Raw genomic sequence first — 57671 nt, forward strand, 5'->3', positions numbered from 1 at the left:
CGAAATTGGCTAATAAAACTCTCATGAGCCTGCTTAGCTGCACTATAACCATGGAATCGAGCAGTAATTTCCTCTGCAAGTTTTATCTTGATATCACGAGGATTTGCTCCCTGATCAACCTCCCTCTTCCAGCGAGTAATCTCGATCATTGGCTGAAAGCTTAATAACTCAAGGTAACGCCACATTAACCCATCAGAAATAGACATGAGCTTACCAAAAATTTCTCTAGGTGAATCATTAATACCTATATAGTTCCCAAGGGATTTAGACATCTTCTGCACCCCATCAAGTCCTTCCAGAATTGGGGTAGTAATGATTATCTGGGGTTCCTGACCATAGATCTTCTGCAAATCACGTCCTACTAGCAGATTAAATTTTTGATCTGTACCCCCTAGCTCTATATCCGCATTCAATTCTACCGAGTCATAACCCTGTAGTAAGGGATAAATAAACTCATGGATAGCAATAGGCTGTCCATTTTGATAGCGTTTACAAAAATCATCCCGCTCAAGCATACGCGCTATTGTATAACTCGATGATAACCGCACTAAGTCAGCGGCTGTCATCTTATTCATCCAGTTAGAGTTAAAAACTATTAAGGTTTTTTCAGGATCAAGTATTTTAAAGATTTGCTCTTTATAGGAACGGGCATTTTCCAGTACCTCTGCACGGCTAAGAGACTGGCGTGTCGTACCTTTTCCAGTAGGATCTCCTATCATCCCAGTAAAATCACCAATTAAAAACACGGCTTTATGGCCAAGTTTCTGAAATTGGTGTAGCTTATTAAGTAATATAGTATGGCCTAAGTGCAGATCAGGAGCTGTAGGATCAAAACCTGCTTTGATACATAAAGGCCTATCTTGCTGTAGCTTTAATTGTAACTCCTCTTCAGGCAAGATCTCTTCAGTCCCCCGCCGAATCTCATCAAGAACATGCTGCTGCGGTAATGGCATACCTCCTCCGCGCTCATTAAATTAATTTAAAACATTAAATTCTAACAATAATCTACTACTCTTTAAGAGTAAGTAGATAGTTTTCTGAATAATTTCCTTATTCAGAGTATTTACCCTATTGACCTGATAGTATTAACAATTTAGGGTTTATATAACTCTAATTAACGAGTATGTACCCATAGGATCTAGAATGACTGATCAGAATTATTGTTATCACATTCAGGAAACAGAAAGTAAAAAAATCTACCCATGCAAAAAACGTCGATTTAAAAAAAATTATATACCCTGGATAATCATCTTAGGTTGTATTAGCGCCTTAAGCACGCCAATTGGTCTAGCTTTATACGAACGAGAGTTACAATCTGATCCGCCTATTTTAAAACCTACGTCCTTCTACCAAACGCCCATATCATCAACTACTAAAAATTTGGTAGAATCTATAAAACCTCAAAAAACCATAGAAGCTCCCCTTATCTGGCAAGATATTATCATTAAAAAAGGAGACACCCTTTCTTATATTTTCTCACAAATAGGCCTAAGCTCTGATCAAGTTAACGCAGTCATGTCTTTAGGGAAGCTAGTGCGCCCATTAGCGCATCTTCAGCTAAATCAGCTACTTCAAATTGCTATTAAAGAGAATATAAATAACCAGCGGCAGCTGGCCGCTTTACGCCTTAATTTCAGCCCCATTAATTATCTAGAAATCCGCGCTAAAAATGATAGCTTTCTAGCTAAGCAAATCACCCGAGAGACTGAGACCCGCAATAAAATTATTACCGGGGTTATTAAGAACTCTCTTTTTAAAGACGGCACTCAAGCTGAGCTTACTAGCGCGCAAGTTATGCGCTTAACTCATATTTTTAGCTGGAGTATTGATCTTGCCCTAGATTTAAGACCCGGAGATACGTTTAAAGTACTCTTTGAAGAATATTACCTTCAAGGAACAAAAGTAAAAAATGGCTCCATTTTAGCTGCTGAATTTACCAGTCGCAATAAAATATATCGCGCTATTCGCTACACTAAGCCAAATGGTATTACGGACTACTATACCCCTGAAGGATTAAATATACGTAAGGCTTTTTTACGCGCACCTGTCAGCTACTCTCGAATTAGCTCTCATTTTAATCTAGGGCGTAAACATCCTATTCTTAACCAAGTCCGCCCTCACAGAGGGGTAGATTATGCAGCTCCCGCTGGAACTCCGATTAAAGCTGCAGGTGCTGGTAAGGTAACATTTATAGGCCGTAAAGGCGGGTATGGCAATGTCATCGTATTGCAGCATGGTATAATCTACAGTACCCTTTATGCGCATCTATCCCGATTCAAACACAGACTAAAAGTAAACGCCAAGATTAAGCAAGGGGAAATTATTGGCTATGTAGGCCAGACAGGCCTTGCCACAGGACCTCATTTACACTATGAATTCATGATTAATCACATCCACCATGATCCACTAACAGTAAAGCTACCACAAGCTAATCCAATCCCTAGACTACTTAAACAAGATTTTCAGAAAACCGCCGCTAGATTAGTCGCAAAACTAGATACAACTAGCACGACTACCGTTGTCTTCAACCAATAACCTAACCTTATGCTACAGCAGCGTTATTATATCGGCTTACTCTCTGGCACTAGCATGGATGCCATAGATGCTGCGTTAGTAGAATTAGACCCATTTCAAATTTTAGCCACCTATACTGCTCCTCTACCTCCAGCATTACGACAACAACTTTCTACCCTAATAGAAAGTTCTAAAATTTCTCTTAAAGATCTAGGATCTTTAGATACTTACCTTAGCCGTCTTTTTGCAGAGGCTGTTCTTATGGTGCTGGCTGAAGCAAAAATCTCAGCAGCTGAAGTCCGAGCTATAGGAAGCCATGGTCAAACAATTTATCATTGGGCTCAAGAGCCTTACCCTTTTACTTTGCAGCTAGCAGATCCCAATATTATTGCAGAGATGACGGGCATTACTACCGTTGCAGATTTCCGTCGCCGTGATCTGGCAGCAGGAGGGCAGGGAGCGCCTTTAACTCCTGCTTTTCATGCCGCTTTTCTGAGAAACCCCAGCCATAACCAAGCAGTACTGAACATTGGAGGCATAGCTAATATCAGTTTTTTACCCGCTGATTCTAAAAAGCAAATACAAGGCTTTGATACCGGTCCAGGAAATACACTCATGGACAATTGGGCACTCCGCTACTTAAACGAGCCTATGGATCAAGGCGGTCACTGGGCAGCATCAGGAAAAGTTAATGAAACATTACTACAATATCTACTAAGCGATCCTTATTTCTCTCTTCCACCTCCAAAAAGCACAGGTCGAGAATACTTTAACATGACTTGGTTGGATCAAGCGCTTAATAAAATAGACATAATAATCCCTCCGGTAGATATCCAAGCAACTTTATCCGCCCTTACAGTGGCTAGTGTTAAACTCGCAATGGAGCATTTCAACTTCCAAGCAGAAAAACTTTTGATCTGTGGAGGTGGCGCCAGCAATGAAACTTTAATGCGCCACTTACAAGAACAGTTAACACCTTGCGAGGTCACCACTACTGAAGCATATGGAATTCCTACCAGATGGGTTGAAGCTTGCACGTTTGCTTGGCTTGCAAAACAAACGTTAGAAGGCTGCCCAGGGAATATACCAGCAGTTACTGGGGCTAAACATCCCGTAATCTTGGGTGCTATTTATCCTGCTAATACATTTGCTAATTCCTGCGTATAAAGATCAATCTCTTCCTCAGTACGTAGCTCAGTGGCACATACTAATAAAGTATTATCACCCAATTCTGGGTAGTCATGGCTTAGTTTTACTCCAGCTAAAATTCCTCGTTGTCCTAAGGATGATAATATTTTTAATCCGCTTATGGGAAAATGTAGAACCGCTTCATGAAAAAACGGTTTCTCAAATATGGGCTTTACTCCAGGAATAGCGGTAAGCCGTTTTACTAAAGCTACCGTGTTAGCATGGCAGGTAGCAGCAACTCGAGCTAAACCTTGGGCTCCTAATAGCGCCATATACAAAGTTGCTGCAGTTACCATTAAACCTTGATTAGTGCAAATATTCGAAGTGGCCTTAGAGCGACGAATATGCTGCTCTCTAGCCTGTAACGTTAGTGTATATCCCGGCTTATTTTCCAAATCTACCGTACGGCCAGCAATCCTCCCCGGCATCTGACGAATATGAGATTGTTTACAAGCCATAAACCCAAAATAAGGACCTCCACTAGCTAATGGTATACCTAAAGGCTGACCCTCGCCGCATACAATATCAACCCCTGATTCCCCCCATTTACCAGGCGGCTTCAGCAAAGCTAGCGAAGTTGGATTAACCACTCCAATAACAAACCCTCCTCGGGTATGAGCCCAATTAGTTAGAGCATCCACATCTTCTAGGCAACCAAAATAATTAGGCTGAGGAATAACTAAAACTGCAAAATCCTCCTTTATAGCCTCTAAGTATTCAGATTTTATAGAACCAGTTACCCTATCATAGGGAATTTCTCGCAAAGAGATCTTCTGATTCTCAACCAAGGTTGATACCACCTTACGATAGATAGGATGAATCGTAGTCGGTAACAAAACTGTGGGCGACTTACCTTGGCGGCTTAGACGAACAGCCATCAATACCGACTCACCTAAAGCAGAAGCACCATCATAGATAGAGGCATTACTTACCTCCATTCCTGTCAATGCTGTCATCATGCTTTGATATTCATAAATAACTTGTAGCGTACCTTGACTAGCCTCCGCTTGATAAGGCGTGTAAGCGCTATAGTATTCACCTCGCGAAACAATCTCCCAGATAGCCGCCGGAATATGATGTTGGTAGGCTCCACCACCGGCAAAACAAATAAGCGAATTATTCTGAGCTGCCCGCTTTTTCAGTAACCGCGTCGCCTCTATTTCATTAAGACCTGAAGGTATAGAGTCGAGTGTAGTTGTTCTCAGATTAGCGGGGATTTCATCAAAAAGTGCTTCAATACTTCCTACGCCTATGCTGGAGAGCATTGAACGAACATCCTCATCAGTATGGGGAATAAATGGCATGAAATATCTCTCCTATAATGCCTTTAGGTCTCAGCAGTAATCATCTTGGCATAACTCTCAGCATCCAGTAATCGATCTAGATCCGTAGCATCATGAGGATGTACCTTAAAAAGCCAACCATCACCATAGGGATCCTGATTAATGAGTTCTGGCTGATCTATCAGTAATGAATTTGCTTCAACAATTTCCCCCTCTACTGGGCCATACACATCAGAGGCTGCCTTTACCGACTCAATCACCATGCATTCTACACCCGCATGGATAATAGTACCCGCTGCCGGTGGCTCAACATAAACTAAATCACCTAATAACCCCTGAGCATGAGCAGTAATACCTACAGTCAGATTCCCATCTTCTTCTTGTCGAACCCATTCATGGCTTTTGCTATATTTTAATGTTACAGGAATTTCACTCATTGGCCCTTCCTTAATATTTTATATTATTGCAATCGATTATAATTCTTAAGCAAATGGTATATCCGCGCTGGCAAGTCTTGCTCTATTTGTGACCAATTAAAACACCAGCGCCAATTACCCTTAGCCGTACCCGGTATATTCATCCGTCCTTCGCTACCTAATGCCAAAATATCTTGCAGCGGTACTACTGCATACCTAGCTACTGATTTAAAGGCGCATTCAATTAGAGCCCATGGCATAGACATAGTTGGAAACCCTAAGCTCTCATAAACGTAATGACGCTTTTCATCAGGCAGACTGTCAAACCAACCCAAGGTAGTATCATTATCATGAGTACCCGTATAAACAATACAATTTTCTACATGATGACTAGGAAGATAAGGATTATCAATACCCCCCTCAAAAGCAAATTGTAGAATCTTCATTCCAGGAAAATGAAATTGATCTCGTAATGCTTTTACCTCTGGGGTGATGATACCTAAATCTTCAGCAACTATCGGTAAAGCACCATAACAAACTTCCAAAGCATGGAATAAAGCCGCACCTGGAGCTTTCACCCAACGTCCATCAGCGGCTATTTCACTGCTAGCAGGAATCTCCCAATAAGATTCAAAGCCTCGAAAATGATCAAGGCGAACCATATCACATAGCTTTAATGTAGTACCTATTCGTTTTACCCACCACTGAAATTTATCAGCCACTATACGATCCCAGCGATACAAAGGATTCCCCCAGCGTTGACCGGTAGCTGAAAAATAATCGGGAGGTACTCCAGCCACTGTTATTAATTGACCATTTTCATCCAAAGTAAAATATGCGGGTTGAATCCAAGCATCAGCACTATCATGGGCAACAAAAATAGGCATATCACCCAATATTAAAATCCCATGCTTATTTGCATAATCTTTTAGATTTAACCATTGTTGAAAAAAAATAAACTGCTCAAAGCAGTTTTTTTCAACCAATATTCTAAGCCTTTTAGCCGCAGACTTAAGAGCTTGTGGTTCTCGTTTTCGAAAATTTGGCGACCATTTAAACCAAGGGGACTCATTTTGAGATTCTCTTAGCGCTTGGAATAAAGCATAATCCTTCAACCAAAACTGATCACGGCAAAAAGCTGCAAACCGCTCTCGATCCTCCTTACTAGCATAGGCAGTAAAATAGCGATAAGCTTGATTTAGCACCCATTTACGATTGCTAAGATCAATACTACTAGCTGGGCTAATAAACCAAGGTTCATCAACCAGCGCCTGTAAAGAAATTAAATTCGGATTGCCTGCATGGGCTGATAAACATTGATACGGAGATAAATCTTTGAGAACAGGACCCAGTGGAAGAATTTGCCAAATGGTGATACCCGCTTCCACTAAAAAATCCACAAAGCGGTACGCATCTAACCCCAAATCTCTATTGGGTAAAGAAGTTATATGCAGCAAAACTCCTGCACACCGCTGTTGAGTAAATTGAGTCTTCACCATGTCAGTACCCTCCTTTACGAGCTACACACACCCTAGAGGGCTAGTATCTGGCGAGAGACCAAGCTTTTTACCTATAGGAACTTAGCTATTTAGCTTATCTAAGCTTTTAATAAATAAAGCCTACAAGCCAGAAAACTGTCGTATCCATATAATAATAGAAATATAAATACTTGGCTAAAAAGATCTAGATATTTAATGTTAAGCAAAAATATCAATCAATATTAAAATAGGTAATTATCCTTAGCGAATATAACGGTATTTTTGCCCAAGCATCTCGGGAGTCACTAAAACGATACCTTCCTCTTCCGTAACATGAAAACGTTTTTTATCCTCTCCCAAATCTTCACCAATAATCATACCATCTGGTATCACACAACCTTTATCCAAGATAGCGCCTTTAATATAACAATGTTTGCCTATGACTACATTCGGCAACACTATACTATCAACCATCTCAGTATAAGAATGTACCCGCACATCAGAGAATAATAATGAATGACGTACTCCAGCGCCAGAAATGATACATCCTCCAGAAACCATAGAATCTACTGCCATTCCACGCCGATCTTCGTTATCAAAAATAAACTTTGCTGGAGGTAATTGGCCTGGCTGATAAGTCCATATCGGCCAATCATCATCATAGAGATTTAATTCCGGATTAACATCGATAAGCTCAATATTTGTCTTCCAGAAAGCGTCTACCGTCCCTACATCACGCCAATAACCTGGATCTCCACCTTGGGCATCTCTAAAAGGGAAAGCTATCGCACGGTAGTTTTTACGTAAGATAGAGGGGATAATATCCTTACCAAAATCATGGGAGGTATTAGAAATATCTGCGTTTTTAATCAGTTGCTCGTAGAGAAAATCTGCATTAAAAACATAAATACCCATAGAAGCTAGTGTTTCATTCACTCGACCTGGCGAGGGTTGAGGCTGATCTGGCTTTTCATTAAATGCTGTTACCCGAAAATCCTCATCCACACTCATCACACCAAAGGCTTTAGCCTCCTTAAGCGGCACATGAATGCAGCCTACTGTTAGATCGGCTTCGCATTCTACATGGTAGGCCAGCATATCTCCATAGTCCATCTTATAGACATGATCGCCGGCTAGGATAAGTACATATTTTGGCCGATGAGATCGAATAATATCCAAATTCTGGTAGACGGCATCAGCAGTACCCGCATACCAAGCATCTTCTATCCGCTGTGAAGCTGGCAGTAGCTCCACAAACTCTCCAAGATGACCCCGCATAAACCCCCAGCCCTGCTGGATATGACGAATTAATGAATGGGCTTTATACTGAGTGAGCACCCCAATTCGACGAACACCGGAATTAACACAATTAGAAAGGGGAAAATCAATAATACGAAACTTACCCCCGATAGGTACTGCTGGCTTAGCCCGCCAAGCCGTTAATTGCTTTAACCGGGAACCTCGCCCTCCAGCTAATACTAGTGCCAAAGTATCATGAGTAAGACGGCTAACAAAACGTTCACTATAGTTTTTCACCATAACTAAAAGAGAGCCTCAGCCTAATGTAACCCTAGCTATTAAATTTTGATTATATAATACTAAATTATTTATGACCTTAACACATTAATTAAGCGCCATCATGACTGATTTTAATCCACCTATTATATCCCCACTCTCAGAGGCAATCGAGAAGATTATAAAAGGCTATCATTCTGATCCTTTTAAGGTTCTTGGGTGCCATCCCGATGGGAAAAATGTCCTAGTACGAGCTTATCTCCCTCACGCTACTAAAGCTTGGATTAGATCTGAGTTTAAACAAGCAATGATACACTCGTCAGAGATAGGTCTATTCGAGTGGCATGGAAGCGCTAGAGAACTGTCCTTGCCCTATCAAATTTTATGGGAAGATGAGAATGGAACTATCTATTGCGAATACGATCCCTATTGCTTCCCTCCGCAGCTATCTGATTATGATGTTCATCTGTTTGGCGAAGGTAAACATTGGCATACCTACCGCATACTCGGCTCCCACCCTACCACTATAAACGGAATTAACGGGGTTTTATTTGCCGTTTGGGCGCCTGATGCTGAACGAGTCAGCATCGTGGGGAATTTTAACCGCTGGGATGGGCGTCGCCACCCCATGCGACTTCGAGGAACAACCGGAATCTGGGAATTATTTATCCCCGGATTGAAGCACGGAATTTTATATAAATATGAAATTCGCAGCCGCCACTATGGAACAATCCACCTTAAATCTGATCCTTATGCTCAACGTTTTGAACTACGGCCTAATACAGCCTCTATTGTAGAAGCCAAAAGCAATTACTCATGGCAAGATACAACATGGATGAATCAGCGTAAACAATATGATTGGCTTCATCAACCCATTTCAATATATGAGGTTCATCTAGGATCTTGGCGGCGGGATGAAAATGGTAGCTTTCTTAATTATAAGCAATTAGCTCAACAGCTAGTTGAGTATGTACTAGATATGGGATTTACTCATATTCAGCTGCTACCGATCACCGAGCACCCTTTAGATGCTTCTTGGGGTTATCAAACAATTGGTTATTTTGCTCCAACAAGCCGATTTGGTACTCCTGATGAGTTTCGTTATTTTGTTGATTATTGCCATCTCCATAGCATTGGGATACTGATCGATTGGGTACCAGGTCATTTTCCTAAAGATGCCCATGGTTTAGCACGATTTGACGGCACTGCGCTCTACGAACACGAAGATCCTCGCCTAGGAGAGCATCGAGATTGGGGAACCCTTATTTTTAATTATGGGCGACATGAGGTAAGAAGCTTCCTACTTTCTTCTGCTTTTTATTGGCTTGAAGAGTTTCATATCGATGGGTTACGGGTAGATGCGGTAGCCTCAATGCTATATCTAGACTACTCTCGACGAGAAGGGGACTGGATTCCAAATAAATATGGCGGTCGAGAAAATCTTGAAGCTATCGATTTTCTTCGAGAGATGAATACAGTACTCCATGAACAACACCCTGGCGCCTTAATTATTGCTGAGGAATCCACTTCATGGCCCATGGTCTCACGCCCAACTTATCTGGGGGGGCTAGGGTTTTCTATAAAATGGAATATGGGTTGGATGAACGACACGCTAGTTTATATGAGTAGAGATCCGATCCATCGTGGTTACCATCATAACGACCTTACCTTTGGCTTATTATATGCTTTTCATGAAAATTTTATACTTCCTCTATCTCACGATGAGGTCGTCCATGGTAAAAAATCCTTGCTCTATCGAATGCCTGGAGATGAATGGCAACGATTTGCTAATCTTCGCCTCCTGTATACGATGATGTTTACTTACCCAGGTAAAAAACTGCTATTCATGGGTAGTGAATTTGGGCAAGGTGAAGAATGGAGTGAATCCCGATCCCTTGACTGGTACACCCTAGCTTACCCCTTCCACCAAGGAATACAGCTTGCAGTTAAAGATCTTAATCAGCTCTATCGCACTCAACTCCCATTGCATCGCTACGACTTTGATGGCGAGGGGTTTCAGTGGATTGATTGCCATGACTCTACCCAATCAATCCTGAGCTATTTGCGCTTAAATAATGAAGATTTTGTAGTGATCGTCCTAAATTTTACTCCTCAGCCCCGCCTTAACTATCGCCTCGGCGTACCTAAAGCGGGGATCTATTCAGAGCTGTTTAATTCCGATTCCATCTACTACGGAGGCAGTAACATGGGCAATAACCCTAATATTCCAACAGAAGATATTAGCTGGATGGGTCGACCTTACTCTATCAGTATTACCGTGCCTCCCCTTGCTGGAATCATATTGCAGTTTAGATCTTAAATCAGGGATCTTTTAGGTATTCCTTGTACGCTTATAATAATTAATTAGCCCATTAGTAGAGGAATCGTGGCTCTTAACCTCGCCCTTGGCATGTAGCTCCGGCAAAATTGCTTTAGCGAGCTGCTTGCCTAGCTCTACTCCCCACTGATCAAATGAGTTAATATTCCAGATAATCCCCTGAGTAAATACCCTATGTGCATAAAAAGCAATCAATGCCCCCAAAGTTTGGGGAGTAACCTTATGGAAAAGTAAAGAATTGCTAGGATGATTACCTTTAAATACTTTATGAGGGATAAGCGGCTCTATTCTCTCTTGATCAAAATGAGCCGCCTCTAACTCAGATCTTACCTCAGCCGGGGTTTTCCCCTTCATCAAGGACTCAGTCTGAGCAAAGAAATTCGATAACAGTATCTGATGATGCTCCCCAAGAGGATTATGGGTTTCAATAGGCGCAAGGAAATCTCCTACTATCAAAGGAGTCCCTTGATGCAATAACTGGTAAAAAGCATGCTGTCCGTTAGTACCTGGTTCTCCCCAGATCACATCGCCAGTCGCATAATTCACAAACTCCCCGTTGCGAGTTACGCTCTTCCCATTGCTTTCCATCATCTGCTGCTGTAAGTAAGCAGGCAATCGCCACAAGTACTGATCATAGGGCAAAATAGCATGGCTTCGAACACCTAGAAAGTTAATATTCCAGACATCCAACATACCTGCAATGACAGGCATATTCTGCTCAAAGGGAGCCTCTCGAAAATGCTCATCCATAGTGTGAGCACCTTCTAGCATCTCTTCAAAATTATCCATGCCGATATAAAGCGCTATGGATAATCCTATGGCACTCCACAGAGAGTAGCGGCCACCTACCCAATCCCAGAATTCAAACATATTGCGAGAATCAATGCCAAACTTTTCCACTTCAGCCTTATTGGTTGAAACAGCAACAAAATGTTTAGCCACCGCTTTTTCATCAAGCGCTACGCGAAGAAGCCATTCCCGAGCGCTACGGGCATTAGTGAGGGTTTCATGAGTAGTGAAAGTTTTTGAGGAAACAATAAATAAGGTAGTTTCAGGCCGAATAGCCTTTAAAGTCTCAGCTAATTGAGTACCGTCAATATTAGAAACAAAATGAGCCTGAATACCACACTTAGCGTAGGGACGTAGCGCTTCGGTAGCCATGACTGGGCCTAAATCAGAGCCTCCAATCCCAATATTGACTATATCCTTAATAGGCTCACCGTTAAATCCTCGCCATTGATGGCTATGAACCGAGTCACAAAACTTCCGCATCTGCTTTAAAACAGCATTCACCTGAGGCATGACATCCTCACCGTCTACCATAATAGGGCGGTTAGAACGGTTACGTAAGGCAATGTGTAACACTGGCCGATTCTCGGTGATATTGATACGCTCACCAGCAAACATACGTTCAATCCATTGCTTAAGCCCACACTCACGAGCTAATTCAAACAGCAGGCTTAAGGTTTCCTCTGTAATCCGATTCTTAGAATAATCAAAAAGAATATCCTTAAACGTTAAGGAAAATTTATCAAACCTTTTCGCATCAGCTGCGAATAAATCTCGCATATGCTGTTCTTTTGTAGCTTCATAATGCCTAGAAAGTAAGGACCAAGAACGGGTATGTGTTAGGGAAGATTTCATCATTCAACTCTATCCTTAATTTGCTGGTTGATATAGGCAGGTAGCTCGCTCTGAAGTATAGATTGCTGAGGTTGCTCGCTGCGTAAATCTTTTACCCCTACGGTGTTCTGGGCGATCTCATCGTCGCCGAGAATAAGCGCCCAGCGAGCACCACTACGATCAGCTCGTTTTAATTGGGCTTTAAAATTTCCGCCACCATAGTTTATTTGTAATCGAATGCTAGGGATAGCCTCCCGCAGATGTTCGGCAAATAACAGTGCCTGATGTTTTGCTAGTAATCCAACGGCTACTAAATAAGCATCTACTCTCGCTATTTCTCTTAAGAGATTCTGCTCACCCAGCAATGCAATTAAACGTTCTATACCCATGGCAAAACCCGCTGCTGGGGTAGATGGACCGCCTAGCTGCTCTACTAAACCATCGTAGCGCCCACCAGCACAGACAGTACCTTGAGATCCTAGTTGATCAGTCACCCATTCAAAAACGGTCTGGGTATAATAATCTAAGCCACGCACTAATCGGGGATTAATCTCATAGTGAATGCCTATCCTATCAAGTAGATCCCGTAGCGCCTTAAAATGATTGAGCGAATCATTGTCTAGGTAATCTAAGATTTGAGGCGCTTGTTCAATAATTTCTTGCATTGCCGGATTTTTACTATCCAAAATTCGCATTGGATTACTATAAAGCCGACGACGGCTATCTTCGTCCAGATAATTTTGGTGTCCGGTAAAAAAATTTATAAGATGTTCTCGATAGGTAGCACGAGATTCAGGGGATCCTAAAGAATTAAGCTGCAATCGTAAACCCGTTAACCCAAGCTGCTGCCAAAAACGCGCCGTCATTAAAATATGCTCAGCATCCACATCAGGCCCTTCAGAACCTAAAGCCTCTACACCCAACTGATAAAACTGACGGTAACGACCTTTTTGAGGTCGTTCATAGCGAAACATGACCCCATAGTACCAAAGCCGCTGTATACCCTGCATAAGCAGGCTATGCTGCAAACTTGAGCGAACACAACTGGCTGTACCCTCTGGCCTTAAGGTTAAGCTCTCTCCATTACGATCCGAGAAGGTATACATCTCCTTCTCAATAATATCGGTGGTTTCACCAATAGAGTGTTGAAATAATGCTGTTGACTCTAGTAATGGCAGGCGAATTTCCTGATAACCATAACGGGCCAATATCCTATGTAGCGTACTCTCCACCTTCTGCCAATAAGGAGTTTGATCTGGAAGAATATCATTCATCCCCCGGATAGCTTGTATCTTTTTCACTATGCTTAAATCTTTTTATTTAAAAATAACAATATTATTTCCTCTATGCTAGCCATCCTTATCCCCATACTCTATCCACCGTAACAACTGAGCTTCACTAGAAGCTGGGAACTGTTGTTTTAATAGCAATGCATAGCGAGCGGCATCTTCTTCATGATTTAACTTGCGTTCTACTCTAACACTCAACCATAAAGATCGGGCAGTAGGTCGTGCAACTATCTGGTGGCGCTGTAAATATTTTTGCGCATTTTGGTAGCGATCTTGTTTGAAACTTATCTCAGCTAGATGATACAAAGATTCGGCGAGATTCGGTTCAAGCTGCAGTGCTTTACGATAATACGTTTCTGCTTTTTCATCATCACCACTTTTCTGAGCGGCTGATCCTGCATTCTCATAAGCTAATGCCGGAGTACTATAAAAAGGATTTTTAATAGCCTCTAAGAAATGATTCTCTGCCTCTTGATAACGTCCTTGCTCATAAAGAAAAACGCCATAATTATTCTGGGCTTCAGAATTTGTTGAATCGAGCTTTATGGCTCGATGAAATTCTTTCTCCGCTTCTTTATTCTGCCCTAAACGCTGTCTAAGTAAAGCTAAGGCATTATAGGCACTTGGCAGGTTTGGATCTTCCTCTATCGCACGCTCTAGTTTTTTAAGCGCTTGTTCTAAATTCCCTTGCTTAAGATACTCTACCCCTAACTGAGTATTAATCTTTGCTGCCCTTTGCATATCAGGGGAAATTGAAGCACAACCTAAGAGATTAGCTAAAATAGTAGCTAATACTCCTATAATTGCAGGCTGCTTCAACCCTATCATGCTGATAAAGTCTGTGAATTTGCCAAACTTTGATAGCGTAAGGCTCGATGAGTTCGATCTTGAACTCGACCCGCCAGTTGACCACAAGCCGCAGCAATATCATCGCCCCGAGTTTTACGAGTCACCGTCATCACTCCCTTTTGTAACAACCTCTCCCTAAACTGATTAATAGTATCAATGCTAGAGCAACGGTAAATAGTATTAGGAAAAGGATTAAAAGGTATCAGATTAACCTTGGCTGGCAGATCTTGTAATAGTCGCGCCAGTAGCTGAGCATGCTGCAAAGAATCATTAATCCCCTCAAGCATGACATATTCAAAAGTCACAGCACGCCGCTTATCTCCACTCACATAGCGCCGACACGCAGCCAACAGCGCCCGTAGAGGATATTTTTTATTCAAGGGGACAAGCTCATCACGAAGATCATCTGTAGGAGCATGAAGGGAAACTGCAAGATTCACTGGGCACTCTGCACGTAATCGATCCATTGCTGGCACCATACCCGCTGTACTCAAAGTCACCCGCCGCCAAGATAACCCATAAGCAAAATCATCCAGCATCAGATTCATAGCCGCAACGACATGATTAAAATTAGCAAGCGGCTCTCCCATTCCCATCATCACTACATTAGTGATGATCCGTTCCCCTTTTGGATCTCGCCCCAAGGCATTATTTGCTAACCACACTTGACCAATGATTTCAGAGACTTGCAAATTTCGACTAAACCCTTGCTTTCCTGTAGCGCAAAAAGAGCAATTTAAAACACATCCCACTTGAGAAGAAACACACAGCGTGCCTCGACCCTCTTCAGGAATAAAAACTGTTTCAATACAGTTACCATCAAATAAACGTAATAACCATTTATAAGTCCCATCAGCCGAGAGATATCCATGCTCTATCACTGGAAGCGTAATGGTGGCTATCTCAGCCAATTGATCCCGCAAAGACTTACTCAGATCGGTCATCACCCCAAAATCAGTTACAAACCGTTGATGAATCCAAGTAAGTACCTGACGCGCACGAAAAGCTTTCTCATTAAGATCAGAGAAAAAACCTTCTAACCTAACCTTATCTAAGTCCAGTAAATTTATCTTGGAATCATCAACCATAACATTCAACCTTAGGTTTTAGCCTGCACAAGAACAAATCTCTTCAGACTTAAAGAAAAAAGCAATCTCAGACTTAGCCGTCTCTGGCCCATCAGATCCATGAACAGCGTTCGCGTCTATATTCTCAGCAAAATCAGCGCGAATGGTTCCCGCAGCGGCTTCTTTTGGGTTGGTTGCACCCATAAGATCTCGGTTTTTGATAATCGCATTCTCACCTTCTATCACCTGAACCATTATCGGTCCGGAAATCATAAACTTAACTAAATCATGATAAAAAGGCCGATCTTTATGAACAGCATAAAATTTCTGTGCCTGCGCCTCAGTCAAGTGCAGCATTCGAGCTGCCACAATTCGTAAACCCGCCTTCTCAAAACGCGTATAGATTTCCCCAATTACATTTTTAGCTACAGCATCAGGTTTAATGATGGAAAGTGTGCGCTCAATCGCCATTTACATTACGCTCCTTAATTTATTCAAAGATAAACAAACGATACTATTTTTTTAGTGAATCTTTATACCCTAAATAGCGCTGGATATATAAAAACCAAAATTTAATACTAAAAAATAATCATGCTCTAAAAATACTGCTATATTCTATATATCAATATTATTATCAATCTTTAATAATTCTTTATAACTAGGTAAACAGAAATAAAACCATCATTAGCCAAAGAGTATTTATCTCATCCCAGTTCTCAAATGATTCTAGTGCTTTTTTAAGGCGAATCCTTAGTCGAGCCCAGCTTAATGAGCTTTACCTGATCAAGCAGATAACTCGACATAGAGTTTACTACACCTTTCTATATGTATTATATTAACTTTTTACAATTAGCTGTGGAGCAAAGCAATGTATAAATCCCTTTTCTTTAATCCCTTTTCTTATATTATTTGCCGGTACAAGCGTAAATGCGGCAGTTAACACAGAGTTTCACCAAGGCGAGGTTTTGCTTCATTGCGAACGCCCTTCTGAAGTAGGAAATTATCCAGAAGATGTATTTAATAAAATATTTCCAGAGATTACCAAGCGGCTTCAAGCCTATGCAAACGAGGGAAAGATAGCGAGAGCCCACTATATGGGTAAGCTTGGGCAAGGGTTATTTATCGTCGTCCAAGGGAAAAATAAACAAGATGCTATGGCCAATGCCGATCGCATCCGGCAGGAAAATTTGATCACCATATATGAAGGCACAAAGGATTCTAAAATAGGCCCCCAGCCTGACTATTGCGAAATGTTTAGCATCGGCCCAGTAGCAGTTCTCCCTCAAAACCCCTCTAAATAGGGCTTTCCTGTAAGCGTAATACATACGCCGTGGTACTGGTCAGGTCTTAGCCGTTATCGAACAAGGCTAAGACCTGACGCTCAACGAGGAAACGACAGATCCCGCTACGAATACTTCCTCAGCCAGTTTGCCGGTGCCGAAGGCAAGCACGGCGGCGAATTCTACACCCACCGCTCCGTATTGCATTCAGAAGGATCGACCATTCCTTACGCGAAATGGAAGAACTCGTTCGAGAAGATGCCTGTCATTCTTCCGCCTGAGGAAATGCAGATTCGATTCGGCGATGCTGTGTCGCCGATTATTGAAAATGCAAATGCCAACATTGAAGCCACCGCCGCCCTCACCCAACTGTGCGACACACTGTTGCCCAAATTGATCTCCGGCAATCTGCGGGTGGCTAATGCCGAAGCCTTCCTCAAGGAACGGAGTCTATGACCTTTAACCCCGCCATCCATCGTCGTCGAACGATTCGACTGCAAAGCTACGATTACTCTCAGGCTGGCGCCTATTTTGTGACTACCTGCACGCAGAACCGTGAATGCCTATTTGGAGAGGAGGTGGCGGATGGGAAAATGCAGTTGAATAATGCCGAGCGTATGGTGGAGGCAGCATGGCGAGATTTGCCGCATCATTACGCGTATGTGAGATTAGATTCTTTTGTTATCATGCCTAACCATGTCCATGGTGTAATTTTCATTACCCGATAGGGGCGGGAAACCTGCCCCTACAAAACATCACGAGCTGCCGGAAATCGTGCGCGCATTCAAAACGTTCTCTTCGCATTGTATCAATGAATTACGCAACACACCCAGCACATCCGTTTGGCAACGCAATTATTACGAGCACATCATTCGCAATGACGGCGCTTTAAATCAAATTCGCAAATACATCATCAACAATCCTTTACAATGGGCGTTAGATCGCGAAAATCCGGTTAATGTCAGGGTAAGACAAGCCTCGCTCCAACAAATATCATGGGAGGGCGCGTAATGGCGTTTCTATCCGAATCGGAAGTAGGGCAAGCGCTGCTGGAGCAGCTACGCAGTCTGGGTTATGCCACTACCAGCGATGAATTGATTAACCCCGATAGCCAGCAACCGGAACGTGAGCGCTACGAGCGCTACGATGAGATGATTCTCAAAAAACGCTTCACTGAAGCCGTGGCGCGTTTGAACCCAAGTTTGCCGCTTGAGGCTCAACAAGATGCCATTCGTCGCGTAATACAATGAGACTGCCAAGCCACTAACCACGCGTAGCAATGTGGTGGTAATCGCCGATGAAGCTCATCGCAGCCAGTATAGTTTCAAAGCTAAAATGGACGGGAAAACTGGCAGCATTTCCTACGGCTTTGCCAAGTACCTACGGGATGCCTTGCCCAACGCCTCTTTTATCGGCTTTACCAGCACACCCATTGAAGCCGATGACGTGAATATCCTAGCGGTATTTGGCAATTACATCGATATCTACGATATTAGCCGCGGAGTTGAAGATGGCGCAACAGTGCCTATCTACTATGAGTCGCGACTGGCTCGCATTGAGCTGGATGAGGACGAAAAACCAAAGATCGATGCCGAGGTAAATAAACTCACTGAAGAGGATTCGGAAGCCAATCAGGAACATTTTAAGAAAAAATGGGCAACGGTTGAATCTTTGGTGGGCAGTGACAAGCGCCTAGCATTGGTGGCCAAAGATATGCTCACTCACTTTGAGGATCGCCTAGCAGCGCTAGATGGCAAGGCAATGGTGGTGTGTATGAGCCGTCGCATTTGCGTAAAGCTCTATGACGAAATCGTCAAGTTGCGCTCAGACTGGCATAGCGCCGATGACAACGCCGGCACGATCAAGATCGTGATGACGGGAGCCGCAGGAATGGCAACAGTATATCGGTAACAAGACGCGGCCGACCTACTGGCCAAGCGTGCCCGCAATCCGCAAGACCCACTCAAGCTGATGATTGTTCGGGATATGTAGCTCACCGGCTTCGATGTACCCATGCATGCACACCATGTATGTGGACAAGCCAATGCAAGGGCACAGCCTAATGCAAGACTAAAACATAATAATTAACTATTTTATATTACTTATATTTTATAAATAATGTAAAAAATACCCCCAGATATACCCCTAAATTATTTTTTGTTCCCTAGTTGTATTCAATAACCAATGTCCAGCAGTATACGTTGTTTAAATAACATTGTAACTACGCGTTAAGCCCTTTATCTTTTCGGTAATAGGTAAAGCCTCTTTATTTAAACCAAAAGAAAAATAAGCCCGATCTTAACCAGGGTAGAACCCCTCATCTAATACTTGCTCTATACGCCAACCGGTGCGCTCAAAATCTATTGGGAATAGTTCTTCAGCTAAGTTAGTTTCAATAGAAGCCTGCAATATCCCGTTCTCATAAGCTTCTATCACGGCCTCATTTAGCCTTGGCTTAAGGCTTGGGTTTTTCATAATTAACCGATGTATTCTAATCCGCTGGTCTTTAATAGTTGCCCTCCAGCTATTACTACGATGTTCAGGCTGATATTGCCATTTAAGTAGGTGAGCTATCAGCACGATCAATCTATTTTCTAGCTGTCCAATTTTATTGGTTCCCATATCTTCAATTTCTTCAATCAACGCCTCCATATCTACCTCACTAAATCGGCCTTGCTTAAGCAGCTCAGCGGTTTCCTGTGTCCAGCCATAAAAATCAGTTTCATAGGTACTCATGGGTTAATGCCTCATCATTCTACTTACTCAATCAGTTTAGCCCTGATCGGTAAAGGGTAGCTAATCATTTTATTTTTTTCCTTTTGTTTTTGTTCCATAGTCAATCAACAGCATAGTCCGTAATTCAGTTCTTACTAGTGAGCAGCTAGCTACCGTTGTTAGCAATAGCATTGTTAAGAACATCAAGAGAGTAGAGATACTAGCTATTACCATGGATACGGTACTAGATGCAGCAGGTGAAAAGGCACTAGATAGGACAGGTAAATTAGCTACAGACTACCTATAGGATTTTGAGGAATATGTATGGAACCATCGTATTGAACAAGCTAAAAAGTTTAGGAGGAACATGTTAATGATGCTGAGTATCTACAATCATTGGAAAAGCAGCTCAAGTTATCCATTAACATGTACCAACATTTCATCAAGGATATAGAAGAAAGCTTACGGAAGAAGCGTAAACCAACTAAGTAACTAACTTACTAATAATTAGGGAGTAGTAGCAATACTATCCCCTTTTTATTTTGAGAGCAGTAAGTAAAGTATTAGAGAGTAACTAGTCTATAGTTCTCTCTTCTCTAATCTCTCTTAGTCTAGTCCTTAGCTAATCTACTAACCTTAATAGCCAGTAGCCCTCTAGTACGAATAGCTAGTAGCTCTATAAATAGCTACTAGAAGCTCTTCAAGGCTTATTTTAATGTTTTAGGTACTAAATAACTCCCTTCATCATTATAGGGTTATCAATTTAAATTAAATTTAGGGGCTATAGAGAGATTAATTAGTTTATTAAGCTACTAGTTATAAGTCTTTCAATAGCTAATCTAGTTATCCTAATAGCTAGTACTCTATGTATGGCAAGATGCTACATTCTCCGGTTTACAAGTCCTCTCAGCAATACTAAGTGATGAGGTAGGTGCTCAATTCTCTAACCTGATTAATATAGGTAGGAGACAAGACTTCTACACTCAGTTTCCTGAGTACATGGAACAAGTTGGGTTTCCTATCGCTAACTATAGTACTTCTAGAAAAGCCATTAAGGAGCTAATCAATCCTATGATTTATTCTTCAGTAGCTACACCTCTAGATTACTGTAAGAACAATGAAGCTCACTTTGAATTAATCATGAATGCTTTCAAGACTGCTCTACCTAAAGTCTCTTTCTTCTTAGAGCTTATGAAAGGTTCTATCAAGTTTAGGAAAGCAGTAAGGCAATGGACTAGACCGGATGGATTTGTAGCTTCTAGCTTAGGCTAAAACCAAGGAACAAAAGAGATATACTCTCTTTGGTGAGCAAGTCACTGCTACACGTAATGTCATCTCTGGAGATATTTACTATAAAGGATTAGCTGCTAATTTTGCTCACTCTTACGATGCTTTTGTAGCAGCTAAAGTCATTAGGGCTGCTCATTTAGATAAATAAAAGTTACTAAGCCTGCTTAACAGTAAGTCAAGTAACCCAGTGGAAGACGAAGCTCTCTCTAAGTTAGTTTCACTAAGAGAGAGATTGGGGTGTTATTCCAATGCTATTCTAGGGATGCTCAATGCTCATAACATGCATCTTGTTCCTAGGGATGTACTAGAAACCCTTATCAATGATTTACCTGAAAAGACATTCTCAGTCTATCTGGTACATGATTGTTTTGGGACACATGCTAACTATTGTGAAGATATTAAAAAACTCTATTTAACTATCATGAATAGGCTATCCCATTCTAAAATCTATCGTTGTTTCTTAGAGGATGCTTGCGGGGATTTTCTTAATAATCCTAGTAGTGCTCGTGCTTCTAATCTAGATTTAGGGATTAGAATACTTACACTAAGTAAGTAACTCATTAGAAGCTCTGTGGAGTAACCTCCATGGGGCTTTTATTTTCTCTACGGATTTATTCAATAAAACTATAAATCCAAACACACTTAAGTAACTTATAAAAATTACTTAAGCAAAAACTCAATAACCTTACAAGGACATGACGGAATGAACGTAGTTAAACGAGATAACACTGAACAACCCTTTGTACTTAAATAAGTTAAAGAATTGGACGTTATGGGTACTTAAAGACATTACTACCATAGATGCTAGCAACATTGTCCGCAAGGTAACTAATAAACTAAAAGACAAGGAACAGATAGCTAGCAAAGAATTACAACAAGAATTGATTAACGCTTTACTTGATATACCTGAACCTGACTACGAGCATAACCTAGCAGCAGGTAGGTTGTATTCATCCCTTATCAGTAAAAACTCAACATGATCTCTTGATGAGTCTGCGTAAAAATGTGACGGTGGACTGGATACGCCGAGAACCGGCGCGAGCAAAAATGCGCATCATAGTCAAAGGCATCCTGCGCAAATACGGCTATCCGCCCGATTTGCAGGCTGCTGCCGTGCAGACCGTGCTACAGCAAGCTGAGGCATTATCATCGGAGTGGTCGATTACACATGGAAAGAATTAATTGATTGAGAAATCGAACCAAGATAAATGAGAGCAGAGAGGTACTGGAAAATAAAAACTAGCCAAGTATGGCTAGTTTTTTAGTAACTGGTGGCGGACGAACGCCGGTTCGGTCCCTATCACTTGAATATCAAGGCGGGCGTACGGCATGGATGGGCAGGTTGCTTCAAAGCACTGCTTCCAGCCCCTTGCGATCGATGATGTCCAGCAGCTTCTGCGACGGCCCGCTGGGACACTTGTCGCCCGCCTCCCATTTCCGGACGGTGGACGTGCTGGTGTTTAGCACGCTAGCCAGCACGGCCTGACTCAGATGCAGCCGCTCGCGTAATGCCTTGATCTTCGCGGAATCGTCTGCACCGGCTCCAGACAGAGCGCGTCATACTTCTGCATCTTGCGCTTGTTGAGGATTTGCAGGAGATCGGCTTCGTTCATATGAGCATCGCCTTCTACACAAAAGGCGGTATGGATACCCTATTTCTCCTAATCACGCGACTGACGGCGCATGTTTTCTACTGCGGCAACCAGATCGACTTCCGCCTTGGGTTTGGCCCAGCGTGCCCAGAACGGAATTGTCGCGCTGCGTGGCTCGTGCCTAGGCTTCGACATCTTGATTCGGGTTGGCAGCAAAGTGGCATCGCCCACCACAATGGCTTCGCCCACATCCAGCGTCGGCAGCACTTCCATCAACCCTTCAAGGCTTTCCGGCAAGAGCTGCTTCACCACCGATTGATCGGTCTTGTTAGCAAGACGTAAACTGATGATGTTGCTGCACTGGCTGAGAATGGTCGTGCTAACATCCGAGGGCCGCTGGCTGACCACCATCAGGCCAACGCCGTGTTTGCGTCCTTCCTTAGCGATGCGCTCGTAATTCTCCAAGGCGCGTTTCTCCGGCGGGCCGGTAGATGCCGCGCTGCTAGGCAGGTACAGGTGAGCCTCGTCGCAAACGATCACGACGGGGTGCCGTGCATCGCCATCTTCACCCGGGCTGCTCCAGAACTGAATCTGGTAGATCAACCGCCCGACCAAACCCACCACGACCGGCAGAATGTCGGAGGGCACCTCAGAGAAGTCGATGATCTTGATGCCGGGATTGATGCCGTCTTTGACGTTACCCGTGCCGAGCAGCTTGTTCGCCAGCACGTGCAATGCCTCGTAAGCCTCGTACTCTTCTGGCACCTGATACATGAACGCGTAGCGACAGTCGTCCATCTTGGTCTTCAGGCGAATAAGGAAGCGTGAGAGCTTGCCGTTCAGCGGACCTTTCTCGGTTTTAGGCTGGCCCTTTTTCGCGCCACTAGCGTATTCCTCGCCTGTAGGAATAAGCTCATCGTTCTTCTTGCCCAAAGATTCCACCAAGTCATTCAACTTATATGGCACCGGCGTATCGACCGTAAAGCCTTCAAGAAGCTCTGGCTTGCCAAGCACTTTGATAGCAGTGCGCTTCATCTCCACGACCGAATCCATCAATGCAAGCGCCTGATTAGGCGCGTTGTCACCCGAACGATCCACAAACACCGACTGCATTTCGTCGTAGGTCAGCAGCCAGAAAGGCAGGAAGATTGCGCCGTCGTTCTTGGCCTTGATGTCGCTGATGCCTGCGATGCGGTAATGTGAGGCGAACTTCATGCTTATATATTCGCCATGCAGGTCGAGCACAACGATGTTCGCATGAGGCAACTGCGCGGACTGCTCCAGAATGGAGGCCACAGTGAAGGATTTTCCCGACCCCGTGCTACCCAGCAACGCCACGTGCCTCTGGAAAAGCTTGTCTCCGTCGATATAGGCACTGGCCTTGCCGTCCAACGTGTAGGTTCCAACTTTGAGTGGAGCTACCGCATCGATCTTGGAAGACATACTCAAAATGCCCATGAAATCTTCGAGGGACTTTTCCTCAATGGGGAACACGGGTCGGTTGATTTCGGGCAGGATGAAAACGGCTCGCGTGAAGGTGTCCTTGCGCTGCCCATCACGGGCGCGATAGGTGCCGACCAGACTGATCGAGATGCCATTTTCCTCTTGAGGCACATCAGACAGATTGGGGATCACATCGCCATCTGAAAAAGTCGGCAGTTTGGCCGGGTAACGCCAAACGTGTTCGATGATGCCGATCAACCATTCGTCTCCCATCGACTGGATAGCGACCAAACGACTGACGCGGGCCTTTTGCAGGCGATGGCCGTCGATCACCCGCACGGCGATTCGTGAGGTTTCGACGCTGCGAACTTCGCCTAGGGATTGTTTTTCAGTGAAATTGAAAATACTCATCGTCGCCTCATTCCAAGAATTTTTTCAGAAAATCATCAAGCTGCCAGAACGGCTCCGGGGATTGCAGCTTTTTCCCTCTCCAGTGGGACTCCGCTCCGTCACCCGACTTGAACAAGGCGATTACATGCGGGTGGTCGCGGAGCAATTTCTCAATGTTCGGAGTCACATCGCGCGTCACGATGATGACGGGCATTCCTGCCTCTAAACGGCACTTGATGACACCCTGTAAATGGTCGTCATTGAACCCGAAGCCGATGCACAACAAGGCCTCCGCCTTCGCGAGCACATCGTTCATCTCGGCACGTATTGCATCAAACACCGTGTTGACCATTACATCCTGATATTTGGATGGGCTAGGCACGACAATAGCTCGCCTTGCGACAGAAACGTCGTTGAGAACTTCCAGTAGCCCCTCATCAGTTTCTAGCCAGCTGATCGAGCCATGCGGCTTGTACAGGCGCACGGTTTTGCAGAGACGATGATCGACCTGCTGCTGGCGTTTTTCAGGCGCCAGAACACGGTTGTATTGCGTCTGGAAGAGCGGACGGGGTCGCGGCTTGCGCCGACGAAATCCGGTAAACCCAGTGTCTAGTGGAAGTTCCGCCAGATCGCAAAAAAGCTCTAGCAACGTGTCGTAATTGGTCGTGATGACATGAACGCCTTCCGCATTTTGTGGCGAACCGTCGAGCAGTAGCTTCAAAAGGCGTGATGGCGCGTGTCCGCCTGCTACTATTCCACCAAGAATAATCGTTTCTGCGGCAATGATCCTCTCAAGAATCAGCTTCGCGGTTTCTTCGCGTATTGCTGATACGATCTCACCCCGTTCTGCCATGCTAAGCGGAATGCCATTCAGTCCCGCCTCTAGATTCGCCTTTACCGCTTCGACCGATTGCGCCCAAGCATTCTGCGCGCCATCAGTAGTCAAAACACCGGGGACAGCGGTGGCCAAGTGCTCGGTCAAGGCTCCCATGTTGGGCAGGCCATAGCCGCAGGAGAGGCCCGACCCAATGAGCAGCACCGGCGTTTTGCGGAAAACCTCTTGAATCTCCTTGAAGAAATCGTCTGGCAATTCAGCGGCTGTCATATCTCATATCTGCTCAGTCGCCTCCGGAAAACTCCCGCTCCAGTGTCGCGGGCAACAGCTCGACGTTGGCGGCGCGGATGGCGGTGTACTTGTCTTTAAGTGCGGTGACTTCGGCTTGCAGGCTCATACTGAGCGCGGTGTGTTCGCTGGGGCGTTCAACTGGTGTCGGACAAGCAATCTAGTGGTGAATACATTTACCTCGTGGCCTAAAGTATAGATGGAGCCAGAGGTCAGAAAGAGCTTGGCTTTTGGCTCAGTCAGCGCGTTACTTCCATCATCGCAACTATCATGGAAAGCAAACACCATCCCTGCCACCCGCAATGAAGTGTGGGGCTTCTGGGGCGCGATGCTGAAACCCAGCGTAGTGCGGGGATTTCGGGCAATAAAAAGAGCTTGGAGACATACCCGAATCCTTGTATATGGTGGAGGCGGCGGGAATTGAACCCGCGTCCGCAAGCCCTCCGCTTTTGGCGCTACATGCTTAGCCCAATCATTAATTTAACTAGCGGCTACCCGATGGGCAAGGAAAACAGCTAGCGATCCTAGTAAATTTTAGCGGATCGGCCCTAGGAAAACTTCACCACGATCTTGTGAGAGTCGACGCCTGAAATCTGAACGCACAAGCACGGCTTCAGTCAGACGGCACCCTACTGGGTTTTAAGCAGCGAGTGCGTAGTTGTCGTCGTTGGCAACTATAAATTTGCAGCGTGATTAACGAGGTCACCGCACCTCGGCATGCTCCTCAAGTTTTGCTACCCGCGTCGAAGCCAAGTCGCCCCCTTAGAGAAGTAAAATTTAAGCTCATTTTTAAGAATGAGTAGCAATTATAGCATAGTGCCAATTAAAATTCCCAGCATTGCGACCCCACCGTAGTCTAATGAAGATTAAGCGGAGAAACATTACAATTAACCCCATGTTATTTACCCTCGCGCTCTGTGCGCCGCTCCGCTACGCAACATCGCTGGGGGTCATCGCGCGTCCTTTTACTCTTTCAATGAATTTTCAACAGACGTTCTTTTTGTCTATTCCACTCCTTTTCTTTCTCATCAGCACGTTTATCATATTTATGTTTACCTTTAGCCAATGCAATTTCTAACTTTGCGCGCCCTCGTTTCCAGTATAAAGCTAAGGGAATTAAGCTATAGCCTTTACGCTCCACGGCCCCAATGAGTTTACGAAGCTCTTCGGCGTGAAGTAATAATTTCCGAGTTCTAAGGTTATCTGGGTGGATGTGAGTTGAGGCAGTATTTAAAGGCGTAATATGCGCTCCAAATAGCCATGCTTCCCCTTCCTTAAGGAGGCAATAACTCTCATTGATTTGTACCCGCCCCGCTCGCAGACTCTTAACCTCCCAACCTTCAAGCACTAAACCCGCCTCATAGCGATCCTCAAGAAAATAATCATGGCGTGCCTTGCGGTTTAATGCAATGGTATTGCTGGTTGATTCAGATGGTTTCTTTTTACTTTTCATATAATATCAAGCTAATGGTTATCTTTTAGCTTTAATTAATACTTTGGTTTGGTAGATCATAGATAATTTAATATTATAATGTTTTTAAGAGAATTAATTATTCATATACCCTAATTTAATACCTAATATCAGCTTATCTTAGTCATTTTTATTATGTCTACTCTAGGCATAATTACACCTCCCAGCTCAATGGATACCCTTGATATAAGCTAAAATATATGTCCCTATGACCACATTAAACCGCAATGCTTTAGTACCCTACACGACTACCGAGATGTTTGCTCTTGTTAATGATATTGAATCCTATCCACAATTCCTCCCTTGGTGCCGTTCAACGCAAGTACATAGCCGCGATCAAGACAACGTCTATGCCACTATAGAATTGGCTCAAGGCGTTATTCATAAGTCATTTACGACTCATAATCGGCTACAACAAAACAAAATGATTGAAATGCGCTTAGTGAAAGGACCTTTTCGTCATTTAGAAGGTCTTTGGCGCTTTGATCCCATTGGAGAGGTAGGTGAAGGTTGTCGAGTTTCCCTTGCCATGGAGTTTGAGTTTTCTAATCGTGTCATTAGCTTGGCTTTAGGTCCTATATTTAATGAAATTGTTGCTTCATTAGTGGATGCTTTTTGTAAGCGCGCTAGAGATTATTATGGTCAGCGCTAACATGATCAGCGTTGAAGTTGCCTATGCTCATCCTAGTAAACAAGCTATCCTCAAGATAGCTGTACCTGAAAATACTACCGTAGAAGAGGCTATTCAGATATCAAACATTCTTAAGCAATTTCCCGAAATTAATTTACATAAAAATGGTGTAGGTATTTTTAGCAAGCTAACTAAGCTGGATGCCCCTCTTTGCCATCAGGATAGAATAGAAATTTACCGTCCCTTAATCGCCGATCCTAAGGAAATCCGCCGTAAACGAGCGGCTAAAGTGTAGTAATTTTATAAAAACTATGGAGGTGGGGTTTTATCAGATTCACCCTCTTTAGCTGGCTGAGAAGAAATCTCTGTACCCTCCTTCGATGACTTTGTATCTGGAGGAGTATCTTTAGAATTATGACCCAAGCCTAACTTATTCATTAAACCACTAAATGGACCTGTAGACTCAGGCCGAGGAGGTACAATAACCGACGTTACCTGCTCTGATTCTTCAGATTTTGGTTTTTGATAAGCACCGATCTTAACATCCCCGCTAACACGAAGAAGCTTATCATCTTTGAACCATACCGTGATAGTACGCTGCTCCCGTTGTTTTTTTCCTGATTTAAAGCTATAAACATAATACCAGCGATCAGGTAAAAAGGTATCCACTACCAAGGGAGTGCCCAAAACAAAAGTTACCTGTTGCTTACTCATTCCCAGTTTGAGTTTATCTAGCATATCTTGGGTTATAATATTACCTTGTTGAACATCAATTCGATAAATACCGGGCAAGCGCTCGGTACTACAAGCGACTAAGGAGATACTTGCATATCCAATGATAAAAATGAGAAGCTTATCCATATTGGCTGGGTAGTAGAGTAGAAAAATTAGCGGTCACTGCTGTCTAAGCAACAAGGATGATAATACCTGATAGTTGCTTTAAAGAACATTCTTTAACGGGGGTAAATATCATGGAAAGTCAAGACCTACGTAAAGCCGGCCTTAAGGTAACTTTGCCACGGCTTAAAGTACTAGAAATCCTAGAAAATGGTTCTCAGCGCCATATGAGCGCAGAAGATGTTTATAAAGCATTGCTCGATCAAGGTGAGGAAATTGGGCTTGCCACTGTTTATCGCGTACTCACTCAGTTTGAAGCAGCGGGATTGGTCTCTCGCCATCATTTCGACGGCTGGCAAACGGGTAGTGGGCATTCTGTATTTGAGATGGATAGTGGAGAGCATCACGACCACCTATTATGCGTGCGCTGCGGCAAAGTCGAAGAATTTGTAGATAAAACTATTGAAACACGCCAGCAAGAATTGGCCCATAAAGCTGGATTTCGTATGACCGATCATTGTCTCTATATTTACGGTATCTGCGCTAACTGCCAGCAAACTGAGCTGAGCAAAGAAGGTATCAAGGAAAATATCATAGAAGCGTAACGCGACTACTAGGATTTAGCATCTTGATACTCTCCCTTTTTAGCCCTAGCCGCTTCCTTATCTTTACCGCTATATTTGAGGGGGGACTGGCAGCGCTGTCCCTCTTCTTAGGATGGCTTACGGGAATAAATCCCTTCAATTATTTTACTATCAGTGGACATGCCCTTATCTGGGCTATTGTTGGAAGCTTTCCTTTAATACTATTTTTTATGCTTTTCTACCGCTTCCCAATTGGGCCATTGCGGCCTATTAAAGAGTTTTTAATTAAAACCATAGCCCCTTACTTAAATACTTGCCACTGGTATGATCTGTTATTAGTCGCTCTATTGGCTGGCGTTTGTGAGGAATTATTTTTTCGCGGCTTCTTACAGTTATGGATAGAATCCAGTAGTGGCACGCTAATGGGTTTACTGGGTAGCAATCTAATATTTGCTTTAGCGCATTCTATCACTAAAACTTACGCCTTAATCGCAGGTTTAATTGGGGTTTATTTGGGCTTTTTACTTGATGTTAGTGAACAACGAAATCTATTTATTCCTATGGTAGTCCATACGCTCTATGATTTTTTAGCCCTGATAGTCATTGTTCAATCATCTCGACGTAGACTAAGTAACCAGGCTTATTTAAATAAATAATTAATTACCGCTTTAATGCACCTCATTCTGCCAAGCAGCCCCTAGCATTTCATAGGCATGAGCCCGTGATCGATCAGTAACATCCTTTCCCCCTAACATACGAGCAATTTCCTCCACCCGCTCATCCTCGCTTAGCTTTACCAGTTCAACAGTAGTTGTCCCTTCATGATGATGTTTACTAATGCGAATTTGGGAATGGGCTTGTGCAGCCACCTGCGGTAGGTGAGTAACGCAAATCACTTGCCGATATTTCCCAAGCTCCCGTAATCTCACCCCTACAACTTCCGCTACTGCCCCGCTGACTCCTACATCTACTTCATCAAACACTAAGGTTGAAGCCCCGCCACGCTGAGATATTAATGCTTGAATGGCAAGTCCAATACGTGACAATTCCCCGCCCGAGGCTATTTTGTTTAAAGGCCCTAGTAGTTGACCTGGGTTAGTATTGACTTGAAATTGAATCTGCTCTGTTCCATAGGGAGAAAATTTATCCTCTTTTAAAGGCACTAGGGTAACTTTAAAACACCCTCCCGGCATTGCTAATAGCTGCATCGCCCTTGTGACTTCCTGTTCTAGCGCTGTGGCAACTTTGCTACGGCTTTCGCTCAAGCATTTAGATAACTCTTGGTATTCCTTCGACAGGGCAGCCAACTCTTGCTGTAGCCTGTCAAGGCGAACATCAACAGTCTCAAGATTAGCTAACTCTAAAGCCAATCGTTCTGCCAATACTGGAAGCTCATCTGCTGTTACTCGATATTTACGTGTTAACTCATAAAATTCAGATAACCGCTCTTCAATCCATACCAAGCGTTCAGGATTTATCTCCATAGAATCTAGATATTGGCGTAGCTCATTAGCTGCCTCATTGATCTGAATTAAAGCACCCTCCACCGGTATTGTAAGTTTACTTAAGGATGGATCAAAAACCTGCATCTGACCTAGCCGGCGACTTACTTGGCTTAACAAAACATAGATTGCCCTCTGGTCATCCTGGTAAAGTAAATCTAGCACAGCCTCAGATCCTTGAATTAACTCTGATCTATGAACCAGCTGCTGCTGCTCCTGTTCTAACTGCTGTAACTCCCCAAGCTTAGGTTGAAATATACTCAGCTCCTCAATCTGATAGCGTAGCAATTCTGATCGAGTAGCCCGCTCGCTGGCAGCTTGAGTAAGGGTTTTTAATTCCTGGCTAACTTGCTGCCAACGCTGATAAGCTTTACTTAATTTATTTAAAACCGGGGCATGATCACCGTAGATATCAAGTAGAGTCTGCTGGACAATAGGACGTAATAACGACTGATGGGCGTGCTGCCCGTAGATATCAACTAGATATTTTCCAGCTTCCCGTAATATTTGGATTGAAACAAAATGCCCGTTAATATATCCGCGCGATCGGCCTTCACGGCTTAAAACACGCTTGAGCACGCACTCCTCACCCTGTTCTAAACCTCGGGACTTCAACCAAGCTAAAAAGAGTTCATTAGCTTTAATCCCAAACACAGCGCTAACCTCAGTGCTGACTTGGCCGCTGCGGATCAAGCGGGTATCACCTCGATCCCCTAGTACTAACCCTAATGCATCTATCAGAATAGATTTACCGGCACCCGTCTCCCCGGTTAAGGCTATCATTCCTAGCTCTAGCGGCTGTACTAGCTCAGTAATAATTGAAAAATTGCGAATAGACAGCTCTTTAATCAATCAAATTTTTTTCCCCAATGTAACTTAGCTCGTAAAATAGAATAGTGATCGTAGTTCTCTGGATGAATCAACCGAACTATGCTCGTATCCTTATATATTTTTATCTTATCGCCTGATTTCAAAGCAATACCGGGCTGACCATCGCAGCTCACTTGGCTTAAAGCCGTGCTATGTTCACTGATAATAACCTCAACTACACAACCTGCATCAAGTACTAGAGGACGGTTACTAAGGGCATGAGAACAAATAGATACCAATACCATCCCACTGAGATTAACATCTAATATCGGCCCGCCGGCAGAGAGTGCATAAGCAGTAGATCCAGTCGGTGTTGCTACTACCAAGCCATCAGAACGTTGACTACTAAGAAAGCGACCATTAATGTAGATCTCGAACTCGATTATCTGTACAGTCTGTCGAAAATGTATTGTGACATCATTTAAAGCCGTACCTATAAAACTACAACGGTTATCTTGCTCCAGATCAGCTTGGATTAAAAACCTTTCTTCTTCCTGATATTTTCCCTCTAGTATTTCAGTTAAATCTGGATCCAATGTTTCCAGCCGCACATCGGCGAGAAACCCAAGTCGGCCTAGCTTAATACCGAGCAATGGAATGTTCAAATCCACTAGGCTCCGAGCTGCATGGAGTAAAGTACCATCACCCCCAACTACAATAGCTAGATCACAGCGTTGTCCTAGCTCAGATAGCGCTACAGCTTCCCATTGCTGACTCGGGAAAAGTGCAGCCGTATCCTGATCAATAATAAGATCTAATCCTTTCGCTACTAAGAAATCAGCGACTTGCTGTAAGGATTCAGCAATTTTCGGATCTTTTTGCTTACCGATAAGTCCTATTGTTGTAAAAGCTTTTGCCATACATCCAAATATCTACTCAAACTAACTTGGCGCTAAATATTCCACTAAGAGCTGCACTTTACGCAAATTCCGATAGATATTTATATCTAATCGATAAGCGAGCTTTACTTTAATACCTAGCTTAAGCCAATCTGGGGGCAGATAACGGAAGGCGATACCATTCAGCTGCTGCTGACCATCAAGGGTGGTGAGCGCAAGCTTAAGGTGGTTCTCTCCTACAATACGAAATCCTTCTAACCAAAATAGCCCATCAAACAACGGTTCTGGAAATCCTTGCCCCCAAGGCCCGCCCACTCGCAATATCTCCGCTAATTCTAAATCCCAACATTCTAGTGTTCCATCACTAAAGATAATATCCTCAAAACTTTCCTTTCCAAGCTGAGTCTTAAGTACTCCTAAAAAGGCAGCTCGAAATGCTTTTAAGTGAGCTCGCTGTAAACTCAAACCTGCAGCCATTGCATGGCCGCCAAACTTATTCAACAGATCTGGGTACTGAGTGGCAACTCTATCTAAAGCGTCGCGAATATGAAGACCAGGAATAGAACGAGCCGATCCTTTCAGCTCCTCTCCTTCATGGGGAGCAAAGGCGATCACAGGCCGATACACCTGATCTTTAATCCGAGAAGCAACTAAGCCAATGACTCCTTGATGCCATGATTCATGAAATAAACAATAACCTAATGGTTTACCTCCCGTTTGAAAATTCAAGTCCTCCAAACAAGCTAAGGCTTGCTCCTGCATCGCTGACTCGATCTGCCGTCGCTCACAGTTAAGGGCATCCAGCCTATTAGCGTGTTGCTGAGCGGTTTCTATAGAATCTGTTAGCAGGCAAGCAATTCCAAGACTCATATCTTCTAAACGTCCAGCAGCATTTAGCCGCGGTCCCACGCTAAACCCTAAATCATTAGCAGTTAAGTTTTCAAATGAGCATTGAGCACACGCTATAAGCGCCTGAATTCCAGCGCAGCAGCGGCGATGTCGAATCCGATCTAATCCATGAGCAACAAAAATTCGATTTACCTGATCTAAGAGCACTACATCGGCTACTGTACCAAGGGCTACTAAATCCAATAATCCTGATAGAGTAGGTTCTCGACTACCTGATCGGCTAAACCACCCTTGCTCTCTTAAGTAAGCTCGTAAAGCCAACATTACATAAAAAATGACTCCTACCCCCGCAAGGTTAGCGCTTGGAAAAGGATCATCAGGTAAATTAGGATTAACAATAGCATTAGCAGCAGGCAAAATTGCCCCTGGCAAATGATGATCGGTAATTAATACCTGAATATTAGCCTGTCGCGCTGCTTCTACACCCTCAACGCTTGATATTCCATTATCTACTGTAATGATAAGATCAGGCTGACTATGGGTTAGCGCCACTGATACAATAGCGGGTGTCAGTCCATAGCCATGGATAAATCGGTTAGGCACCAGATAACTGACGTTACTTGCTCCCATTAAACGAAGCGCCCGCACCGCTACTGCGCAACTTGTAGCCCCATCAGCATCAAAATCGGCCACGATCAAGATCTGCCAATTTCGCTCAATAGCCTTACTAAGTAGAGCTACTGCAGTCTTGATGTTACTTAGCAGCCAAGGAGAAGGTAAGCGGTCTAACGTATAATCAAGATCATCACGACACTTAACCCCTCGTGCGCTATATACACGGCGAAGTACCGGGTGAATAGTCTCAGGTAGCTCAGAATCATTGATTAAACGCTGTCTTAAAACTTTACCAACCATCTGCTGCAATCAAACTCCCTAATTTTCGCACCCTCATCAACCATCATACGGTATACGTGAACGTCGCCAGAAATACCAAGCTTGTGGCCAAGCCAAATAATAAAAATATCCATCCATGGGATAAAGGGTGAGGCTAGCTAGCCGCCTATTTCGCAATGCAGCAAATAAAACGCTGAACCAATTCTCCTCTAATCCAAGTAGAATTTGACGATGCTGGAAAGAGTCGATTTCCGATAGCAAAGAATCCAATATCAATAAATAATTACCTGGCGCTGATATTTCCTCTAGCCACTCATGACCTGTTTGAAATTCGATTAAAGGTTTATTAGAAATTTTGCAGTAATTAGCTAAAGCTTGAAAGAGAGGATCATGGCCTCCGCTAACTTGCTGCCACGAAGAGTCTGAACATAGGGAAGATTCTCCTGCCCCCCAGAACCACAAGCTGTTTGCAGGTGGAAGGCCATGATCTTCTCGCCTTTGATTTACAGTACAATCATGTAGAAGCATCTGGGTCTCGTTAAGTAAAGATCGCCACCGCGACCCATCAATACCCGTAGGTAGGGCAGTTCTAAGATGTTTTCTCTCAGCTACACCTAAAGCAGTAAAGGTTACCTGATCGGGCTGAGGTAATTGAAGATACCAACGATTTGGCCGTAATGGCTCAAATTGCCAGCCATACTCAGTAAATAATGGGGCTACCAGTCTCGCTAACGACTGAGATTCTATCTCATTTAGCGCTAAATAATGGGATCCAAATAATACTAGCTGATCCCGATCAGGCCGTAAATGTACTGGATCGGCGCGTAGCCACCATCCTGTCCCTAAAAGGGAATTACCTTTATCCCAAGCATACATGATTGGCGCTACAGGGATATCTGTAGATTCAAGCTGAGAAATATTAAATAACTTGAATAATAAAGACTCATAAGGCGCAGCAGCCGACCCAATAAGGTTTGCTCTTCCTATTAAGCGCTCTAAGAAGGAAAGCCGTAGTCCTGCTGAATCCTCTACCGCTAATGCTTGCGCCAAGCCTGGAACGACTATAGTTAAATGCTGGGATAAACTTCGAGATAGCAAAATAGAATCTTACTAATTCGTAAATTATATACCTAGAATTTGCCGAGCAAACGGAATGGTCACTCGTCGCTGAGCAGCCATGGAAGCTCGTTCTAGCTCCATTAGTAAATGGCTTAAAGAGTGCATATCACGCGCGCTATGACGTAGCAGAAAATCAGTAACTTCATCTGATAATTCCATGCCTCGTTTCTCAGCTTGGAGCTTCAAAGCAGCATGTTTTTGGCCATCATTCAATGGCTGAAGTTGATATATTAGCGCCCATTCTAATCGAGATCTAAGGTCAGGGAGAAGTAGATTAAGCGCGCTGGGCTTATCAGAAGAGGTAAGCAGAAGACGGGTAAAGGATTTTCGTACAAGATTATAAAAACGAAGTAAAGCTTCTTCCCAGCATTGGTGGTGAGCAATACAATCAATATCATCAATAGCAATAAGCGCAGTGGTCTCTAAACCTTGCAAAATCTCAGGTGCTATTTTATCTGCTCGTTTTAACGGTATATAGACAACTCGCTCGCCACGCTGTGCAGCTATCCGGCAAGTAGATAATAGTAAATGGGTTTTACCTACCCCAGAAGATCCCCACAGATAAAGAAAGCGATCTCCTTCGCCTTTACCGCAGCGCTCTGTAGCCACAACAGGTTCATAATTAGCCTCTGTTCGATAATAGCTCTCAAAACTAGGTGCTCCATACTTACCGATAGGCAAAGGAAGTTGCTGCGTAGTCACCAATAGCGAAATCTCTTAACTGTGATGTGTTGTTTCGGTTTGTCGACGACAAGAGTCAAAGCCAGATTTTCGATTTTTTGCCACTCGCCAAGCCTTTATTCCCCAATGCCATACGTATTGAATACCGCTCAAAACAGTTGTAATAGCCACCAAATAAATAAGCCCATCAACTATTTGCGAGATTCTAAACCCAGGTAACTGATCAACGATAATACTTATAAGTAACAATATTTGCCATAACGTATTTAGTTTACTGAGAGAAGTTGGCTCCATTTCAAAATGATCAATGAGAAAATGGTAAGCAAGCGCCCCTAGTATAATGATGAGATCCCGACTAAAAACCAATATTATTAACCAATAAGGAAGATGCCCTAATAAAGCGAGTGTAATATAGCTTGAAATAAGAAGCAGTTTATCTGCTACCGGATCAAGAATTGAGCCAAGACGACTCTGCCACTGATAGCGCTTAGCAAGAAACCCATCTAAGCCATCCGAAATCCCAGCTACAACGATGATCCATAAAGAAAGAAAATACTCTTCTTGATATAATACATAAACTAAGGGGACTATCAGTAAAATACGCATTCCACTAAGAAGGTTGGGAATATCTCTACCCTGCATCGTGTTACTGTAATCCTTAAATAGAGGTCTTCTCCATCCTTTCCATCGAAACCATAATACCAATATTGAAAATCATCCTTAGCCCAGTATGATCACAACAAATCCTCAATATCATGGTAGTAGTCTATAATTCAATTTGCTGGCGCTATCTGTTTTGATAATATTACCTTCCTCCACTTGTGCCAAGACTCTACCAAATAAAATAGAATCTATGAGGCTTTTAACATCTCCTTGTAATTTTAGCTTAAATACTGCTTCTGCTCGAGATAACTGCACCGGTCGTACAGATTTTACACGGCTCAAGCTATTTAGGTAAGTAAGGAGGCGAGCATAGTCTGTAAATGAAGCTACATTAGTTATGCTAATTTTTACTGAAATTAAGGAGCTATTATCAGTTATAGGGGCAACATGATCTCTAATAACATCTACTGCCTCATCAATACCATTGCGCAATGCTTGAGCAAACTCACCTCGGGTACTCCACTCTCGCACCTTATTAGCCCCATACAAAGCCCAGCGTACTTGCCAATCATTGGCTTTTTGGTGCAGTATACGCCCTGCTATTTGCACAGTGGCAGGGTAACGACTTGACGCAGCCAGTATAGGCTCAGGAAAATTACCCCAAATATCACTAAAAGATAATCGTGCTTGATCCTCTAAGTCCCAGAGAGGAAAGATTATAAATATTCCTCGTGCCTCTGCTTCGGATTTTAGAGTCTGAATAATAGGTGACAGTGTACTAGCATCTAATAAATAACGTTTCTTGTCTTCTTTAACCGCGATCCATAGCAATAACGTGGGGCGATCTTGACCCCAAGTAGGTAGTGAGTATTGCTGTAGTAATTGCTGTACTCCCTTAGGATCAAAGCGAACCCAGAGAATAGATGCGCTATTATTCTCCTCAAGGACATCATAACGAAATTGCTGTACCAACTTAGATGCATCTTTGAGCATAGCATTCAGTGGAGCTTGAGTTAGTATCCGTCGACTGCCTATTATTTTAAGCAATACTTTCTGAAAGGCCGTTTTTACCGCCTTAGCTTGCTCTTCTGGAGTCTGGCTACTAACAGGCACTTGTTCTTCATACAGACTACTGTTTAGCCTAGCAGCCTGAGCCTGTAATAACATGGTCCAAAATATTATTATCACTATAGTAATTTGTTTCATGATTTTAGCTTATCATACCAATAATCCTAATACAGTCAGCTTCTAAAGAAACTTGGATACTACCTAATTTACTAACCTAAACCCTCAGTTTATATAAAATACCTATCCTTCCACTAGATCAATATCCAGCTAACTGGAGCTATCTCAGTATGAGTAAACAAAAATTATCTTCTTCTATAAATCTACCTTTAAGCTATCGTGAGGCCGGTGTTGATATCGATGCTGGTAATTACTTTGTACAGCGAATTAAACCAGCTGCTGCTAGAACAATGCGCCCTGGAGTACTCGCTGGTCTTGGAGGTTTTGGTAGCTTATTTGAAATACCTATTAACCGTTATCAGAATCCTATACTGGTAGCCGGCACTGATGGTGTCGGTACAAAGCTTAAATTAGCGATTCAATTAAATCACCATAGTAGTATTGGGATTGATCTCGTAGCTATGTGCGTTAATGATATCGTTGTACAAGGAGCTGAACCGCTTTTTTTCCTAGATTATTACGCCACAGGTCGATTAGACGTTGAGGTTGCTGTTGAAGTAGTTGAAGGTATTGCTCTTGGCTGCCAGCTAGCTGGAATTGCATTAGTAGGCGGGGAAACTGCTGAAATGCCAGGAATTTATCAAACAGGCGACTATGATCTCGCAGGTTTTTGTGTTGGCATTGTAGAAAAAGAGCATCTTATCAATGGCAGTCAGGTACGGGTCGGTGATAATCTTATTGGCATTGCCTCCTCAGGACCCCATGCCAATGGCTACTCCTTAATCCGAAAAATTCTTGATCATCACAATGATACGCTAGATACTCCTTTTGCGAACCAAACTTTAGGAACAACTTTATTGGCCCCTACCCGTATTTATGTTAAATCTTTACTAGGGTTGATTAATGCCGTTGAGGTACGAGCGCTAGCTCATATTACCGGCGGAGGGTTACCCGATAATTTACCTCGAGTATTACCTCCAGAACTTAATGCTAAAATTGATATCTCTAGCTGGCCCCGTCCCCCTATTTTTGATTGGCTACAACAAAAAGGTAATCTCTCAAAAAAAGAGCTATACCGTACCTTTAATTGCGGAATTGGAATGGTGGCTTGTGTACCTAAAGTAAGTGCTGAAAAAGCCATAGAGTTTTTAAATAATGAGGGCGAATCCGCTTGGATCATAGGGGAAATTATTTCTAAAACCAGTGAGATCCCAGATATCATCCTGTATTAAAAAAACATTATGGTAAACACTAAACTGCTACCGTTGGTAGCGCTTATCTCTGGTCGTGGCAGTAATCTTCAAGCTATTATTGATCAATCTCAATCTGGGCAGTTACCAGTGGAAATTCGTGCTGTTATTAGTAACCGTCTTCAGGCGCAAGGGCTAGCACGAGCTCATCATGCCGGTATTAAAACCCATGTACTTAATCAGCAGTATACACACCGAGAGATCTTCGACAAGACCCTGATGAACTTAATTGATAGCTACACCCCAAAACTTGTAGTACTTGCTGGTTTTATGCGTATTTTAACCCCTAGATTTGTCCACCATTATAAGGGTCGCCTCCTTAACATCCATCCCTCGCTTTTACCTAATTTCCCTGGCTTAGATACCCATCAGCGAGCGATTCAAGCAGGAGTGAAAGAACATGGGGCAACGGTACATTTTGTCACTGACAAAGTCGATCAAGGCCCCATTATCTTACAGGCGCGTGTACCAGTCTATCCAGATGATACCCCCGATATCTTAGCCGCAAGGGTATTAAAGGAAGAACATCGAATTTATCCTGAAGCGATCCGCGCGTTTGCAGAGAAGAAAATTATTTTTAAAGATGAATAAAGTACGCTAGCTATAGCTATGCTTTTGGAAGCGTAACTCCCGTTTGACCTTGGTATTTACCATCACGATCTTGGTATGAAATCTCACAGGGTTCATTAGATTCAAAAAATATTACTTGAGCAACCCCCTCATAAGCATAGATTTTGGCAGGTAACGGAGAAGTGTTGGAAAACTCTAAGGTAACATGGCCTTCCCATTCTGGTTCTAAAGGGGTAACGTTAACAATGATTCCGCAACGGGCATAGGTGGATTTTCCCAAGCAAATTGTAAGCACATTACGGGGGATTCTAAAATACTCAACGGTTCGTGCTAGAGCAAACGAGTTAGGCGGGATAATGCAAACCTCTGAGCGTACATCCACAAATCCGCTGGCATCAAAATTCTTAGGATCTACAATAGCTGAGTTAATATTGGTAAAGATCTTAAACTCATCAGAGCAGCGAACATCATAACCGTAGCTTGAAGTACCATAAGAAATAACAGATAGATTATTAAGTCTTCGAGTTTGGTATGGCTCAAATGGCTCAATCATGCCATATTCTTGAGCCATCTGCCGAATCCATTTATCAGATTTAACACTCATTATTACAGATCATGATACGAATCCCCGACCACAGCAGATATCACAGTAAGTACTAAAAGCATTTTTAACAGGAGCAACTCAGCTATAAACCTTTTATTGTTCCTTTAGGTACTGTTCTTGATACAGCGTTTTTTTCAACTTTTATCTCTATCCCGTCTGCTAGCTCTAATAATAAAAAACTATCACCCATCTGGATTACTTTGCCTAATAACCCTCCATTAGTGATAATCTCATCTCCTTTACCTAACGAGGCGATCATTTTAAATCGCTCTTTATGACGGCTTAATCGTGGTCGTATTACTAATACATAGTAAATTAAAAAAAAAGCACTAAATATAATTAAAGTGAGCCAAAAATCCACGTCAGTCCCTATCGTCGGCTGACTGCTTTGAGCCCAAGCTTCTGTCATAAAAAATTTCATTCCTCTTACTGCCCTTATAGAGTTACAACATTTTTGCCTAGCCTAGGCATCTTAATAAAATGACTGTTTTTATTTCTTTTTGAAAAAATAGTAGCCAAAAGGCCCCTTCAGGATCATTTTATTTCCAGTTTTCTCAACTGCTAAGTATTTAACTGTCTCTGAATCATCTTTAACTTCAATTACAGATTCTTCAGTGACTTTATAAGTCTTTTCAAGGGAGGTGTTATGTTTAAGAAATTTATTATAACCAGAAATCACAACTGTTCCACTGGGATGAAAATCCCATGTTGCAACCTCTTTGTTACTACCTGTCCCATCTTTTTTTAGCGCAGTCATCTCTAATAACCATGCTCCTGTAATCTCTGAGTGATCTTTAATGATTGGTTCTGCGTAGGCTACCGTACTAATAGCTGCAATAAAAAGGAAAATAGAGATCAGTTTATTTTTATGTTTCATAACGCTCTCCCAAGTAATTACTGACTACTTATGACTAAATTTATTTAAGTGGCCTTACTTAATAGTAGAATAGCTAAATAAGATATTAGCCTAAAGAAGTACAGGCAGTACCTATTTCATTTATGACTCTTATTTATTTAAACTTTACTGAATATTTGATTAATTAAATCCCCACTCTAGTGATAAAAATTATATTCTATAGAAACAAATAGGTGAAGAATCCTTAATACTAAAAAGCTTAATACCTAACTCTAACTACTTAAATTAACAAATTCCACCGCTCAAAATTACCGATATCTATAATTATAATAATATCCTCTACGAAAGCGACGATGCGCAATGTAATCCACAGAGCGCAAGAGCTAATAAAAGACTGTTAATTGCAGTGTTTTTCCACACAATCTTCATAAGGTGGCCCTAGATTCTGATCAGAAGACTGGCTATGACGTAAAATACAACCAGCGCAGCCACTCAACTATAGCTTGGCAAGTCCAAGCGACAATAGAGATTCTGATGAAACAAGAAAAATGCAGTGAGCAGCTTGGCAGGAGCTAAATCGGCGAATGCACATAAGCCGATAATTGCAACACGTAAGCAATTAGCTCCGAATATATTTATCCTAACGAGCACCGTACACTACAATGGTTTTACCTTTAACCGAAAGCAATCCTTGCTGCTGTAGCTCTTTAAGTACCCGACCTACCATTTCCCGGGAACAGCCTATCATCCGACTTATGTCTTGGCGAGTAACACGAATTTGCATGCCATCAGGGTGGGTCATAGCATCAGGTTGTTGACACAAATCCAGTAACGTCCGATTCACTCGGTCACTCACATCCATAAAAGCCAGATAGCTTACCTTGCGATTAGTCTCTAAGAGGCGCCGAGCTAGCTGTCTCCCTAAAGCTAGTAACAGCTGATGATAATATTCGGCTAATGGACCTTGAGTTAAGTATCGAAGCCGCTCATAGGTGATCTCCGCTAATTGACAAGGAGATCGGGTTCGAACCAGCACATCTCGTTTTTTTGGTGGATCAATAAATAATCCCATCTCGCCAATAAAATCTCCTTTATTAAGGTAAGCTAGAATAAGCTGACTCCCATCCTCATTCTCCATATAGACGGTCACTGCACCTTTACGGATATAATAAAGCTTATCAGCAGAATCTCCAGGGTGAATAATAGGTACCCTAGCAGGAAAATCTTTAATATGACAATATTTGAGAAAATTATCGATAGAAGACTCTCCCACTAAGCATAAATTTCGTAGTAATATAGTTTTCTCTAATGCGATTCCGATCATAGTTTCCAGCACCCCTAAACGTAATCAAGTCATTATTGTATTGGCAGCGATAGAAATATCTTTAAACCTTACCAAAATTATTACCCATGAAGGCGCGAATTAAGTGGATTGAAGAGAGTAGCTTTGTCGGCCAATCAGGAAGCGGACATACTGTAGTTATGGATGGTCCTCCTGAAAGTGGCGGGCGTAACCTTGGAATTCGGCCCATGGAAATGCTCTTGCTGGGAATAGGAGGTTGTACCGCCTTTGATGTTATCCAAATTTTAAAGAAAAGTCGGCAATCTGCCACTGACTGTATCGTAGAAATCACGGCCAATCGGGCTGAAACTATACCTAGGGTATTTACCCATATTCACATTCACTATAAGATTTTTGGCCACAGCCTTAAAGAACATCATGTTAAACGAGCAATCATGCTCTCTAGCGAAAAATACTGCTCAGCCTCTATTATGCTAGGGAAAGTCACTTCTATCAGCCATGCTTATGAAATTATCGAAAGTAGCTAATCTTAAAGACCTAGCTCTCACCTTAGTTTTCAATACAATTAACTTCCATTAACGATAATTATCGTAGTAAAAAATTTAATTTAACTTTAGTAATAACGAGAAAACCCTCTATTGAATAAACCCCCAGCGACAGCCGGCCTACATCATATAGCTCTATTTGTAACTGATGTTGAAGCCTGTGAGCGCTTCTACGTAGATCTTTTAGGAATGCAAGTTGAGTGGCGACCCGATAAAGATAACGTATACCTCACTTCAGGTAGCGATAATCTAGCACTCCACCGGCTACCACCAGATCGATCTCCCTATGGAGTACAACGACTAGATCATATAGGTTTTATTATTAATACCCCTGAAGCGGTGGATTCTTGGTATGAGTACCTCAGATCTCACTGTGTATCTATCAAAACGATGCCCAAAACCCATCGTGATGGTGCACGTAGTTTTTACTGCACAGATCCTGCTGGCACTACTCTACAACTCATTTATTATTCCCCTCTTGCGATAAAATAGCGCATAATGCGCTACCACACTAATTAAAACCACCTTAGGAGGAAAGAGGCGCAAACGATGGCCGGTGTCTTTAATAAAAAACTTCAGCTACATGGTTTTAACAATCTGACGAAAACTCTGAGCTTCAATATCTATGATATTTGCTATGCGCAAACCCCTCGGCAGCGCCAAGAATATATTGAATATATTGATGAAGAATATAATGCCGAGCGGCTTACAGGTATTTTGACTAAAGTTGCCGATATCATCGGTGCTAATATTCTCAATATAGCTAGACAAGATTATGAGCCTCAAGGGGCTAGCGTTACCATGCTCATAGCTGAAGACAAAAATAAAGAAAATCAACAACTTACTAACATAGAAGAGCCTGGCCCTCTGCCTGAGAGTCTTGTTTGCCATTTAGATAAGAGTCATCTCACCGTTCACACTTATCCTGAAAGTCATCCAGAGAATGGAATTAGTACATTTCGCGCAGATATTGATGTCTCCACTTGTGGACGGGTATCACCATTACGAGCGCTTAATTACCTTATTCATAGCTTAGAATCAGATATCGTGACCATGGACTACCGAGTTCGAGGCTTTACTCGCAGTGTAGACGGAGGTAAGCATTTCATTGATCATGATATTGACTCAATCCAAAATTTTATCGCGGATGACACTAAAGAACGCTATCAAATGATTGATGTAAATATCTATCAAGAAAACATCTTTCACACCAAGATGATGCTTAAGAACTTTAATCTTAATGATTACTTATTTGGTGGGAATACCTCCGATCTCACATTAGAGGAGCAGCGAAAAATCACTGATCGGGTAAAAAAGGAGACCTTGGAAATATTTTATGGTAAAAATATATCTGGTTAACCCTTAGTAGTTTAGTAATAAAGACTTTCTATAAAAAATTTAAGGGGCTTTATCTAAATCTACAATAATGATCTCAATAATCCTAGCAAGGGAATCCACTAAAGCAGGGTCAAACGTACCATCATCAGTATTCCGGATTCGGGTAAATATCTTTTCTAATTTTTTACGCTGGTGATCTGAAATAAAGTACGTACTCATAGCTCCAGCTGCCTTATCAAGACTGAGGATATCTCGCTGAGCATGAGTACGCCGTATTACAGCTAGGTAATGGTAAATTGCCCTCCCTAATACCACATAAGGAAAATTAATATTAGCTGCTGGCCCCACTCGTAACTCTGATCCTCCTAACGGCAAGCCTAGAATTTTAATATCTGAAATACGATTATAGGAAAACCATGCAGAGGCTCCCCCTATCATAGAACCCACCGTGGCACCTAATAAAAAGGATGTGCCGCCTACAGCTAAATCGAAGCCTGAACCAAGCAACGCTCCCCCTGCCGCCCCTGTTGTAAGTAACTGGCGTTTTTTCAAACCAAAAACATTCCAGCTATCAAGGGAGAAAAGATCTGCATCTAATATTTCAAGATCTTTTTCGCGACGCTCTAAGGCATGATAGTTATAAAACCTCTCTATAGTGCGCCGCCCTTTTTGCTCCAAATTACGTAATTCTATTTTATACTTCTGGGTTAGGGATTCCTTATAAGCATGCTCATCCTCAGTAGGAGATAATCGTTTTGTAATAGTTAACGCAATCATATTTGCTAACATCTCTGCAATATGCTGCGCGCTTCTTTGGCACCGCACCCTTCGATCCTCTTCTAGGATTTCTACAGCTTTATTCAGCGGTGCTTGCCATTCCTCTCGTAATTGGCCAAACGCTTTAAGTAATTCAAGGCGCTTGTGAAATTCTGCTGTAACAGCATTAAATATCCGCACAATTTTAAAATACTGGCTTAATGCTGCTCGCCATTCTTCAATATAGTCCCCTTCTCCAACCATATTAATAAGCGCAATACTTGGTTGACCAGTCCATTGTAGAATCTCCATCTCAGCTTCATATTCTTCCCCATAAGGACGAGAGCCATCAATAACATATAAAATACCCGCCCCATTAATTACAGGCGCGAGTAATTCACACTCATCAATAAATTTATCTGTATTATAGTAGGTCTCTACAAATTGACAGACAACACTAGATCGCTCTGCTGCTGTTACTGCTTGAGCTTTCATCCATGCTAATGCTTGCCGTGCCCGTTGAAACCCTGGGGTATCCACTAAAATGTATTGGACTTCACCATCTACTTTCATGGGAAAGTATCGGCTCCTCATTGTAGTACCTGGTACTAATGAAACTTGAACTGATTCATCCTGGGCTAAAGTAGCAACGATACTTGATTTACCTTTATTTGGATGGCCAACGGTCGCAAAAATAGGAACGGACATTAATCTGCTTTAAACTTCAATGGCTGAAAGGCAAGCCTTGGATCTCCAAGACTTTGTAGTTTTTGCCTCCAAATATCTAGATCCTTAGGATCAGTAGAAACCAAATTACGTTTATCATCAAACGATACCGGCACTACCATAACTATCCGCTCTAACCCTAAGGCAGTGCGAAGAGCCTCCAAAAAATCCAAAAAATCTAAAAGAGGAGGCTCCCAAGACTTTACCACTATAATTATGGCTGCTTCTCTTATCGCGCACAGTTCTTCTATCACGCGCTGATCCTGCTCAATAGAGCACTTACCTCCGGCAGGCATTACATGGCTGATTTTCACTGCCACAGCTTGTTGAATTACATCTTCCAATTGACCTTCTTCAACATTAATCCCCGCCCAAGTAATTAAATATCCTTTAGCCCCAGCAAAACTATTCTTTTTAGCAAATTGGGTAATCTCTAGATCTTGCAATCGCTTAACTTCAGGTTCTACAGCCCCCGTCTCAACCACAGCATGATTCATACGATCAAGAACCTGCTGAGCGCCCGGGGTATGAAGAAACGCTTTTTCTAACGCCACTTTAAAGCGCCAACGAGCGGTAGTAAGCGCTAAAAGTCGCGGTAATAAGCCATAAAAAACGATCCCCATCAGCAAAAATTGCCACCATTGCCCCAATATAGCCGCATCTGTAACTGCTGTTGCATTTGGCAAAATTCCCTTATGAAGTCGATAAAACCTAGTGGCTTCAATCAAATCCAATGAAGGAAGCGCCCCCTCTAGCCAGTCACGCCACGGCCAAGCTAATTGCCTCATTAACCAATAAAAACTATCAGCTTGATACTCTAAGGTAGTACTCCACCCAAAAGCCAAATCAGAGACCGCAACCAGATAAAAACAACCTGCTAATGCCCCTAAATTAAAGGCCACAGCAAATACTTGGGAAAGCTGCAGTATCAGCCACTTTCTCACTCGATTGTAGACAATATGGTGTATTTTTTGCCGCCCTAAAGCAGCTTCAAAAGCTAAGCGGTGCTCAGAGGGCAAAAAACGTATAAGGGGAGAAATCAAGCGCCCTGGACTAAGTACGCTGAGAAAATCCTGTAATGGACGAAATCCTGGTATAAAATGTAATAAATTTTGTGGTAATGCGATTACAGCAGACATCAGCAGGAGCAAAAGCTGAAATCCGACAAATATTGCAAGTACGTTGATAACATTAACTGGCTGGGTGCCATTATAGGCAAATACACCTAATGCTGTTATCCAACCAACCAACACACCTAAAAAAAGCAGTACTAGCGTTATTAAACGAAGGGCTTTAACCGCATTTTCACCAAGAAAACTTTGGTGATCACTCTCAATAACCTGCCATAACCAATAACGAAGTTGACAATAAGGTTTACCCGCAAGATATGAAAGCTTTCGCCCAATATCACGATCACGGTGGTACAAACTTTCTGGATCTACAGTTGCATCTAGATCCATTTTTATGCTGAGATCCACTAAATCAGCAAGATTCGAACGAAGCGGTGTACGATCCATAAAACTACTATTTCTTATTTAATGCTAAATAATCTAAGAACAGCTAACGGCATCTGCAGAAAAATAATCATTAATTTTTAAGATATTGAAGTAGTACAGGAAACGAAACCACATTTGCGCTGTTAGTCTATTTTACATGGCTAAAGCTTTAACAGTGTACCATGATTTAAACGCTTTATAGCCTTAGAGTCCGCCACTATATAAATAGTATGATCTTAAATTAATCTCATAGTAAGTAGTGTTAAAATACGTAGTTATGTTATTAAATATAAATATTACAAATTTGCGCAAAGGAATAAAGAAAATCTAGCCATGGATCAAAACGCCAGCAATAAGCTAGCAATATCAAGCCCGGAGCAACCACAGCTACAAATAGAAGAGCTTACTATTCGCCGAGGTGAACGGTTACTTTTTGAAAATATTAGTTTTACCGTTAACCAAGGTGATATATTTGAGGTTTCTGGCCATAATGGCTCTGGAAAAACTACGTTATTACGCTTACTATGCGGGTTATTATTGCCTGAGAAAGGAAAGCTAATATGGTGTGGACAACCTATCCATAAAGTACGCCCGCTCTATCATAGCAACCTTGCCTATGTGGGTCACACCGATGCGATTAAAGGTGGGTTAACTGCTCGTGAAAACTTAATAGTCGCCGGAGCACTTAATGGCGGTGGGATCAGCCCGGAAGAAGCTTTAGATCGGGTAGGTTTATCTAAGCTCCGAGAGCTACCAAGTCGTTTCTTTTCAGCTGGCCAAAGACGGCGCCTAGCTCTAGCGCGATTGTTGGTTAACCGTGCTCGATTATGGCTTTTAGATGAGCCGTTTACTGCCTTGGATAAAATGGCGATAAAAACCATCTCCAGCTTGTTAGAAACACATGCCGCTAATGGTGGAATGGCTATCTTTACGAGCCACCATGCTATCAGCATTGCTCATGCTAAACGGCTAGAAATACCTTCAATACTTGCCTGACTTTTATGAGTAACTCTACCCTATCTCAAGCTTGCTGGTGGCTTACCAAACGCGATCTACTGCTAGTACTGAGGCATCGGAGCGAAGCGGCTAATCCTCTCCTTTTTTTTCTAATGATAGCCAGTATTTTTCCGCTAGGTATTGGCCCAGAGGCAACGGTTTTACGGCAAATTGCTCCCGGAATTATCTGGGTCGCAGCTTTACTCGCCACATTACTTTCTCTAGAAGCTATGTTTCGCTCCGATTTCGATGATGGCAGCCTAGAGCAACTCATTCTAAGCCCCTATCCGTTACCAGCATTAGTGCTGGCTAAAATATTTGCCCACTGGCTAGCTACCGGATTACCTCTAATTTTACTTGCCCCCTTATTAGGACTACTATTCGGTATCTCAGGCTGGCCTTTAGTTGTCTTATTAATTACGCTCTTAATGGGTACGCCCGCATTAAGCTTAGTTGGATCTGTTGGGGTTGCCTTAACGGTAGGGTTAAGGCAAGGGGGATTATTGCTTGCTTTACTACTACTTCCTTTATATGTTCCTATATTGATTTTCAGCGCTGGTGCTGTAGAGACAGCAGCCCAAGGCTTACCTGCTGATGGACAACTTTATCTTCTAGGCGCTTTACTAGCTCTGGCTGCAACCTTAGCACCTATAGCCACCTCGGCTGCCCTATGTATTCGCATGAGTTAAATAAACATGATACGTTATTTACCATTTCACCATCTTTATCAGCATTTGGCTTCCCCTAAATATTTCTATATATGGTCTAGCCGCTTAATTCCTTGGCTAGGACGTATAACTGCAATTTTAATGATCATAGGTCTTTTTTGGGGACTAGTTATAGCTCCAACAGACTACCAGCAGGGTGACAGCTACCGAATTATATTTATTCATGTCCCTAGTGCTTGGATGTCTCTATTCATATATATGGTTATGGCCTCAGCAGGCGCTATTGCCTTAATATGGAGAGTGAAGATAGCAGAGATCATAGGCAGTGCTAGTGCCCCGTTAGGAGCTTCTTTTACGCTACTAGCTCTAATTACCGGATCGCTCTGGGGGAAACCTATGTGGGGTACTTGGTGGGTATGGGATGCACGCCTTACATCAGAGCTTGTTCTACTATTTCTCTATCTAGGCTACATCGCCCTACAATCGGCTATAGAAGATCCTCGGCAAGCCGCAAGGGCAACCGCTATTTTGGCCTTAGTAGGTATAGTGGATCTGCCAATTATCCATTATTCAGTAGAGTGGTGGAATACGCTCCACCAAGGACCAACAGTGACTAAGTTTGGTGCCCCGTCTATTTATTGGGGTATGCTAGTTCCTCTGCTTATTATGGCCATTGCGTTTATGACTTATTACGGAACACTGATACTGATTAGGGCTCGCTCAGAAATATTAGAACGGGAACGCAATAATAGCTGGGTCAAGCAAATCCTAAATTCAGATGATACTACTATCTCTATTAATCCTTAAGAGCCATGAATACATTACAAGAATTCATCCATATGGGCGGATACGCTCTTTACGTATGGACAGCCTACGGAATCGCCGCTGTCATCTTGATAGGTAACATTGTACATGCCTTACTTCGACAGCGTCGAATAATCCGTCAAATACAGCAGGAGGACAAATCATGACCGTACGCCAAAGACGGTTTGCAATGATAACACTAGTAGTTATGGGAGTATCTATTGCTACTGGGCTTGGGCTAAAAGCCTTTCAAAAAAATATTTTGTTCTTTTATAACCCAAGCCAAGTCATGGCTGGGGAAGTCCCTACTGACACTACTATTCGGGTTGGAGGGCTAGTGGTTGATGGTAGTGTAAAACGAGAAAGCGGTAGTCTTAATATGGAATTCGAAGTTACTGATAACGCTAAAACAATGACTATCGTCTACAGTGGTATCCTCCCTGATTTATTCCGCGAAGGGCAAGGGATCGTTGCCATGGGTAAACTTGGGCCTAATAAAGTATTTGAAGCTAGCGAAGTTTTAGCTAAACATGATGAAAAATATATGCCCCCCGAAGTTGCTGACTCCCTAGCTAAAGTAAAACCCAATACGGAGAATAAACTATGATTCCAGAACTTGGGCACCTTGCGCTAATTCTGGCCCTTACCTTAGCACTTTCTCAGGCAATATTACCGCTTGTTGGGGCACAACGTGGAATTGTAGGATGGATGAACGTAGCACGAACTGCAGCTTATGGCCAATGCTTTTTTATCGTCATTGCTTTCGCTAGCCTTGCTACTAGTTTCATTACTAATGATTTTTCAGTCGCTTATGTAGCGAGCAATTCTAACTCCGCTCTGCCAATACCTTATCGTTTTGCAGCTATCTGGGGGTCTCACGAAGGATCACTGATGCTATGGAGTTTGATCTTAAGTTTCTGGACAGTTGCTGTCGCCCGATTTAGCCGTAGCATACCCTTAGTATATATTGCTCGAGTGTTGGCTATTATGGGCATAATAAATGTAGGGTTCTTATTATTTATGATCCTTACTTCAAACCCGTTTCTACGCCTGTTTCCAGCCCCCTTAGATGGGCAAGATCTTAACCCTTTATTGCAAGATCCAGGGTTAGTTATACATCCTCCCATGCTCTATATGGGTTATGTAGGCTTTTCTGTCGTCTTTAGCTTTGCTATTGCAGCGCTTATTGGTAAACGCCTTGATGCTGCTTGGGCACGGTGGTCCAGGCCTTGGACAGTAGTAGCTTGGTTATTTTTATCTATTGGTATTACCTTAGGAAGTTGGTGGGCTTATTATGAGCTTGGCTGGGGCGGATGGTGGTTTTGGGATCCGGTAGAAAATGCTTCCTTTATGCCTTGGCTAGTAGGTACAGCATTAATTCATTCCCTTGCGGTTACTGAAAAGCGAGATGCCTTTAAACGCTGGACTGTATTGCTTGCAATCTTTGCCTTTTCTCTTAGCTTACTAGGAACTTTTTTAGTACGCTCTGGGGTGCTCACATCTGTACACGCCTTTGCATCAGACCCAGCACGCGGGATTTTTATCCTCTTCTTGTTAGGTATTACTGTAGGTGGATCCCTATTACTCTATGCACTACGAGCACCACTAGTACTGGATACTGGACGGTTTCACTTTATTTCTCGTGAAGGATTCCTTTTAGCCAATAACGTAGTATTGGTCGTCGCTGCCGGCAGCGTGTTACTAGGTACTTTATATCCCTTAATTCTTGAAGGCACGGGATTAGGCAAAATTTCAGTAGGACCTCCTTATTTCAATACTGTGTTTATCCCCCTCATGCTTATTCTAGCCTTCCTACTAGGTATGGGTATTATAGCTCGCTGGAAGCAGCAAAGTTTCTGGGAAATCGTAAAAAGACGTGGCTTGGTTTTTATTGTTTGCGTCGCGATTGGAATCTCAATCCCTTATGCTATTGGCCATGAAAAAGAATTCAATGCGATTGCTGGAATCACAGTAGCAGTATGGGTTACGCTCACAACTTTGCTTGGAATTTGGAATCGATCTATAAATCGAGAAGGAGCAATCGCAGGTATCCTTTCCTTATCGCGGAACTTTGTAGGAATGTCATTAGCCCATTTAGGCTTTGCCATTTCAATTGTGGGTATCACCATAACTTCAATCTACGGATTAGAACAAGATGTAGGTGTTGCCATAGGCGAAGGAGCAAAATTAGGTGCCTATGAGTTTCGCCTAGATTCAATTCACGAGACTAACGGTCCTAATTATCGAGCTACCGAAGGTAGCGTATCTATCCTCAAAAATGGAGAATTAATTACCACCCTTCAACCTCAGAAACGTATTTACCGTGTACAAACCTCTCCCATGACCGAGGCTGGTATTGATGCTGGATTATTTCGGGATTTATTCGTTGCCTTAGGAGAATCCCTTGGAGAAAACAAATGGAGTTTACGCATCCAATATAAACCATTTGTCCGCTGGATCTGGTTAGGAGGATTATTTATGGCCTTTGGTGGGGCATTAGCTGCCAGTGATCGACGTTACCGGATAGGGTTATTAAAGAAAGCTAAGCGTAAAACTACTCAGCCTATTGCAAATACAACAGCGGCGGTAGCAGAAATCTAATGTCACGTTATACTACCCCCTTAATCATCTTTATAGTTCTAGTACTATTTTTTGCTATTGGGCTGCATAAAGATCCTCGGCAGATTCCCTCACCCCTAATCGGCAAAGCGGCTCCTGAGCTTGGGATTCCACGGTTAAATACCCCAGAGAAAAAAATATATCGAAGCGACCTACTAGGTAAAGCGGCTCTAGTGAATGTATGGGCTAGTTGGTGTGTTGCCTGCCGAGCGGAGCATGAAATTTTACTCCGCTTAGCGCGAGAAAAACCCCAACTGCCCATCATTGGGCTTAATTACAAAGACAAACGAGAGGCAGCACTAGGATGGCTTGGCGACCTAGGTAATCCCTATACAGAGATTGCCGTTGATATGGATGGACGAGTCGGTATGGACTGGGGAGTTTACGGCGTTCCAGAATCCTTTCTCGTCGACCCTCAAGGAATTATCCGGTATAAGCAAATTGGACCACTAACTTGGGAAGTCATCGAAAAAGAATTACTCCCCTTAATTCAATCATTCGAGACTCATAGAGGTTAAACGATAATGATACGGATATTACTGCTAGTATTTGTACTAGCAGGGACAGAAATGCAGGCTTATGCTGCTGATCCTGCCCTTTATTCATTTGATAATCCAGCCCAAGAGGCTAAATTTCAAGATCTGATTGGACAACTACGATGTCTAGTATGCCAAAACCAATCGCTTGCTGACTCCCACGCTGATTTAGCGGGAGATATGCGGCGTGAAGTTTATCAAAAAATGAAAGACGGCCTTACTAATCAAGAAATCATTGATTTTCTAGTACAGCGATATGGGGATTTCGTTCTTTTTCGCCCCCCTATGCAGCCAAATACTTATTTATTATGGCTTGGGCCAGCGTTATTCTTCATAGTAGGGTTTGGTATATTTATTATCGCTATGCGAAAACGCCATCAAACTTTAACCCCTAGCCTTTCTGAGGCGGAGCACCAGCGTATGGCTAAACTTCTGGAGGAAGAGGATTTAAAATGACCTCCTTATCAGTATTTTGGATTGCTGCGGGAGTAATGTCCCTATTTGCGCTTGCTTTTTTACTCCCTCCTTTATTGCGCCGTCACTCTCAACAGGAAAATGATGAGACTGCAGCCGAAATTGCTATCTATCGACAGCGGCTACAGGAGCTTAAGGCTGAGTTGCATCATGGTATTTTAACTGAAGAGCAATTCTCCCATGCCCAACATGAACTAGAAGAAGCTATGGCTGCTGATTTAGCTATTGGCTCCTCAACTGATTTAAAAATAAAACGGCATTGGCTAACTGCTCTCATCTTAACTATACTTGTACCCTCATTAGCTTTCCTTACTTATTGGCAGGTAGGCGCTAGTGGTAAGGTAGGGGAGCAATTGGCTAGTAAAGAAACTTCTCAACAAGAGATAGACCGAATAGGCCATGCTATAAAAAGCCTTCAAGCTCATTTAGTAGAGGATCCTGAAGATGCTCAAGGTTGGCAATTACTGGGAAAAACTTACCTTGCCACTAATCAAGTTTCCGAAGCAGCGGAAGCATTAGGTCATGCCTATGCATTAGATGATCAAAACCCTGATATCATCTTAGATTATGCAAAAGCTCTTGCCACTAGCCAAGAACGGCGGTTGCAAGGAGCTCCTCTAAAGCTTATACAGCGTGTACTCAAAATCGCACCTCAACACCCCGAAGCACTATGGCTAGCTGCTGTAAATGCACTCCAATCTAACCAAAATGAAAAGGCAAAAACTTATCTTGAGCAGCTTGCCCTTCAACTTCCCCCAGGTAGTGATGAAGAACGTATGGTACGCGCTCATTTAGCCCAGTTGTCATCTTCATCAGAAGCAATAGCCAATACCAATACAGGGGGAGGGGGTGAAGCTAGTGACAAAAAAGTATCTACCGAAGGAAATAAACAATCTCCTCGTATAGAAGTTCAAGTAGTGCTTGATCCTACGCTCAAAGATAAAGCTGCTGATACATCCACCGTCTTTATTTTTGCTCGGGCAGCTAAAGGGCCGCCCATGCCTTTAGCCGCTGTCCGGAAACAAGTTAAAGATCTACCTTTAACAGTTGTATTGGATGACTCTAAAGCCATGGCACCTAGTTTCCGTATGTCAAATTTTAACGAATTTCAGGTGGGGGCTCGTATTTCTCTATCTGGAAATCCAATACCTCAAAGCGGCGATCTTCAAGGATTTGTTGACGGCAACCTCTCAGGGAATCCCACAAGCCCAGTATCAGTAACAATTAACCAGATCGTGCCTTAAAATACCAAGACAGGGGTGGGTAAAAGAATTCTTTCTACCCACCCTAAATAACAACCTATTCTTGGACTGGAATAGTTAATTTCATCCCAACTCGCAAAGCATTAGGGCTTTTTAGCTTATCTTGGTTGGTTTCATAAATAAGGTGCCACTTATTTGCATCACCATAAACACGTTTAGCAATACTGGAAAGAGTATCTCCAGGCTCAACAGTTACAGTCTTTTCAGTTAACTCCTGCTGCAATAAAGCAAGATCACTAGTTTTAGATTTCCCTGCTAGAGATGGAACTGCAAATAGTGCATTATCATCCTTAGTCATAGACCCTTTATTTATAGTAGTATCGCTACCCAAAGAGCCAAAATCCTTTTCAGTTTTAGTAGCAGGTAGCGGTGGCGTAACAGCAATCTCTGCTGTCTTATCATTCTGTTTTAATAGCTGATCGGTAGCTTTATTAAGCTCTTTAGTTGCCTGCTCCGATTTTTTCGTTTGTTCCCTTAACGCAGCTAATTCATTAGTAAGTCCTTTAGAAGATGTAGAAGCTCTTTCTTCTGCTTGAGTACTAGGCGATCCAGCATCTAATTCCTTTAAAATCGAAGCAAATTCATGCTCATCCTCGCTAGACGGAGTCATATCAATATTAGATAAAGCGGTTCCCTTGTCAGATGAAGCTATCTTATTTTCAGGTTTATTTTCAGAATCTGGCTGAACAGGCTTTGACTCCAACTTTACCTGGGAGGGAATAACTTCTGTCCCTTCTTCAATTTGCGGGTTAATCTCTTGCTGCGTAACAACTGTATTTTTTCTTTCCACATTATGGTTGAAGTATAACCATGTAGCCCCTGCTACTAATACAATAATTAAAGATACCGAAATCATTATAGAGAGCATTCGCCCTCTATTCTTAGATTGCCTATAGCTTGGGCGCTCAGAGATAGGCCGCCTGCCATAAGCAGGTCGTGCGTAACCATTATCATCATTATTATCGGCCATAATTTGCTCCTATATTGGCATTAAATTACCTAATTAGCTTATTAATTAACCATACTATATCCAGTAAGCAGTTCGGGTCATTAACTTTGATGTTATTCCCATAATAATCTTTATAGGGGTAGGTAGTTCTGCCCCACCAGCCTCCAAGGCTGCTGTAGCGTGCCTAGATTCATCTTCTCGCATCTGGTTTAAGATAGCATGACTACGTGTATCATGAACGGAGATCTGGTCTAAATGGCCATCTAAATGCTTGATTACTTGATGCTCTGTTTCAGCTATAAAACCTAAACTCCACTTATCCCCAGCAATACCTGCTAAAGCACCAATCATAAGGGAACCTCCATACCAAAAAGGGCTTAAATAGCTAACATGAGTACTAAGCTCTTGTACTCGGCATTTACACCATACTAAATGATCATTCTCTTCACGGGCAGAAATCTCCATTGCCTCTCTTACTTCTGTAAGATTTGCTGTTAATGCCTGCCCCATATATAGAGCCTGAGCTGCCACCTCACCCGCATGGTTAATTCTCATTAAGCGCCCTGAAAGCTTTCTTTCTTTCTCACTCAACATCCCCTCTTCAATACCCAAGGAAGGATTAGGTCGTTCGGTTATCTCGGTTGCTCCAAAGACGGTACGCAAAGCACTATCGAAGTTAATAATAGCCCGATCAAGCTGTGAAAACCTTATTCCTTCCATATCTCATCTCCCTATTATCTTATAATTAGCTTATTGCAGATAACGCGCTTATTCACGCAAAATGAACCAAATAAACATAATACAAAAAAACCAAATAAATATATATTCTTAAAGATCTATTTGCTGGGCTAGCAGTTGTACTGGGTGCATTATCTCGATAGGAAGAGAAACTTCTTTTATCCCAGCAGATAAATATAAAGAACACCCTATATTAGGTGTCACTAAAATATCAGGCTGTATTTTTTTCAAAATATTTATTTTTTCAGCCTGTAGCGCCTTAGCAAGAGTAGGTTGCGTGAGCATATAACTTCCAGCAGCGCCGCAACATTGTTCATTATTTGGAAGTGGAATAATATCAGCTTCAGGAATACGACGCAGCAAATTATATACTGCGTTATGTTGCTTCAAAACATAACGCAAGCTACAGGGATCATGAACCGCGATACGCTTCGCTAAGGGCTTTAGGGTTACTTCTGACGGCCAGCTTATCTGAAGTAGAAATTGATTAACATCTTGAATTTTAGCGACAAAATCACGAGCAATATCTATATTAGCCTTTCCCTCCTGCACCCATTGAAAATACTCAATCAAGCTTGTAGTACAGCCAGTTGCAGTACAGATAATTGCTTCAGAATCTATATTCGTAAAAGCGCTTATATTTTTTAGTGCTAATGCTAACGATTCTTCTAGGTTACCATCATGACGTGCTAAAGCACCACAACAAACCTGTTTACTGGGGACATGAACACTATAGCCTAATTGATTTAATAACTGTGTTGTTGTAAGTAATAAAGGTTGATCTACTACATCAGCGATACAACCTCTAAATAAAGCTACTTTTCCTCGTTCTTTAAATTTGGCAGGATAAAAACGATCCCAAGATTGCAAAAAAGGTAATCTAGGTACCAGTTTCCATTGTTGTTCCCATCCTAAAACTCGCAATAATCCACTACGCTGGGCTAATCTATCTATTCCTATAATTTGAAATAACCTTATTAACTTCCCAATGCCATAGAGCGCAGTAGGCCATGAGAGTATCCATTGATGAAAGAGATATTTTTTAAATTGCTGCCAATAAGACCGATGATCTTTCGCCTGAGCACGTGCTGAATCAATTAGACGCCCATAAGGAACAAGAGAAGGACATACCGCCTCACAAGCACGACAAGTCAAGCATCTATCTAAATGACCTAATAAGCCTAATGTTGGGGGTAATTGTTTCTTAGCTAGTGCGCGCATAAGGGCAATCCGACCCCGAGGAGATTCGCTCTCATCACCTGTTAAACGATAAGTAGGGCAATGAGGTAGGCATAACCCGCACATCACACAGCGATCGGCTTCTTGATCTAAAAGTTTTTCTGATTCTCTACTAGGTGAAGAATCATATGGGCTAGATTGAACCATCATATCACGCAGGATTTATTAAAAAGAAAGGAAAATAAGATAATAGGTAAGTAACTATATTAAAATAATTTACCTATTTGATAAATCCCAAGCCCCATAAGTTCCCTACTTTAATCAGCAGCTACAGAGCGCTATTTCAAGCTAGCCCTTTGTCTCCTTAATATAGGAGAACCTAAGTATAGATGCGCGACGACTCCCAGCGACGATGCAAAATGTAATAATGCATAGCCACTTAACGATAGCTTAATAAGTCCAAGCAACCATAGAAGTTTTGATGAAGCAGGAAAAACACAGTGAGTAACGTGGCAAAAACTAAGTCGGTGAATACACATAGGCC

General features: G+C 42.6%; 59 protein-coding genes, 1 other RNA gene and 4 pseudogenes (1 of these 64 cut by a window edge). 30 read left to right on the forward strand and 34 right to left on the reverse strand.

The genetic code is table 11. The annotated features are described in order from the left end of the window. Positions 1-953, reverse strand: partial view of a tyrosine--tRNA ligase gene (gene tyrS, locus TAO_RS07255; RefSeq protein ID WP_096527279.1) — the 5' portion only. The gene continues 256 nt to the left of window position 1, outside the view; only the first 953 of its 1209 coding nucleotides appear in the window; its start codon is at positions 951-953; the stop codon falls past the left edge of the window. A 190-nt stretch (positions 954-1143) separates the two neighbouring features. Between tyrS and TAO_RS07260 the strand changes: the two genes are divergently transcribed. Together TAO_RS07260 and TAO_RS07265 are read left to right on the forward strand one after the other, a co-directional pair. Continuing rightward, on the forward strand, positions 1144-2535 hold the full coding sequence (locus TAO_RS07260; protein WP_096527280.1) for an OapA family protein: 1392 nt from the start codon (positions 1144-1146) through the stop codon (positions 2533-2535). 9 nt (positions 2536-2544) lie between these two features. Then, on the forward strand, positions 2545-3681 hold the full coding sequence (locus TAO_RS07265; RefSeq protein ID WP_096527281.1) for an anhydro-N-acetylmuramic acid kinase: 1137 nt from the start codon (positions 2545-2547) through the stop codon (positions 3679-3681). Here the strand turns inward: TAO_RS07265 and gcvPA are convergent. From gcvPA to glgC, 4 genes are all read right to left on the reverse strand, one after another. Further along, positions 3645-5006 (reverse strand): aminomethyl-transferring glycine dehydrogenase subunit GcvPA, encoded by a 1362-nt coding sequence (gene gcvPA / locus TAO_RS07270; RefSeq protein ID WP_096527282.1) that lies wholly within the window; start codon positions 5004-5006, stop codon positions 3645-3647. The genes TAO_RS07265 and gcvPA overlap by 37 nt on opposite strands. 23 nt (positions 5007-5029) lie before the next feature. After that, entirely contained in the window at positions 5030-5422 is a 393-nt protein-coding gene (gcvH, locus tag TAO_RS07275) for a glycine cleavage system protein GcvH (protein ID WP_096527283.1), read from the reverse strand. Between the two features lie 23 nt (positions 5423-5445). Next, the gene (malQ, locus tag TAO_RS07280) at positions 5446-6900 is read right to left on the reverse strand and encodes a 4-alpha-glucanotransferase (protein WP_096527284.1); all 1455 of its coding nucleotides are present in this window, start codon (positions 6898-6900) and stop codon (positions 5446-5448) included. A 240-nt stretch (positions 6901-7140) separates the two neighbouring features. Then, positions 7141-8418: a glucose-1-phosphate adenylyltransferase gene (gene glgC, locus TAO_RS07285; protein WP_096527285.1), complete on the reverse strand. Its 1278-nt coding sequence runs from the start codon at positions 8416-8418 to the stop codon at positions 7141-7143. A 100-nt stretch (positions 8419-8518) separates the two neighbouring features. Here glgC and glgB point away from each other — a divergent pair, with 100 nt between their 5' ends. Next, on the forward strand, positions 8519-10714 hold the full coding sequence (glgB, locus tag TAO_RS07290; RefSeq protein ID WP_096527286.1) for a 1,4-alpha-glucan branching protein GlgB: 2196 nt from the start codon (positions 8519-8521) through the stop codon (positions 10712-10714). A gap of 12 nt (positions 10715-10726) precedes the next feature. On the opposite strand, the gene pgi is transcribed toward glgB, so the two are convergent. The 5 genes from pgi to ndk are packed head-to-tail and all read right to left on the reverse strand — an operon-like array spanning position 10727 to position 16031. After that, the gene (pgi, locus tag TAO_RS07295; RefSeq protein ID WP_231910665.1) at positions 10727-12376 is read right to left on the reverse strand and encodes a glucose-6-phosphate isomerase; all 1650 of its coding nucleotides are present in this window, start codon (positions 12374-12376) and stop codon (positions 10727-10729) included. Beyond that, entirely contained in the window at positions 12376-13659 is a 1284-nt protein-coding gene (hisS, locus tag TAO_RS07300) for a histidine--tRNA ligase (protein ID WP_172419111.1), read from the reverse strand. The genes pgi and hisS overlap by 1 nt, the downstream gene beginning before the upstream one ends. Positions 13660-13704: 45 nt before the next feature. Then, the gene (gene pilW, locus TAO_RS07305) at positions 13705-14463 is read right to left on the reverse strand and encodes a type IV pilus biogenesis/stability protein PilW (protein WP_231910619.1); all 759 of its coding nucleotides are present in this window, start codon (positions 14461-14463) and stop codon (positions 13705-13707) included. Positions 14464-14468: 5 nt separating this feature from the next. Further along, positions 14469-15581 carry a 23S rRNA (adenine(2503)-C(2))-methyltransferase RlmN gene (rlmN, locus tag TAO_RS07310; protein WP_096527290.1) on the reverse strand — a complete coding sequence of 371 codons (1113 nt, stop codon included), beginning with the start codon at positions 15579-15581 and terminating at the stop codon, positions 14469-14471. Between the two features lie 18 nt (positions 15582-15599). Further along, positions 15600-16031, reverse strand: coding sequence for a nucleoside-diphosphate kinase (gene ndk / locus TAO_RS07315; RefSeq protein WP_096527291.1), 432 nt, complete (start codon positions 16029-16031; stop codon positions 15600-15602). A gap of 494 nt (positions 16032-16525) precedes the next feature. Here ndk and TAO_RS07320 point away from each other — a divergent pair, with 494 nt between their 5' ends. From TAO_RS07320 to TAO_RS07340, 6 genes and pseudogenes are all read left to right on the forward strand, one after another. Then, a complete protein-coding gene (locus tag TAO_RS07320) occupies positions 16526-16861 on the forward strand; it encodes a hypothetical protein (protein WP_231910620.1) in 336 nt (111 codons plus the stop codon). An 18-nt stretch (positions 16862-16879) separates the two neighbouring features. Then, positions 16880-17032 (forward strand): annotated as a pseudogene (locus tag TAO_RS09965) (N-6 DNA methylase); the annotation flags it as partial. A 66-nt stretch (positions 17033-17098) separates the two neighbouring features. After that, entirely contained in the window at positions 17099-17296 is a 198-nt protein-coding gene (locus TAO_RS07325; RefSeq protein ID WP_145955152.1) for a restriction endonuclease subunit S, read from the forward strand. Further along, positions 17293-17568 (forward strand): transposase, encoded by a 276-nt coding sequence (locus TAO_RS09970; RefSeq protein ID WP_231910621.1) that lies wholly within the window; start codon positions 17293-17295, stop codon positions 17566-17568. Before TAO_RS07325 ends, TAO_RS09970 begins: the two co-directional genes overlap by 4 nt. 282 nt (positions 17569-17850) lie before the next feature. Beyond that, entirely contained in the window at positions 17851-18090 is a 240-nt protein-coding gene (locus tag TAO_RS07335; RefSeq protein ID WP_172419083.1) for a type I restriction endonuclease, read from the forward strand. Between the two features lie 13 nt (positions 18091-18103). Beyond that, positions 18104-18908 (forward strand): annotated as a pseudogene (locus TAO_RS07340) (type I restriction enzyme subunit R domain-containing protein); the annotation flags it as partial. A 230-nt stretch (positions 18909-19138) separates the two neighbouring features. Here the strand turns inward: TAO_RS07340 and TAO_RS07345 are convergent. After that, positions 19139-19576: a DUF29 domain-containing protein gene (locus tag TAO_RS07345; protein ID WP_096527294.1), complete on the reverse strand. Its 438-nt coding sequence runs from the start codon at positions 19574-19576 to the stop codon at positions 19139-19141. Positions 19577-20428: 852 nt separating this feature from the next. On the opposite strand from TAO_RS07345, the pseudogene TAO_RS10165 reads away from it, so the two are divergent. The 3 genes and pseudogenes from TAO_RS10165 to TAO_RS07365 form a co-directional block, all read left to right on the forward strand. Beyond that, positions 20429-20827, forward strand: a pseudogene (locus tag TAO_RS10165) (DNA-directed RNA polymerase); the annotation flags it as partial. Positions 20828-21032: 205 nt separating this feature from the next. Continuing rightward, positions 21033-21401, forward strand: coding sequence for a hypothetical protein (locus tag TAO_RS07355; protein ID WP_145955153.1), 369 nt, complete (start codon positions 21033-21035; stop codon positions 21399-21401). Between the two features lie 419 nt (positions 21402-21820). Continuing rightward, positions 21821-22027 (forward strand): annotated as a pseudogene (locus TAO_RS07365) (type I restriction enzyme endonuclease domain-containing protein); the annotation flags it as partial. A gap of 305 nt (positions 22028-22332) precedes the next feature. Here the strand turns inward: TAO_RS07365 and TAO_RS10100 are convergent. The 6 genes from TAO_RS10100 to smpB form a co-directional block, all read right to left on the reverse strand. After that, positions 22333-22458: a hypothetical protein gene (locus tag TAO_RS10100; RefSeq protein ID WP_269459390.1), complete on the reverse strand. Its 126-nt coding sequence runs from the start codon at positions 22456-22458 to the stop codon at positions 22333-22335. 48 nt (positions 22459-22506) lie between these two features. Then, positions 22507-24291, reverse strand: coding sequence for an ATP-binding protein (locus tag TAO_RS07375; RefSeq protein WP_096527299.1), 1785 nt, complete (start codon positions 24289-24291; stop codon positions 22507-22509). A gap of 7 nt (positions 24292-24298) precedes the next feature. Further along, positions 24299-25375, reverse strand: a complete 1077-nt coding sequence (locus TAO_RS07380) for an SIR2 family protein (RefSeq protein ID WP_096527300.1) — start codon at positions 25373-25375, stop codon at positions 24299-24301. A gap of 123 nt (positions 25376-25498) precedes the next feature. After that, positions 25499-25831 (reverse strand): hypothetical protein, encoded by a 333-nt coding sequence (locus TAO_RS09680; RefSeq protein ID WP_172419084.1) that lies wholly within the window; start codon positions 25829-25831, stop codon positions 25499-25501. Then, positions 25796-26155, reverse strand: a transfer-messenger RNA (tmRNA) gene (gene ssrA / locus TAO_RS07385). Before ssrA ends, TAO_RS09680 begins: the two co-directional genes overlap by 36 nt. Before the next feature lie 211 nt (positions 26156-26366). Then, positions 26367-26846: an SsrA-binding protein SmpB gene (smpB, locus tag TAO_RS07390; RefSeq protein WP_096527301.1), complete on the reverse strand. Its 480-nt coding sequence runs from the start codon at positions 26844-26846 to the stop codon at positions 26367-26369. Positions 26847-27072: 226 nt separating this feature from the next. Between smpB and TAO_RS07395 the strand changes: the two genes are divergently transcribed. Both TAO_RS07395 and TAO_RS07400 read left to right on the forward strand, forming a co-directional pair. Further along, the gene (locus tag TAO_RS07395; protein ID WP_096527302.1) at positions 27073-27516 is read left to right on the forward strand and encodes a type II toxin-antitoxin system RatA family toxin; all 444 of its coding nucleotides are present in this window, start codon (positions 27073-27075) and stop codon (positions 27514-27516) included. A 1-nt stretch (position 27517) separates the two neighbouring features. Beyond that, positions 27518-27790, forward strand: a complete 273-nt coding sequence (locus TAO_RS07400; protein WP_408607635.1) for an RnfH family protein — start codon at positions 27518-27520, stop codon at positions 27788-27790. Between the two features lie 14 nt (positions 27791-27804). On the opposite strand, the gene TAO_RS07405 is transcribed toward TAO_RS07400, so the two are convergent. Further along, on the reverse strand, positions 27805-28356 hold the full coding sequence (locus tag TAO_RS07405) for an outer membrane protein assembly factor BamE (RefSeq protein WP_096527304.1): 552 nt from the start codon (positions 28354-28356) through the stop codon (positions 27805-27807). Between the two features lie 110 nt (positions 28357-28466). On the opposite strand from TAO_RS07405, the gene fur reads away from it, so the two are divergent. Together fur and TAO_RS07415 are read left to right on the forward strand one after the other, a co-directional pair. Further along, positions 28467-28937 (forward strand): ferric iron uptake transcriptional regulator, encoded by a 471-nt coding sequence (fur, locus tag TAO_RS07410; RefSeq protein WP_096527798.1) that lies wholly within the window; start codon positions 28467-28469, stop codon positions 28935-28937. A gap of 23 nt (positions 28938-28960) precedes the next feature. Continuing rightward, positions 28961-29572 (forward strand): CPBP family intramembrane glutamic endopeptidase, encoded by a 612-nt coding sequence (locus TAO_RS07415; RefSeq protein WP_231910624.1) that lies wholly within the window; start codon positions 28961-28963, stop codon positions 29570-29572. A gap of 12 nt (positions 29573-29584) precedes the next feature. On the opposite strand, the gene recN is transcribed toward TAO_RS07415, so the two are convergent. The 7 genes from recN to TAO_RS07450 form a co-directional block, all read right to left on the reverse strand. Continuing rightward, positions 29585-31270, reverse strand: coding sequence for a DNA repair protein RecN (gene recN / locus TAO_RS07420; protein ID WP_096527306.1), 1686 nt, complete (start codon positions 31268-31270; stop codon positions 29585-29587). Continuing rightward, positions 31267-32148 (reverse strand): NAD(+) kinase, encoded by an 882-nt coding sequence (locus tag TAO_RS07425; RefSeq protein ID WP_096527307.1) that lies wholly within the window; start codon positions 32146-32148, stop codon positions 31267-31269. The genes recN and TAO_RS07425 overlap by 4 nt, the downstream gene beginning before the upstream one ends. A 21-nt stretch (positions 32149-32169) precedes the next feature. Continuing rightward, positions 32170-33891, reverse strand: a complete 1722-nt coding sequence (gene recJ, locus TAO_RS07430; protein WP_096527799.1) for a single-stranded-DNA-specific exonuclease RecJ — start codon at positions 33889-33891, stop codon at positions 32170-32172. A 36-nt stretch (positions 33892-33927) separates the two neighbouring features. Further along, complete coding sequence (locus tag TAO_RS07435) at positions 33928-34968, reverse strand: hypothetical protein (RefSeq protein ID WP_096527308.1); 1041 nt, start codon at positions 34966-34968, stop codon at positions 33928-33930. Positions 34969-34992: 24 nt separating this feature from the next. Beyond that, positions 34993-35691: a DnaA regulatory inactivator Hda gene (gene hda, locus TAO_RS07440; protein ID WP_096527309.1), complete on the reverse strand. Its 699-nt coding sequence runs from the start codon at positions 35689-35691 to the stop codon at positions 34993-34995. Positions 35692-35706: 15 nt separating this feature from the next. Next, positions 35707-36312 carry a CDP-alcohol phosphatidyltransferase family protein gene (locus TAO_RS07445; protein WP_096527310.1) on the reverse strand — a complete coding sequence of 202 codons (606 nt, stop codon included), beginning with the start codon at positions 36310-36312 and terminating at the stop codon, positions 35707-35709. 111 nt (positions 36313-36423) lie between these two features. Then, positions 36424-37479: a DUF2066 domain-containing protein gene (locus tag TAO_RS07450; protein WP_096527311.1), complete on the reverse strand. Its 1056-nt coding sequence runs from the start codon at positions 37477-37479 to the stop codon at positions 36424-36426. A 149-nt stretch (positions 37480-37628) separates the two neighbouring features. On the opposite strand from TAO_RS07450, the gene purM reads away from it, so the two are divergent. Next, entirely contained in the window at positions 37629-38690 is a 1062-nt protein-coding gene (gene purM, locus TAO_RS07455) for a phosphoribosylformylglycinamidine cyclo-ligase (protein ID WP_096527312.1), read from the forward strand. A gap of 9 nt (positions 38691-38699) precedes the next feature. Further along, the gene (purN, locus tag TAO_RS07460) at positions 38700-39299 is read left to right on the forward strand and encodes a phosphoribosylglycinamide formyltransferase (RefSeq protein WP_096527313.1); all 600 of its coding nucleotides are present in this window, start codon (positions 38700-38702) and stop codon (positions 39297-39299) included. A 16-nt stretch (positions 39300-39315) separates the two neighbouring features. On the opposite strand, the gene dcd is transcribed toward purN, so the two are convergent. The 4 genes from dcd to crp all read right to left on the reverse strand — a co-directional run bounded on the left by dcd (position 39316) and on the right by crp (position 42062). Beyond that, positions 39316-39882: a dCTP deaminase gene (gene dcd / locus TAO_RS07465; protein ID WP_096527314.1), complete on the reverse strand. Its 567-nt coding sequence runs from the start codon at positions 39880-39882 to the stop codon at positions 39316-39318. 82 nt (positions 39883-39964) lie between these two features. Next, a complete protein-coding gene (gene yajC / locus TAO_RS07470) occupies positions 39965-40291 on the reverse strand; it encodes a preprotein translocase subunit YajC (protein WP_231910625.1) in 327 nt (108 codons plus the stop codon). Between the two features lie 81 nt (positions 40292-40372). Further along, complete coding sequence (locus TAO_RS07475; RefSeq protein WP_096527316.1) at positions 40373-40759, reverse strand: hypothetical protein; 387 nt, start codon at positions 40757-40759, stop codon at positions 40373-40375. A 619-nt stretch (positions 40760-41378) separates the two neighbouring features. After that, positions 41379-42062 (reverse strand): cAMP-activated global transcriptional regulator CRP, encoded by a 684-nt coding sequence (gene crp, locus TAO_RS07480; RefSeq protein WP_096527317.1) that lies wholly within the window; start codon positions 42060-42062, stop codon positions 41379-41381. An 86-nt stretch (positions 42063-42148) separates the two neighbouring features. Here crp and TAO_RS07485 point away from each other — a divergent pair, with 86 nt between their 5' ends. From TAO_RS07485 to speD, 3 genes are all read left to right on the forward strand, one after another. Then, the gene (locus TAO_RS07485; protein WP_096527318.1) at positions 42149-42568 is read left to right on the forward strand and encodes an OsmC family protein; all 420 of its coding nucleotides are present in this window, start codon (positions 42149-42151) and stop codon (positions 42566-42568) included. Positions 42569-42679: 111 nt separating this feature from the next. Then, entirely contained in the window at positions 42680-43078 is a 399-nt protein-coding gene (locus TAO_RS07490) for a VOC family protein (protein ID WP_096527319.1), read from the forward strand. A 57-nt stretch (positions 43079-43135) separates the two neighbouring features. Then, positions 43136-43945, forward strand: coding sequence for an adenosylmethionine decarboxylase (gene speD, locus TAO_RS07495; RefSeq protein WP_096527320.1), 810 nt, complete (start codon positions 43136-43138; stop codon positions 43943-43945). Between the two features lie 39 nt (positions 43946-43984). Here the strand turns inward: speD and TAO_RS07500 are convergent, their stop codons facing one another. Then, positions 43985-45388 carry a DUF3482 domain-containing protein gene (locus TAO_RS07500; RefSeq protein WP_096527321.1) on the reverse strand — a complete coding sequence of 468 codons (1404 nt, stop codon included), beginning with the start codon at positions 45386-45388 and terminating at the stop codon, positions 43985-43987. Next, positions 45388-46923, reverse strand: a complete 1536-nt coding sequence (locus TAO_RS07505) for a DUF2868 domain-containing protein (RefSeq protein WP_096527322.1) — start codon at positions 46921-46923, stop codon at positions 45388-45390. Before TAO_RS07505 ends, TAO_RS07500 begins: the two co-directional genes overlap by 1 nt. A 312-nt stretch (positions 46924-47235) precedes the next feature. Between TAO_RS07505 and ccmA the strand changes: the two genes are divergently transcribed. Genes ccmA through ccmI form a run of 9 tightly spaced genes read left to right on the forward strand, consistent with a single transcriptional unit; the run spans position 47236 to position 54243 of the window. Next, complete coding sequence (ccmA, locus tag TAO_RS07510) at positions 47236-47898, forward strand: cytochrome c biogenesis heme-transporting ATPase CcmA (protein WP_096527323.1); 663 nt, start codon at positions 47236-47238, stop codon at positions 47896-47898. 5 nt (positions 47899-47903) lie between these two features. Next, positions 47904-48587 (forward strand): heme exporter protein CcmB, encoded by a 684-nt coding sequence (ccmB, locus tag TAO_RS07515; RefSeq protein ID WP_096527324.1) that lies wholly within the window; start codon positions 47904-47906, stop codon positions 48585-48587. Between the two features lie 9 nt (positions 48588-48596). After that, positions 48597-49373 carry a heme ABC transporter permease gene (locus TAO_RS07520; protein ID WP_096527800.1) on the forward strand — a complete coding sequence of 259 codons (777 nt, stop codon included), beginning with the start codon at positions 48597-48599 and terminating at the stop codon, positions 49371-49373. A 32-nt stretch (positions 49374-49405) separates the two neighbouring features. Continuing rightward, on the forward strand, positions 49406-49537 hold the full coding sequence (gene ccmD / locus TAO_RS07525; protein ID WP_231910626.1) for a heme exporter protein CcmD: 132 nt from the start codon (positions 49406-49408) through the stop codon (positions 49535-49537). Then, on the forward strand, positions 49534-49977 hold the full coding sequence (gene ccmE / locus TAO_RS07530; RefSeq protein WP_096527326.1) for a cytochrome c maturation protein CcmE: 444 nt from the start codon (positions 49534-49536) through the stop codon (positions 49975-49977). The genes ccmD and ccmE overlap by 4 nt, the downstream gene beginning before the upstream one ends. Next, positions 49974-51971 (forward strand): heme lyase CcmF/NrfE family subunit, encoded by a 1998-nt coding sequence (locus TAO_RS07535; protein WP_096527327.1) that lies wholly within the window; start codon positions 49974-49976, stop codon positions 51969-51971. Before ccmE ends, TAO_RS07535 begins: the two co-directional genes overlap by 4 nt. Further along, the gene (locus TAO_RS07540) at positions 51971-52507 is read left to right on the forward strand and encodes a DsbE family thiol:disulfide interchange protein (protein ID WP_096527328.1); all 537 of its coding nucleotides are present in this window, start codon (positions 51971-51973) and stop codon (positions 52505-52507) included. The genes TAO_RS07535 and TAO_RS07540 overlap by 1 nt, the downstream gene beginning before the upstream one ends. A gap of 6 nt (positions 52508-52513) precedes the next feature. Continuing rightward, positions 52514-52981, forward strand: a complete 468-nt coding sequence (locus TAO_RS07545) for a cytochrome c-type biogenesis protein (RefSeq protein ID WP_096527329.1) — start codon at positions 52514-52516, stop codon at positions 52979-52981. Further along, entirely contained in the window at positions 52978-54243 is a 1266-nt protein-coding gene (gene ccmI / locus TAO_RS07550; RefSeq protein ID WP_096527330.1) for a c-type cytochrome biogenesis protein CcmI, read from the forward strand. The genes TAO_RS07545 and ccmI overlap by 4 nt, the downstream gene beginning before the upstream one ends. Before the next feature lie 55 nt (positions 54244-54298). On the opposite strand, the gene TAO_RS09985 is transcribed toward ccmI, so the two are convergent. The 3 genes from TAO_RS09985 to TAO_RS07565 all read right to left on the reverse strand — a co-directional run bounded on the left by TAO_RS09985 (position 54299) and on the right by TAO_RS07565 (position 57337). Next, on the reverse strand, positions 54299-55231 hold the full coding sequence (locus TAO_RS09985; RefSeq protein WP_231910627.1) for a LysM peptidoglycan-binding domain-containing protein: 933 nt from the start codon (positions 55229-55231) through the stop codon (positions 54299-54301). Positions 55232-55285: 54 nt separating this feature from the next. Further along, the gene (gene coq7, locus TAO_RS07560) at positions 55286-55930 is read right to left on the reverse strand and encodes a 2-polyprenyl-3-methyl-6-methoxy-1,4-benzoquinone monooxygenase (RefSeq protein WP_096527331.1); all 645 of its coding nucleotides are present in this window, start codon (positions 55928-55930) and stop codon (positions 55286-55288) included. A gap of 108 nt (positions 55931-56038) precedes the next feature. Next, on the reverse strand, positions 56039-57337 hold the full coding sequence (locus TAO_RS07565) for a (Fe-S)-binding protein (protein ID WP_096527332.1): 1299 nt from the start codon (positions 57335-57337) through the stop codon (positions 56039-56041). Between the last annotated feature and the right edge of the window lie 334 nt (positions 57338-57671).

Origin of the sequence: Candidatus Nitrosoglobus terrae (assembly GCF_002356115.1) — a bacterium.
Lineage (GTDB): Bacteria > Pseudomonadota > Gammaproteobacteria > Nitrosococcales > Nitrosococcaceae > Nitrosoglobus > Nitrosoglobus terrae.

Coding starts and splice junctions, on each gene's coding strand:
- yajC (WP_231910625.1), bottom strand. CDS start 40,291: ATGACAGAAGCTTGGGCTCAAAGCAGTCAGCCGACGATAGGGACTGAC.
- TAO_RS07505 (WP_096527322.1), bottom strand. CDS start 46,923: ATGGATCGTACACCGCTTCGTTCGAATCTTGCTGATTTAGTGGATCTC.
- gcvH (WP_096527283.1), bottom strand. CDS start 5,422: ATGAGTGAAATTCCTGTAACATTAAAATATAGCAAAAGCCATGAATGG.
- TAO_RS07565 (WP_096527332.1), bottom strand. CDS start 57,337: ATGATGGTTCAATCTAGCCCATATGATTCTTCACCTAGTAGAGAATCA.
- purM (WP_096527312.1), top strand. CDS start 37,629: ATGAGTAAACAAAAATTATCTTCTTCTATAAATCTACCTTTAAGCTAT.
- TAO_RS07380 (WP_096527300.1), bottom strand. CDS start 25,375: ATGACAGCCGCTGAATTGCCAGACGATTTCTTCAAGGAGATTCAAGAG.
- TAO_RS09970 (WP_231910621.1), top strand. CDS start 17,293: ATGACCTTTAACCCCGCCATCCATCGTCGTCGAACGATTCGACTGCAA.
- pgi (WP_231910665.1), bottom strand. CDS start 12,376: ATGAAATCTTCCCTAACACATACCCGTTCTTGGTCCTTACTTTCTAGG.
- TAO_RS07475 (WP_096527316.1), bottom strand. CDS start 40,759: ATGAAACATAAAAATAAACTGATCTCTATTTTCCTTTTTATTGCAGCT.
- TAO_RS07400 (WP_408607635.1), top strand. CDS start 27,518: ATGATCAGCGTTGAAGTTGCCTATGCTCATCCTAGTAAACAAGCTATC.
- TAO_RS07325 (WP_145955152.1), top strand. CDS start 17,099: ATGCCTGTCATTCTTCCGCCTGAGGAAATGCAGATTCGATTCGGCGAT.
- TAO_RS07375 (WP_096527299.1), bottom strand. CDS start 24,291: ATGAGTATTTTCAATTTCACTGAAAAACAATCCCTAGGCGAAGTTCGC.
- TAO_RS07395 (WP_096527302.1), top strand. CDS start 27,073: ATGACCACATTAAACCGCAATGCTTTAGTACCCTACACGACTACCGAG.
- smpB (WP_096527301.1), bottom strand. CDS start 26,846: ATGAAAAGTAAAAAGAAACCATCTGAATCAACCAGCAATACCATTGCA.
- TAO_RS07540 (WP_096527328.1), top strand. CDS start 51,971: ATGTCACGTTATACTACCCCCTTAATCATCTTTATAGTTCTAGTACTA.
- ccmA (WP_096527323.1), top strand. CDS start 47,236: ATGGATCAAAACGCCAGCAATAAGCTAGCAATATCAAGCCCGGAGCAA.
- TAO_RS07335 (WP_172419083.1), top strand. CDS start 17,851: ATGGCGTTTCTATCCGAATCGGAAGTAGGGCAAGCGCTGCTGGAGCAG.
- TAO_RS07450 (WP_096527311.1), bottom strand. CDS start 37,479: ATGAAACAAATTACTATAGTGATAATAATATTTTGGACCATGTTATTA.
- TAO_RS07345 (WP_096527294.1), bottom strand. CDS start 19,576: ATGAGTACCTATGAAACTGATTTTTATGGCTGGACACAGGAAACCGCT.
- TAO_RS07485 (WP_096527318.1), top strand. CDS start 42,149: ATGAAGGCGCGAATTAAGTGGATTGAAGAGAGTAGCTTTGTCGGCCAA.
- TAO_RS07265 (WP_096527281.1), top strand. CDS start 2,545: ATGCTACAGCAGCGTTATTATATCGGCTTACTCTCTGGCACTAGCATG.
- TAO_RS09985 (WP_231910627.1), bottom strand. CDS start 55,231: ATGGCCGATAATAATGATGATAATGGTTACGCACGACCTGCTTATGGC.
- dcd (WP_096527314.1), bottom strand. CDS start 39,882: ATGAGTGTTAAATCTGATAAATGGATTCGGCAGATGGCTCAAGAATAT.
- TAO_RS07535 (WP_096527327.1), top strand. CDS start 49,974: ATGATTCCAGAACTTGGGCACCTTGCGCTAATTCTGGCCCTTACCTTA.
- TAO_RS07405 (WP_096527304.1), bottom strand. CDS start 28,356: ATGGATAAGCTTCTCATTTTTATCATTGGATATGCAAGTATCTCCTTA.
- fur (WP_096527798.1), top strand. CDS start 28,467: ATGGAAAGTCAAGACCTACGTAAAGCCGGCCTTAAGGTAACTTTGCCA.
- glgB (WP_096527286.1), top strand. CDS start 8,519: ATGACTGATTTTAATCCACCTATTATATCCCCACTCTCAGAGGCAATC.
- TAO_RS07260 (WP_096527280.1), top strand. CDS start 1,144: ATGACTGATCAGAATTATTGTTATCACATTCAGGAAACAGAAAGTAAA.
- ccmE (WP_096527326.1), top strand. CDS start 49,534: ATGACCGTACGCCAAAGACGGTTTGCAATGATAACACTAGTAGTTATG.
- glgC (WP_096527285.1), bottom strand. CDS start 8,418: ATGGTGAAAAACTATAGTGAACGTTTTGTTAGCCGTCTTACTCATGAT.
- TAO_RS07445 (WP_096527310.1), bottom strand. CDS start 36,312: ATGCAGGGTAGAGATATTCCCAACCTTCTTAGTGGAATGCGTATTTTA.
- ccmD (WP_231910626.1), top strand. CDS start 49,406: ATGGGCGGATACGCTCTTTACGTATGGACAGCCTACGGAATCGCCGCT.
- TAO_RS07425 (WP_096527307.1), bottom strand. CDS start 32,148: ATGGCAAAAGCTTTTACAACAATAGGACTTATCGGTAAGCAAAAAGAT.
- rlmN (WP_096527290.1), bottom strand. CDS start 15,581: ATGGTTGATGATTCCAAGATAAATTTACTGGACTTAGATAAGGTTAGG.
- malQ (WP_096527284.1), bottom strand. CDS start 6,900: ATGGTGAAGACTCAATTTACTCAACAGCGGTGTGCAGGAGTTTTGCTG.
- speD (WP_096527320.1), top strand. CDS start 43,136: ATGGCCGGTGTCTTTAATAAAAAACTTCAGCTACATGGTTTTAACAAT.
- ndk (WP_096527291.1), bottom strand. CDS start 16,031: ATGGCGATTGAGCGCACACTTTCCATCATTAAACCTGATGCTGTAGCT.
- TAO_RS07545 (WP_096527329.1), top strand. CDS start 52,514: ATGATACGGATATTACTGCTAGTATTTGTACTAGCAGGGACAGAAATG.
- TAO_RS10100 (WP_269459390.1), bottom strand. CDS start 22,458: ATGAACGAAGCCGATCTCCTGCAAATCCTCAACAAGCGCAAGATGCAG.
- coq7 (WP_096527331.1), bottom strand. CDS start 55,930: ATGGAAGGAATAAGGTTTTCACAGCTTGATCGGGCTATTATTAACTTC.
- ccmB (WP_096527324.1), top strand. CDS start 47,904: ATGAGTAACTCTACCCTATCTCAAGCTTGCTGGTGGCTTACCAAACGC.
- gcvPA (WP_096527282.1), bottom strand. CDS start 5,006: ATGCCATTTATTCCCCATACTGATGAGGATGTTCGTTCAATGCTCTCC.
- TAO_RS07500 (WP_096527321.1), bottom strand. CDS start 45,388: ATGTCCGTTCCTATTTTTGCGACCGTTGGCCATCCAAATAAAGGTAAA.
- crp (WP_096527317.1), bottom strand. CDS start 42,062: ATGATCGGAATCGCATTAGAGAAAACTATATTACTACGAAATTTATGC.
- ccmI (WP_096527330.1), top strand. CDS start 52,978: ATGACCTCCTTATCAGTATTTTGGATTGCTGCGGGAGTAATGTCCCTA.
- recJ (WP_096527799.1), bottom strand. CDS start 33,891: ATGGTTGGTAAAGTTTTAAGACAGCGTTTAATCAATGATTCTGAGCTA.
- purN (WP_096527313.1), top strand. CDS start 38,700: ATGGTAAACACTAAACTGCTACCGTTGGTAGCGCTTATCTCTGGTCGT.